This is a genomic window from Microbacterium sp. A20, from assembly GCF_004794515.1.
Taxonomy (GTDB): Bacteria; Actinomycetota; Actinomycetes; order Actinomycetales; family Microbacteriaceae; genus Microbacterium.
This window is the reverse complement of sequence record NZ_SSDF01000039.1, coordinates 1-45,274: the sequence shown is the minus strand read 5'-3', so window position 1 is coordinate 45,274 and position 45,274 is coordinate 1. Positions and strand designations below refer to the sequence as shown.

Sequence of the window (45,274 nt, the reverse complement as noted above, 5' to 3'; positions counted from 1 at the left end):
GAGCGGGGACAGCCGTGGCTGCGGGCGGTGCCGCTCCGGTGGCCAGCGACGGCGGCACGGCCGAGACCATCGAGTCGATGGCCGGCGAATCGGTCTGCTCCGGGGGCGCGCCCGGGGCGGTGCGATGCGCACCGATGACCCCGCCGGAGAGCCGTGCGCTCGGGATGTACTCGTCGGGAGCATCGCGATCGACCGGAGTCGCGAGGGAGGGCAGCGGCGCCCGCTCTTCATGCTCGGGCGTCTTCACGCGTTTGCGCGCGATGCGCATGCGCTTCTGGTCGTACGGATTCAGACCGCCGCGCACGTCCACGAACCACGTCGCCGCCGCGAGGTCGAGCCATCCCCGTCCGCGCCGCTCGATGTCGAACAATGGGGAGAGCATGATCACGAGGACCGGGCCGATGAGGGGAACGAGGAGGGATGCGCACGCCACCAGGTAGCGCACCACCGCGCCCCGCCAGAAGCCGGGACGCTCGAGGGTCTTCACGTTCACGGAGCGGATGCCGCAGATCGCCTTGCCGAGCGTCACGCCCTTGCGTCCGTGCAACACGAGTTGGACCACGGTGTACGCGATCATCAGCCCCTGGGAGGCGGCAGCGGCCACGATGAGCCACACCAGGTCGTCTCGGGCGAAGAATTCGGCGGGCTCGAACCCCCCGGAGACCGTCTGAACGAGCACCGGCGTCAGAGCGATGACGGCGGGCAGGGCGATGATCACCGCCACGGCCAACTCCACGAGCGCGGCGAGCACACGCGAACCGCGTCCCGCGGCGCGCAGCCCCAACGCTTCGGCGTATGCCGGATCGGGGCGTCCGTGCGCGTCGAGTCCTTCGATCTCGGGAGCGCCGTCGTCGATCTCCCAGATCACTCCTGCTCTCCCTCGGCCTCGTCGAGGGAGTGCGCGGTGTCGAGCAGGTGCAGGTCGCTCTTGCCCACCATTCGCGAGGCGATGACATGCTCGACCAGCCGCGCACGCCGGTTGGTCGCGAAGCTGCGCTGACCTCCGCGCATCCCCGGGACGCCGATCCGGTCGAGCTTGTCGCAGACGTTGTCGAGTTTGCGGTTGAACCGGGTGACCGTCCATCCGAGGCGCTCGGCCGCCTTGGCCGACGTCGGGATCTCGCTCATCCCGGTGCCGTCGCGGCGCAGCTGCGGTTCGGCGAGCGCGAGGATGAGCAGCTTCTGGCTGAGAGTCAGCGGCACGTCGCCGATGGTGGAGTCGCCCCCGTCGTCATGCTCGCGCCTGGTCGCATGGAACGTGGGTTCCGCCGCGTGCAAGGTGAGCTCGTACGTCGTGGGACCTGCGCTGAACACGATCGTCGTCTTCTCGAACACGAGCGGGAGGCGCGCACCCGGTGCGAGCCAGGCCTGCACCCCTCCGGCCGAGTCGGTCACCGTCGCCGTGAGGCGGGTGCCGACGTTCGACAGCCACCACAGGCCGTCTGCGTCGGTGATCTCCAAGAAGTGCCGATGCAGGAACAGGTTGTCGTCGAGCTCGAGGTCGCCCTCGCGGCCCACGATGAATCGTCCCCCGCGCTGGACGGGGAAGTACTCCCCCGCGAACTCGACAGTCACTCCTCCACCGCTCACTTCACGCACCCCCGCGTCGTCTCGGAGGCGCGACCGTCGTCGCGCCGCAGCATCACGTCGATGCAGACGGTCTCCGCCTCGGCGGGAACTGTCGCGGTCGCGTCCGTCGTCTGGATCGGAACGACCTCTCCCGACACCTCGACCTTCGACCAGATGAACGAGTCGCCTTCGAGTGGTGCCGCATTCGTCCAGGTGAAGACCACCTGATCGCCCTGGCGCGTACCGGCGAGATCGGCGACCTTGGGCACCATGTCGGTACCGACATCCTGCGGATCCACCGCCTCTGCGGTCTCCTGCGCCTCGGGCGTGATGCCGGCCACCAGGGCGTTCATCCCGATGACCGCTCCGATCACGACGACGACGGCGGCAGCGGCGAGAGTGATCCACAGGCCCTTGCGGCTGCGCGGCGGCGTCGGAACGGCTGTCGGTGCGGCCGAGGCGGGCGCGATCGGCGCGGAGGCGCCCGGAGCGGGGGCATCGGGGGCTACGACCCGCGGCGCGCGCGCGATCGTGCGGTCCTCGGCACCTGGCGCGGGCGGCACCACCGTCGGAGCCGAGGGAGCGCGCAGCTGCGTCTGCTCGACGGCCGATTCCGTGGGTGCGGGAGCGTCGAAGCGCGGGACGCCCGACAGCACCGCCGGCGGTTCCTTCCGTTGCGTCGTGGCCGAGGGGCGCGTGAACGCGTTCAGGTCCGGGTCGATGCTGACGATCTCCCGCACGCGGGTGAGACCGTCGCCGTCGTCCTCCTGCTCTTCGGCCGGCGGGTGCTCATCGACGATGTCGATCGGCGTCACCGAGTGCGAGAGTTCGATCTGCACCTTCTGCAGCGCCCGCGCGAACGCCACCGCGCTGGGGTAGCGATCGTCCGCGTTCTTGGCCATCGACCGTTCGAGCAGCCGCTGCAGGCTGTCCGGCGAATCCGGCCTCTTCAACGAGGGCAGCGCGGCACGCTCGATGCGCTCGATCAGGTCGGCGCTGGAGTTCCGCTCCCCCGGACGCTCGAACGGCGAACGACCGGCCAGCAGCGTGTAGAGGGTGGCACCCAGCGCCCAGACATCCGTGCGCGGCCCGCTCTGCGGCGGCTCGGTGAACGACTCCGGCGGCGACCACGGGATGGACATGCCCGACGCCTCGCCCGTGGCCCCCGTCGTCGACGCGATCCCGAAGTCGGTCAGCGCCGGGCGGTTGTACTCGGTGACGAGGATGTTCGCCGGCTTGATGTCACGGTGCAGCACCCCCGCACGGTGCGCGGTCTCCACCGCTCCGGCGACCTGGATGCCGACTCGGAGGGCCTCGGCGACCGAGAACGGCTCCTTGCGGGAGCGGATCTGGAGGTTCGGCCGAGGACAGTACTCCATCACGAGGTACGGGCGCCCGTCGCCGGCCACACCCGCCTGGTAGATCGTGACGATCGCGGGATGCGTGGACAGCATCGCCATGACGTTCGCCTCGTCGGCGAACTCCTGCGCAGCGCTGCTCGAGATGCGGTCGGCGAGCAGCACCTTCACCGCGACGCGGCGGCGCGGCATCTCCTGCTCGTAGAGGAACACATCGGCGAAGCCTCCGGTCCCCAGCGGCTCCACATACGTGAAGCCGGGCAGATCGGGCGGCGGCGAGGGACGACGGGTCACGGCAGATCCTCGAACGCGACGGTCACTCCGTCGCCGAGATCCACCACGTCGCCCGAGAGGACGAGCGTCTGCTCCCCGGGGTGCAGACGCACCGGGTCCGCACCCGGCCGGAGCAGCGTGGAGCCGTTCGTGGTGTGCAGGTCGATGATCACGACCGTGTCGCCCTCGGGCCGCACCTCCAGGTGGCTGCGCGAGATGTCCTGCTGCGGGCTCTCGACCGCGATCAGGTGCGGAAGGTTCGCTCCTGACGCACGGGTCGAACGCGGGCGGCGCCCGATGATGACGGTGCGATCGAGTGCAGCGACCTGCCCGGTGGAGAGGCGGATGCGTCCTGCTGATGCCGCGCCCTGAGCTGCAGCCACATCGAGCACCTCGGTCGGCGCGTCGTTCGGAGCCGGCGGCTGCTGACGCAGCGCACGGAGTTCGGCGGCCGAGACCGTCGACCCGTCGTGGTCGCCCTCCGGAGCGCTCGGGGCCGGCGGGGCCACAGGAGGGGTCCCGCCGGTGTGCACGGTCGCCCCCCACAGCTGATCGAAGTCGTCGTCGACGATGGGCGCGAGCGTGACCTCGGTGGGCGGGAGGAAGACGTCTTCGATGGGAGGGAGCGGTTCTTCGACGGGCTCCGGCTGCGGCTCGGGCTGCGGCTCGGGCTCCGGCTGGGACGCGGGTTCCCCCGCGACCGGCTCGGCCGCCGCGGTGCCGGCCGCGGATTCGCCCACGATCGGAGCGGGTCCGAGCGCTGCGGTCAGGGGTTCGGCGTCGCTCGGCTCGAGCTCGGCGCTCACGCCCGCTGCCCGCACGATGCCGCTCTGCACGGGCAGTCCATCGGCGTCCGCCGCCGTCTCCACCGTGATCTCGATCTTCGTCGCGCCGCCGAGGAAGCGCTCGTTCCAGGTCGTGACATCCTCGCCGGAGAGCTCGATCGACTCGGTCGCGCACTCGACGTGCGCCGACACGGCGCCGCGCAGCGCGATGCGGAGGTCGGCTCCCTCGGCGACCGCAGCGACGAAGGACGGCAGTGCGGCGAACGAGCCGCCGACATGCGTCGTCAGGACGTCGACGACGGTGGCGAGCGTCTTCTCCTCCGGCATCCGCTCCCACAGGCGCCCGACGACGTCGCCGGGGACATCGGGGGGCAGGGCGACGAGCGCGCCGGGGATGACGATCAGGAACCACTGTCCCGGTCGGTAGATGGTCTGCATCAGCGAACCCCTCCTGCTGCGGCTTCTCGTGGACGCGTGTCCAGGTCGATATCCGTGTCGTCGGTGGCCATGAGCGTCCCCGGCCTGGACGCCACCGAGACGGCGTCCACGACGATGACGGTGATGTTGTCCCGGCCGCCGGCGTTGACGGCGTCGTCGGTCAGCATCTCTGCGGCCTTCTGCGGATCGGGCTCGGAGGTCAGTACCTCGCGGATGCGGGCATCCGGCACCTCGGAGGTGAGACCGTCGGAGCACACCATGATCCGGTCGCCGAGCTCGGCGGGGAACATCCAATAGTCGGCATCGCCGGTGCTGCTCGCGCCGATCGCCCGGGTGATGATGTTGCGGCGGCTGTCGGAGATCGCATCCTCGGCGGTGAGCTCACCGGATTCGATCAGCTCCTGCACCACCGAGTGGTCGACGCTGATCTGCTCGAGCTCGCCGTCGGCCAGACGGTAGGTCCGCGAATCGCCGATGTTCACCGCGAGCCAGTACCCCATGCCGTCGACCGAGGCGATGACGACGCCGCTGAGGGTCGTTCCCGCACGGCCGTTTCCCGACGTCGACAGATCCTCGACGTTCGTCCGCGAGACCGACAGCGCCTGACGCACGTCGTCGAGTTCGAGCGCAGGACGACCGACGTAGCGGGAGAACTCGGCGATGACCGCCGCACTCGCACGCTCGCCCGCCTCATGCCCGCCCATTCCATCGGCGACGAGGAAGACGGGCGCCGATGCGAGGTGCGCATCCTCGTTGAGCAGGCGACGGAGCCCCGGATGCGTCGCAGACCCGGTGGAGACGATCAGTCCGGCCCTCATGCGTAGCCGCCGATCGTCATGATGCGGTCACCTATCTCGATCGCGTCTCCCAGACGCACAGGCACGCGCTGCCCGGCCGGGCACGCGATGCGCTGCCCGTCTCGGACGATGGTCATGCCGTTCGTGGAGTGCCGATCCAGCACCCAACCGCCGGACGTCTCGGCTGCGGCCTCGAAATGTGTCTTCGACAGCGAGAGCGTCTCATCACGCACGGACACGATCGTCGCGCCCTCTTCCGGGGAGGGATTGCGGCCGAAGACGGTGCGCCGAGAGACGGGCACGCGCGTGCCGTCGTCCCACGTGAAGACGAGTCGGTGCCCGGGAACACTGATCCTGGTGGCCTCCGGATCGTCGTCCGCGTCGTCGGCCTCCGCCGCACGCGCCGTCGCTGCCGGAGCAACCGCAGGTGCAGGTGCAGGTGCAGGTGCAGGTGCAGGTGCAGGAGGTACGGGAGGCACGGGAGCCGCGGCCGTCGCGAGAGGTGCGGGAGGCGCGGGAGGTGCCGCGGGTGCCGAGGAGGGCGAGGGATGCTGCTGGATCGTCGCGTCGAGCTCGGACTCCAGGGGCGGGGCGGGGCGCGGGGGCGCGTCCTGCGTGATGCCGGGCACGAAGGCGATCAGCGATCCGGTCTCGGCGACCGGAGCCGCGGGCCGGGGCGGCACGGGTGCAGGAGGCGCCGCGGGTGCCGGCGCAGGCGCGGCAGACGGAGCCGCCGGCTGCGGAAGCCCGGGGATCGCCGGCGCGGAGGGCACCGTCGAGAGGCCCGACTGCGGCTTGGCCGACGCATCCGCACGCGACGCCGTCGCGGCACCGGGGGCGGGCGACCAGCCGGATGCGGCCACCCTGGCGTCGAGCATCAGCGACGACGCGACCTTGTCGTGCCAGCCCTGGAAACGGCCCGAGCCGTCGAACAGCGGGCTGAAGTAGCCGACGACGATGGCTCCGGCGAGGCCGAAGATGATGTTGCGCAGCAGGGCGCGCCCGAAGCCGAGCGGGCTCCCATCCGCCGCCGACACGAGCCGCAGCCCCTGCGCGCGCATGCCGATGGAGCCGTTGCCGGCCTGCATGACGGTGTAGACGACGAACCAGGCGAGCAGCACCAGGCTCACGACGGGGCCGCCGATGAGCAGCACGGCGATCGAGGCCTCGAGCCCACCCGAGAGCGTCGAGGCGAGCAGCAGACCGCCGCCGAGAAGGATGCCGAGTCCGCCGGCGATCAGGGCGTCGATGACGTAGGCGACCGCGCGACGGGAGATCGGCGCGATCTGATCGAGCGCGGGCTGCGTCATGGGGTCTCACTCTCGGAGGACGGGGGCGTCGTGCTGTTCTTGATGGTGCCAGGTTCGCGGCGAACGCGCGCGGTCGCCGCATCCTTCAGACTCTGCAACCCGTTCGACATGGCTGTGCCCCCGAGCAGGGAGCGCATGCTCAGCCGGGCCTTCGTGCGCTTCCAGAAGCCGGCCTCCGCTCCGAGGCCGCCGACGATCTCATCGACCTCGTGCCAGAACGACTCCACGTCCTGCGGGCTGGGTTCCGTCGGACCGAACACCTCGGCGTCGGCCCGCTCGGCCAGCGCGGTGACCTGCGGGACGGTGAGCGAGGATGCCACGACCGCGGCCTCCTCGATGCGGGTGCCGCCGGGTGCCAGACGCGCACCGTAGTCGACGGCGCGGTCGGTCAGCTCGTCCCAGCCACCGCTGATGCGGTCGGAGGTGCGGGCTGCGGCGCGACGCGAACGGCGCTTCGCGGCCTTCCAGGCACCGATCACGATGAACGGCGAGGCGAGCACAGCGATCACCGCGAGCGAGATCCCGCCGATCAGCAGGATCGCGCCGATGATGCCGGCGAGGTTCAGGCTCTCGTCCTCCGACTCGCGGTCGTCGGGCAGAGTCGGCGGCAGGTCCACGGGCTCCTGCGGCGGGGGCGGGGGCTGCAGCACCTGCGGCTTCGGGTCGACGCGGGGCTTGGTGTTCTGGTCGTTCGGGACCTGGTCCTCGGGCGGGGTCGGGTTGAACGTCATCCATCCGACGCCCTCGAAGTTGACCTCGACCCAGGCGTGCACGTTGTCGCCGGTGGCGGTGAAGATCGCTTCTCCCGCCTGCTCGTCGTCGGGGTAGTACCCCATGACGACGCGGGCGGGGATGTCGAGCTGTCCGGCGAGCAAGGCCATCGCCACGGCGTACTGCTCGTCGTCGCCGATCATCTGGTCGGCGCCCACGAGCGTCGAGATGCGCTCGGCGGTGTGGCCGGCACGCGACAGCACCTCGCCCTCGAGGCCGTGGCTGAAGAAGCCGCCCTCGGAGAGGAAGGTCTCCAGTGCCCGCACCTGCTCGATCGGCGTCTCGGCGCCCGCCACGGTCTCCGCGGCCAGGGAGGTCAGCTCCTCCGGCACGTTGCTGGGCTTGGGCATCGCGACCTTGCCGAACGCCACCTCGGCCAGCTGCTCGTCGTCGGGCTCGCTCGGCATCACGGCGTCGACCACGTACTCGTCGCCCGCACTCAGCTTCGGGGTGGCCACCGCGGTGCCGGTCACCGTGTTGACGAAGGTGCCGCGGCGCAGGTCTTCGGCGCGGTCGCCGTCGAACCGGATCTCCGACAGCTCTCCCGCCGTCGGCATCCACACGCCGCGGTACTCGTCGATCGCGAACTTCAGCGTGACGGGGACGCCTTCCGCCTCCGGCGCCATGTTCGACCGCAGCGGGGCGAACGCGCTCGACGAGGTCGGGCCGCCGTCGGTGACGTTGTAGACCATGCCGTCGAACTGGTCCATCACGGCCGTGCGGATGCGGGCGCCCTTGGGCAGACCCTGCACGGTGAACAGCGTCTCCTCGGCCTCGTCGCGCACGTTCTTGCGGAACGCCTGCAGCGGGCTCGGGTAGTCGCGGATGTCGAACGGCGGGATGATCACGTCGCGGAACACGTGCCGAGGCTGTGCGGGGGTCGCGACGGCGGCCGTGGCGACACCGGCCCCACCCGCGACGGCCAGCACGGCGACCCCGGCCAGCAGACGCCGGGTGCGCATGTGCGCCGCACGGGATGGGTCGACCTCGCTCACCGAGACGGCCATGTTCTGCGGCGCCCAGAGCTGACGCAGTGCCAGCCACGACATGCTCACGACAGCGAACACGAGCCCCTGCACGAGAGGGAAGGCCGGCTCCGGGGTGCCGAGAGCGATCACGAGCATGAGCAGCACGCCGGCCGGCAGCAGCGCCCAGGCGACCTGCGACAGGCGCAGCGCCAGCGAGGCGGTCAGCGTCGTGACCACGAGCGCCAGCAGGAACGGGACGATCAGGTGCCCGTCGGCCGCCGCCACGGGGGCGACCGTGGTGAGCATCTGCTTCCAAGCCGTGACCGTGCCCAGCGCGAGTTTCTGCAGCGTCTCGAGGGTGGGGATGAATCCGAGGATCGCGGTCTGCGGCAGCGCGAACGCCGCGCCGAACACGAAGTACGCGGCGACGGTGAGCCCCGCGATGATCAGGATGCCCCAGCGACGCCACGTCGCGACGGCCGCGATCGCGAGGCCGAGCAGGATGCCGCCGATGACGGCCGGGAGGAACGAGGGCCCCGCGAAGGTGGGCCAGAACCCCACCATCGCCGTCGCGACCAGGAGCGCCGTCGCCCCGAGGTCGAGGATCCAGCGACGAGGGGCGAGCGTGGTGGACGCGGCGGGCGCGGTGGCGGGCGCGGTCATGCGAGCACCTTCTGCAGAGCGAGGGGAACCTGTTCGAGCGCGCCGACCGTGACGACGTCGGCGTCGCCGATGCGCCGCAGCGTCGGCGCGGTCGCGGTCGTGTCGGTGACGACCGCGAGCACCTTGGCCCCGAAGGGCAGGCGCGAGCAGGCGAGGCGGAGGTCGTCGGAGGGCACGCGGGAGCCGCACACGAGCACCACCACGCTGGCCAGCGGCATCGTGGCGGAGACGATACCGGCGAGGTCGGCGATGCCGCCCTCCTTCGCCTTGCTGTTCTCGACCGCAGCGAGGGAGTCCAGCAGTTGCTTGCCGGTGCCGGCGGGCAGCTCGCGGCCCTGCACGCGCACGTCGACGCGCTGCGAGTCGCGGAGTGCCCGAAGACCGATCGAGCCCGCCGCCGAGATGCCGAGCTCGAAGTCGTCGTCGGTGGCGTAGTCGCCCGCCGAGCGTGAGAGACCGATCACGAAGTGCGAGCGACGGGTCTCCTCGTACTGGCGGACCATCATCGTCCCGGTGCGGGCGGTCGAGCGCCAGTGCACGTGGCGCAGGTCGTCGCCGGGCTGATACTCGAGCAGTGCGTGGAAGGAGACGTCGTCACGGGAGAGATCCGCGGCCGGAAGCCCCTCGAGGTCGCGCAGGTAACCGAGCGACTGCCCGTCGAACAGCACGGTACGCGGGTGCACGAACAGGTCGACCGGATCGTCACGGCGGTGCGCGCGCTCGAAGAGACCGAGCGGGTCGCCGCGGACGACGCTCACCGGACCGACCTTGACCACACCGCGCCGCTGCGTGGGGATGGCGAAGAGCTCCTCCGCCTCCTCCCCCGGTGCGAGGCGCTGGATGCCGAACTCGCCGCGACCGGAGCCGACCGGGAGCACCACGCGCGAGGGCAGGATCGCTCTGCTGCCGCGGTTGGCCAGGGTGAGTGCGCCGACTGCGCGCTCCCCTACGACCACGCGGGTGCGGGCGAGGTCGAGCGAGACGTCGTAGGCGGTGCGTCCGATCAGGAACAGCGCGCAGACGCCGACGGCGATCGCGATCACCGCGGCCGCGATCGTGAACTCCGCCCAGCCGGCGACCTGCCCGATCACCCAGAAGCCGACGGCGATGGCCATCAGCACCCAGGCCAGCGGGCGGATCGCCGCGGTGATCTTCCGGAGGCGCGTCAGAAGGCGCGCGCCGATGACGGCCGCGACGTCACGCCATCCGGCGTCGCGTTCCGTCTGCGGCGGCGCCGCCTGAAGAGCCTCCGCGGTCATCAGGCCGCTGCTCGGGCCTGGGGTGCCGCGACGCCGTCGAGCACGCGGGCGATCACGGTGTCGCTGCTCGTACCGGCGAACTCCGCCTCGGCGTCGAGCAGCAGGCGGTGCTGCCAGACCGGTCGTGCGAGGGCCTTGATGTCGTCGGGCAGCACGAAGTGGCGGCCCTGCGCTGCGGCCCACACCTTGGCGATGCGGATCATCGCGATCGCGCCACGCACCGAGACGCCCAGGCGGATCGCGCCGTCTTCACGGGTCGCCTCGGCCAGCTCCGCCACGTAGCGCAGCACGGCCGGCTCCACGTGCACGGTGGCGGCGAGGTCGGCCATGTCGGCGACGGCGCTCGTCGTGATGATCGCCGAGAGCCCGGCCGACGGGTTGCGATCGGATGCTCCGGCGAGGATGCTCTCCGTGACCGCGAGGTCGGGGTATCCGATGGAGGTCTTGATCAGGAAGCGGTCGAGCTGGGCTTCGGGGAGCTTGTAGGTTCCCGCCTGCTCGATCGGGTTCTGCGTGGCGATGACGAGGAACGGGCGACCGGCCTCGTGCGTGACGCCGTCGACCGTGACCCGCGACTCCTCCATGACCTCGAGCAGCGCCGACTGCGTCTTCGGCGACGCACGGTTGATCTCGTCGGCCAGCACGATCGACGCGAAGATCGGTCCCTTGTGGAACTCGAACCGGTGCGACTGCTGGTCGTAGATCGTCACACCCGTGACGTCGGACGGCAGCAGGTCGGGCGTGAACTGGATGCGTGCGCTCGTGCCCTGCACGGTCGCCGCGAGCGCCTTGGCGAGGCTCGTCTTGCCGGTGCCGGGGGCGTCCTCGAGGAGCACGTGGCCCTCGGCGAGCATCGACGCCATCACCAGACCGACGATCTCCTTCTTGCCCTGCACCGCCTTGTCGACGTTCTCGACCAGACGCTGGAAGGTGCCCTGGAACCAGGCGGCCTGCTCGGGGGTCATTGTCATGAGTGTGGGGTTCCTTGTCGTGTGGGAGTTCGTGTGCCGGGAGCCGCCGCCGTTACGGCCACGTGGTGCCTTCGGACCAACCGACGCCTTGGATATCGGCCTGCAGGGTCCTGCCCATGCCGCCGTGCCAGCAGGAGAGCGTGATCGTGCCGTTGGCGGGCACGTTGTACCGGTTGTAGGTCGAGGTCTGTCCGGACGACGAGCGGTACGGCTGCCCGTTGTCGAGGCAGCGGATCATGTACGTGCCCGCGGGGACGTTCGCCGTGTTCAGGTTCAACTTGTAGCACGTGTCCGGGCTGCAGTTGCGGGAGTCCGGGCCCTGCGACGCCCACCAGCGCGGTTGCGGTCGGTCCTTCGCGGTGGCGCCCCTGGTCGGGCTCTCGTCCGACCACGCGCCGGTGTTGTCCATCGCCCGGGCCTTGATGCTGTGGTGCTCGCTGTAGGTGCCGACGTTGACCGAGCCGACCATCCCCACGTTCTGCCACCCGCCCCCGTCGACGCTGATCTGCACGACCTGGATGTCGCGCCCGTTCGGCGACCCGTTGGCATTCCAGTTCAGGCGCACCTGGCTCTCGAGCGACTCGGCGCTCACCGCCGGAGGACTCGGCTTCCCGTGCGGGTTGCCCTGCGCGGCGTTCGAGACGGCGCCGGCGTAGCTCGACCCCGCGAAGTCCGTTGTGAGGAGGCGGGTGATGGCCCGCACCTCGACGGTGTAGTTGTGGCCGTTGGTGAGTCCGCCGATGGTCTTGTTGCCCGGCAGAGCGTTCCAGCCGCCGCGGTCCAGCCGGTACTCGTAGGTGATCTCGCCCGCAGACGCGCCACCACTCGACCCCGGACGGAAGTCGATCACCAGCGCACGGTCGCGTTCTTCGACGACCTTCAGGCTCGTCGGCGCTCCGGGCGGAACCACGCCGCGTCGGGGCGCGGAGGGCGGGCTCATCTCGCCCCAACCGGCCTTGTTGTAGGCCTGGATGCGATAGGTGTACGCCGTCTCCGACGGGTCGACGACGACCGTCTGGCTCCTGGCTTCCGGCCCGGGGGTCATCGTGTCCACGACCTGGCCGCCCCGCAGCACCTCGAGTCGGTAGCCGCGGATGGCGTCGCCGTTGTTGTCCTGGTTGCCCCAGTTCACCGACATCTGCGCGCGACCGTTGACCGGCGCGAGCTCGGATGTGGTCGGAGCCGCTGCCGGAAGCGGAGGACCGGCGGGGATCTCGGATGACGACCAGCCGCTCCAGCTGGAAGGGTCGGGCGCCCTGTTGTGCGCCTGCACCCTGACCTGGTAGTCGGAGCCGTTCTCGAGACCCTCCCACGTGGTGGAGTTGCCCGTGACTTCCTTCTGCGTGATGCCGGAGGGCGGCGCGGGCGAGATCTCGAGCGTGTAGCGGTCGACCGGGGAACCCGGCGTCGACGGGGTGGTCCACGCCACCTTGAGCGACTTGTCGCCGAAGACCAGGGTCGGCGGGATCGGGGTGTCCGGACGAGCGTCTGGCCGTGCGGGAGCCGACAGCGCGGACGGCTCGGACTCGCCGACGCGGTTGGTCGCGGTCGCCTGGAAGGTGTACTCGACGTTGTTGGTCAGGCCGTCGAGCGTGCAGGTCGTGGACTGGCACTCCTTGCTGTACGAGCTGCCGCCGACCGACTTCACGGTGTACTTCGTGATCTCGGCGCCGTTGTTCGAGGGTGCCGAGAACGACACGACGACCGTCCGGTCCTGCACGCTCGCGATGACCGGGACGCCGGGCGCATCCGGCACATCCTGCACGGTGACGACGATCTGGCCGTTGACCTCGCGGTCGGCATCCTGCGTCGCATCTTGGATGCGGTAGCGCACCACGAGCGTTCCCACGAACGACTCGTTCGGCGTGACGGTGACCTCGCTGTCCGTGAACGTGACCTCGCCGGAACCCGACTCCGCGACCGCGGTCACGATCTTCAGGGGCGTCTCGGGGAACGGGTTGTAGTCGTTCGCGAGCGCGGGCACGGTGATGGTCTTGCCCGCATCCGCCTCGGCGATCGTGTCGGTGTTCGCCGCCGGCATCGACCTCGTCGAGGCCGTGACCATGACCTCGACCGTGCCCTCGACCGGTTCGGTCGTGCCGTCGGAGATGCGGATCTTGAGCGTGACGGCGGTGCCCTTCTTGGCGTTCGATGCGGCCTCGACGACGAGCTTGTCGTCGCCGTCGATCCGGGCGGAGACGCCCTTCTCCTCGCCGCCGACGAGGGAGTAGTCGTGCTTGCCCTCGTCTTCGGGGTCGGGGTCGTCGGTGAGGGCGGCCAGATCGAGCGAGGTCGCCGGCTCTCCGGGCGCGACGTTGACCTGTCCCTGCACGAAGGTGGGCTGCTGGTTCTCGGGCGGCAGCACGTTGATCGGGATGCTGAGCGTGGCCTTGCGCCCCTCGGGGTCGTCGGGTCCGTCGCCGTCGGTCACCTCGAAGGTGAGCGAGTCCGGTCCGAAGAATCCCTTGGCCGAGGTGTAGACGAGGGTGCTCTCGTCCTTGAGCAGGTCGGCGCCGTCGGCGTGGTTCGCGCTGATCCTCTCCTTCTCGGTGATCACCACGTCGCCACCACCGGCGACGGTGACGTACTCCGACAGCGGGATCTCCTCGGTCTCGCCGCTGACCACTTCGAGCGGCTTCGTCGAGGTGAGCGTCGGGCGCAGATCGGATCGCGAGGGCACGAAGATGAAAGCCGATGCCCGCTGATCGTCGCGGTCGACGAGGGTGTAGCGGATCAGCTGCAGCTCGTCGGTGACGGTGACGCGCACCTTGCCGTTCTCGAGCTGCGTGCCGCCCTCCCCGACCTCGACGGTGAGGCTGTCGGTGGTGCCGTCGGGGTCCTCGTCGTTGGCGAGGATCTCCAGGTCGGCGCTCAGGCCGCCGTCTTTCAGGTCCACCGGCTGCAGGCGGTCGTCGCGGGCGACCGGCGCCTGGAGCGGAACATCCTCGTCGACCGTGATCTGCAGCGTCGCCGTGGCTTCGGCCCCACGGGCGTCGACCGCGGTGTACTGCAGGGAGGTCTCGGTCGGGCCGTTCGGCGCCTGCACGAGCACCCGGTCACCGGAGACGCGCGCCTCCAGGCCGTCGGGAAGCTCGAGGCCGTCCTTGAGGAGCGAGACCTTGTCGCCCTCGGGGTCGGAGTCGTTCGCGAGAACGGGCACGGCGATCTCGCGACCGGGTCGCACCACCACCGCATCCTTCACCGCGTAGGGCGGCTGGTTGGTCTGCTCGGTGGGAGCGATGCCGACGCGGATGGTGGCGATGCCCTCCTTGCCGAGCCGATCGCGCACCCGGTACTTGAACACGTCGACGCCGGATGCTCCGTCGGAGGCCTCGTAGGTGAAGTAGTTCGGCCCGTTGGTGATGCGTCCCTTGGTGGGGCTCGACTCGATGCCCACGAGCTCGACCGAGTCGCCGTCGGTGTCGATGCCGTCGAGCGGCACCGCGATGTTCACCTCGGTGCCGGCGAGCGCGCGGGCGACGAGGTCCTGCGGACGCGGTGCCGCGTTGTTCTCCTCGTCGATCGGGAGGATCTGGATCGTGACGTAGCCGGCGGCCTTCTGCTGGCGCGAGTCGGAGACCTCGTACGTGAGGTACACCGTCTTGGCCTCGGGGCCCGCCTTGAAGCGCACCGCATCCTGCGACACGAAGGCCTCGCCGTCTTCGGGGTCGACGAACGGCTCGATGAGCTCGGGCTCGACGTGCATGACGTCGTCGCTCGGGTGGGTGTCGTTGTCGAGCACAGGGATCGTCACGACATCACCGACGCGGACGGTCGCCGTGTCGGGGTTGGCGATCGGCTGCAGGAGCTCCTCCGGCGCGGGGATCGGGATGACCACCACCTCGCCCTCGGCCGACTTGGAGCCGTTCGAGATGCGGTACTTGACGCGCACCTGCTCCTCGAGCGCGCCCTGATCCGTGATCCGCAGCGTCTCGTGGTTGAGGACCGACACCGAGATGCCGCTGCTCGGCTCCAGCGACACCGACTGCACGACGAGGATGCCGCCGGCGGGGTCGGTGTCGTTGTTGAGCACGCCCAGCAGCACGTCGCCGCCGGTGGGCAGCAGTGCGACGTCGCGGACGGCGACGGGTGGGAGGTCGGTCTCCGACTCGGGCATCACGTCGACGCGGACGATGCCCTCGCCGTTCTTCGGACCCGTCGTCACCTGGTACTGCACGTAGTAGACGCCCGGCTTCTCGGCCATGAAGGAGAAGGTCTTGTTGGCCGTGTTCGGGACGATCGTGGCGCCGGGGGTGTCGAGCACCCGGCTCAGACGCAGCTGCTCGCGCGAGGTGCTGGTGTCGTTCGCGGTCGGGGCGACGGTGACCTGCTCGCCCGCCCGCGTGATCACGTGGTCGGCGTTGGTCTTGGGGTTCGTCGAGCCCTGCGGGCGCACGTCGAGGGCGATGGTCGAGGTGCCGAGCTTGCCGAAGGCGTCTGCGACGGTGACCTGCACGTCCTTCCGCCCCTGCAGGCTCGCGGTCGCCTTGTAGGTGATCTGGCCGTCCTTGCTGAAGTCGACCTCGTCGCCCGGGGCGGCGAGCACCTCCTTCAGGTAGATGTCGTCACCGTCGGGATCGATCCAGTCCGGGAGGATGTTGTACGAGATCGTGCCGCCGGTCTCGACCGCGAGTGAGGTCTTCCGCTTCGACGTGGGGGCGGCGTTCTCGTTCCAGTCGTGCACCGCGAGCGACACGACCGCCGTGTCCTTGCCCTTGCGGCCGTCGTCGACCTCGTACGTGAAGCTGGCCGTGCCGGAGGCATCCTCGCCGACGGTGATCTGCAGCGAGCCGCCGTTGTTGATCGGCTGCACGGTGCCGATGGACGGCTGTGCCTCGGCGAGCGCCGCGACGAGCACGTCGCCGTCGGGATCGTTGTCGTTGTCGAGCACCGGGAGCAGCGTCGTGGCGCCGGGGCGCACGCCGTACGAGTCGTCTTCGGCGATCGGAGGCGTGTTCTCCTCGCTGCGCTCCGGGAGCGTGGTCTCGACCGTCTCCTCGGTCGAGTCCTCCTGGTTCTCCGTCTCGCCCTCGGGCGGGGTCAGGTCGTTCCAGTTGTCGACGCGCTGCAGGCTCTCGTTCGCCATCCAGGCGGCGCCGCCGACCGCGTCGTTGAGGATGATCACGTCGCGGTTGACGCGGAACGTCAGGCTCGCGGAGTCTTCGGCGCCGTCGATCGGGGAGTTCACATCGTTGCCGTCGCCGGGGCATTCGCGGATGAAGGTGGCCGATCCCGCCCAGGCCCCGTAGGTGCAGCCGCGGAGCCAGACCGGCGCCGCCGCAGTGCCGTCGCCGCCCGCCGAGGTCTGCTCCGGCTCACCGCCGTCGAGGGGGACGCGCACGAGTGCCGTCGGGGTGGCGATCGCGACGGCATCGGTCTCGGCCGACGCCTGCTGCAGCACGGCGTCCGCCGCGCCCTTGAGCTCGGTGCGCAGGCCTCCGGGAGTCGTGACGACCCCGGCCGCCTCGTCGAACACGACCGGCGTGCGTCCGACGGCGGTGATGGTGGGGCGCACCGACAGGTCGAGTTCGCCGACCGACGCGGCCGATGCCTCGCCGGGAGCACCCTCGTTGTCGACGGGGACGGTGACGACCTCGCCGCGTTCCCCGGAGAGCGCGAAGACGGTGCCGTCTTCGGCCACCGTCACATCGGAGTTCTCGCCGAGTTCGACGATGGGCTCGGCCGCCTCGATCTCGAACGAGGCGATGCCCTGCACCGGCACGACCCAGAGGTCACCGGACTTCTCGTCGAGGATGGCTGCCGTGTTGGCGCCCATCGCCACCTTGGCGGACGAGGGGATGATCGTGGAGTCGCCGAGCGAGACCCTGGCCGGATCGATCGCGGTGACCGTGGATGCGCTCTCGTCGACGACGAGCACGTTGGCAGCGGCCTGGAGGATGTCGTAGTTCTCGCTGGTGGTGCGCAGACCGCCGTCGAGGATCGTGGATTCGTTGTTGAAGTGGCCGACGAGCAGGCTCGACGTCTTGGTGATCCAGACGCCGCCGTCGTTCAGGTCGACCTTGGTGGTCGGGAACCCCTCATAGGTGAAGGCCATGGTCGTGATGGCGATGACGCCGACGGTGACGCCCGCGGCGGACGCCAGCGTCTTGGGTCGCGCGCGCATCCATGACAAGGCCTTCATGCCCGGTTCCCCCCCAGGGTCACACTCTCCGATTACTCGTGCGCGGGCCCGACTGGCCGCTGAGCACTCGTACATCCTAACCGTGCACTGATATTCCGCTCGATGGGGAGAAGTCCCCACGGCAACCTGCTAGGCGCGCCAGCACCCCGCGATGTGATCGCCGACCATCCCGGCCGACTGCATGAGGGCGTACATGGTGGTCGGCCCCACGAAGCGGAACCCTCGTCGACGCAGTTCCTTGCTCATCGCCGTCGATGCCGGGGTGACGGCCGGAACCTCCGCGAACGACGCCGGACGGGTGGCGGATGCCACCGGGGCGAACGACCACATCAGCTCGTCGAGCTCGCCCGGCGCCATCGCGCGCACGAGACGGGCGTTGCCGATGGTCGCCAGGATCTTGGCGCGGTTGCGGATGATGCCGGCATCCGCCATGAGTCGCTCGACATCGGCCGCATCGAACTCCGACACCACCTCGGGCTCGAAGCCGGCGAACACCTCTCGGAACCGCGGACGCTTGCGCAGGATCGTGATCCACGAGAGCCCGGCCTGGAAGCCCTCGAGCGCCATCTTCTCGAACAGTGCGCGGTCGCCGTGCAGGGGCACACCCCACTCCTCGTCGTGGTAGCGGCGGTACTCGTCGTCGTCGCCCACCCAGGCGCAGCGGTCGCGGGCGTCCGGGCCCGTGAGAAGAGAGGTCATCGTGTCAACGTATCGGCCCCCACCGACGTCAGTCGGCGAAGGTGGCCGCGTCGATCACGAACCGGTACCGCACGTCGGAGGCGAGCACGCGCTCGTAGGCGGCGTTGATCTCGGAGGCCGGGATCACCTCGATCTCGGCGGCGAGACCGTGCTCGGCGCAGAAGTCGAGCATCTCCTGGGTCTCGCCGATGCCGCCGATGTTGGATCCGGCGAGCGAACGGCGTCCGCCGATCAGCGACATGACACCGACCGACAGCGGTTCGGCGGGAGCGCCGACGCACACCAGCGCGCCGCCGACGTCGAGCAGGCTCAGGTACGAGCGCACATCGATCACCGCGCTCACCGTGTTCAGGATCACGTCGAACGACGAACGCAGCTCGCGGAACGTCGTCGGGTCGCTCGTCGCGCGGTAGTGGTCGGCGCCGAGTCGCAGGCCGTCGTCCTTCTTGCTCAGGGTCTGCGAGAGCACGGTGACCTCGGCGCCGAGCGCGTGCGCGATCTGCACGCCCATGTGGCCGAGGCCGCCGAGACCCACCACAGCGACGCGGGTGCCCGGACCGACGTTCCAGTGCCGCAGCGGCGAGTACGTCGTGATGCCGGCGCAGAGCAGGGGAGCTGCGGCATCCAAGGGCAGCGCGTCCGGGATCCGCAGCACGAACGCCTCGGTCACCACGACCTGCTCGGAGTAGCCGCCCTGTGTGACGGTGCCGTCGCGGTCCGTGCTGCCGTACGTCTGCACCGCGCCCTCGGTGCAGTACTGCTCCTCGCCGCGCAGGCAGTTGCGGCACTCGCCGCACGAGTTCACCAGGCAGCCGACGCCGACGCGGTCGCCGACCGCGTGCCGGGTCACGGCCTCTCCCACGGCCGCGACGGTTCCCGTGATCTCGTGTCCGGGTGCGAGCGGATACCTCTGCGGCCCCCAGTCGCCGCGCACCGTGTGAATGTCGGAGTGGCAGATGCCGGCGTACGCGATGTCGATGAGCACGTCGAGCGGTCCGAGCTCCCGCCGCTCGATCACGGTCTTCTCCAGCGGGGCGGCTTCGCGGGGTGCGGCGTAGGCGTGGACGCGGGTCACGGGGACTCCTTCTTCTGGTGGCGGCATCCACCCTACGCATCGCGTGCCGCCCGTCCTACCCGTGAGGGGCGTCCACCCCGGTCCGTCAAGGCCCCTGACGGTCCGTGCGGGCACTCCGTACCCTCGGCACATGAGCATCGACATCGAACGCATCGACGGGTACCTCGGCCGCTATGCAGCGTCTCTGTCGGATTTCGACGCCGAGGCCGCGGTGGCGCTGTGGTCGACGCCCGGGATGATCGCGGATGACCGGGTCTCCGGCGTCCTGGACACCCGGGAGGAGATGATCGCGGGGCTGAAGCAGTCGTACCCCCTGTACCGCGAACTCAGACTCGCGTCCGTCAGCCACGAGCTCCTCGACACGAACGAGCTGTCCGAGCGACTCGTCCTGGTGAAGGTCCGGTGGCTGTTCCGCGACGCCGCGGGAGAGCTGCTGACCGACGCGAACAGCTACTACCTGCTGCGCGACGAGGACGACGCGGGACTACAGGCGTGCGTCTGCGTCGAGACGGATTCCGCAGAGCACCTCCGGGCGCTGGCGGAGGAGCGCGGCATCGACCTCACGAAGTGGTCATCCTGACCGGCACGGTCTCGCCGGACTCGGTCAGCATCCGGCTCGCTCGGTACACCGGACGGGAGGATGCACACCTGTCGGGAGGATCGTGCGGATTCGTCCTGCACCTTGCACGATCTCCTGACAGATGAACTGCACCTGAACGGTCAGCGCTGCTGCTTCTTGAGCGCCTTCTCCTGGATCGGCGCCTTGCCGGTGGCGGCGAGGTCGGTGTAGTAGGCCCGAGCCTCGTCCTGCCGCTGCTTCTCGATGCCGCTCGCGATCGGCGCCCGCACATGCTCGGGCTCGTAGCCGAACGCGTTCACCAGGTCGAGGGCATGCGGGCGCAGCCGCGCGCACAGCCGGTCGATGTAACTCGACACGGCCGCGGCACGCTGGGTCGACAGGCGTCCGTGGATCAGGTGCCAGGCGAGGTGCTTCTCGATGAGCTGCAGCCCGAACAGGTCGCGCAGCCACGTGAGCACCTTCTTGGTGTCGGCGTCGTCGATCTGGTGCACGGCATCGGTGAACGCCTCCCACTGCAGCAGCTCGCCGTGCGCGCGGGCGGCCTCGATCAGCTCGGCCTGGTTCTCGTTGAACAGGCGGGCGCCGAGGGCCTTGTCCTTCGCGCCGGGACGCAGGCGGGAGGCGATGTCGGCGACCATCTGCTGCACGCGCCCGGCGAGCAGATCGTGCTGCTGCTCCTCGCGGAGTCCTCGCTCGACCGAACGGCTCACCTGCCCGAAGTCGGAGACGGCCTGGCCGAGCTGACGGAGCCCGGCACCGTGGAACAGCTTGCCCGCGGTCATCCCGACCGCGAACTTGGCGAGCGCCGCCGCATCCTTGCCCTGGAACTGCTTGGCGTAGTCGGTCAGCAGGCGCTTGCCGACGAGCTGCAGCAGCACGTTGTTGTCGCCCTCGAACGTGACGTAGATGTCGAGGTCGGCGCGCAGGCCCACCAGACGGTTCTCGAACATGAAGCCCGCACCGCCGGTGGCCTCGCGGGCCTCCTGCAGCGTGTCGAGAGCGTGCCAGGTCGACAGCGGCTTGAGGGCTGCGGCGAGCGTCTCGAGGTCTTCGCGGTCGGCCGGGGTGTCGGTGCGACCCGAGAAGACGCCGTCGAACTTCTGCAGGAACTCGTCGTGCGCGAAGATCTGCGCGTAGGTGGTGGCCAGGCGCGGCAGCAGGCGACGCTGGTGCTTGCCGTAGTCCATGAGCACGACCTCCTGCCCGTCCGCGCCGTCGAACTGGCGACGCTGGGTGGCGTAGGTGATCGCGATGTGGAGGCCCAGAGCGGATGCCCAGGATGCCGCGCCGTCGAGGGACACGCGGCCCTGCACCAGGGTGCCGAGCATCGTGAAGAACCGACGCCCGGGGCTGTCGATCGCGCTCGAGTAGGTGCCGTCGACCGCGACGTCGCCGTAGCGGTTCAGCAGGTTGGTGCGCGGGATGCGCACGTGGTCGAACGACAGGCGGCCGTTGTCGATGCCGTTGAGTCCGCCCTTGAGGCCGTCGTCCTCGCGGCCGATGCCGGGGAGGTCCTTGCCGTCTTCACCGCGCAGCGGCACGTAGAAGCAGTGCACACCGTGGTTCACGCCGTTGGTGATGAGCTGCGCGAACACGGTCGCCGCGACACCGTGCAGCGCCGCGTTGCCGAGGTACTCCTTGGTGGCGGCCCGGAACGGGGTGTTGATGACGAATTCCTCGGTGGCCGCATCGTAGGTCGCGGTCGTCCCGACGGCCGCCACATCCGAGCCGTGGCCGATCTCGGTCATCGCGAAGGCGCCGGGGATGGAGAGGTCCATGATGCCGGGGAGCCATTTCTCGTGGTGCTCCGCCGTGCCCAGCTGCAGCACGGCCGAGCCGAAGAGACCCCACTGCACGCCCGACTTGATCTGCAGGCTCGGGTCGGCGACCACGAGCTCCTCGAAGCCGGCGATGTTCGCCCCGTTGTTCTCCTCGCCGCCGAGCGACTTGGGGAACGCGCGGTGCACGGCCTTGTTCTCGACCAGCAGGTGCAGCTGGCTGAGCACGCGCTCGCGGTGCTCGTCCTTGCCGAGCTCGTCCTTGCGCCAGAATGCGGAATCCTTGATCATCTCGCGCGCCTGGCGGCGTACGTCGCCCCAGGTGCCCATCAGCGCCTCGTTCACTCGGGCGACGTCCATCTGCGGGGCGAGCGCGGTCGCGGGCGTTTCATCGGGTGTCGTCGAAGGACGGACGGCAGCGTCGACCATGGCATTCCTCCAGGAAAGTAGGGGTGCCCCCATGGTAGGTCTGCGACAAAGCCGGACGAAGTGCGCTGTGAGCATCCTCCAACGGCGTGCGGGGATATCCCATCGTTCCGTTGTCGCCTCGCGACAGGGCGACCGCGACAAAGGCTCAACGAGCGCGGAGATGTTCCCGCAAGCCGGGGATCGCGAAGTCGACGCGACCGTGGCCCGCCGGTTGGACCAGGCCTGCAGCGATGAGCCGCGCGCGGTAGTTACCGACCGTGTTCTTCTTGTCACCGAGACGACGACCGATGTCTGCCGCGGTCGCGGGGACATCGTCTTCGGCCATCGCCCTCAGGAAGTCGAGGTCCTGTCAACTCTTGTGTACCCAGTGAACTTCGGTGTCCTTGCCGCTCTCCCGACCGCATACCTTGTGCCGACGCGAATGTGCCGCGACGGTCAGGCGGCGGCGATGACGGCCAGCACGCCTTCGCCGTAGGCCTCGCGCTTCTTCGCACCGATGCCGGTGATGCCGTCGAGGTCGGCGAGGGAAGCCGGACGATGCTCGGCGAGGGCGCGGAGCGTGGCGTCTCCGAACACGATGTACGCCGGCACCCCCTGCTCACGAGCGGTCTCGGCCCGCCAGGCGCGCAGCGCCTCGAACAGCCCGCGGTCACCGGCATCCAGCGCGTCGGCGGCGCTCGCCTTGCGCGCCCGCGACGACGAGGTCGGGCGCCCGATCGTGTCCTTGCGCAGCGGCACCGCGGTCTCGCCGCGCAGCACGCCGGCCGCCTGTTCACCGGGAGCGAGGGTGCCGTAATCGCCCTGAGCCACGAGGATGCCGCGGGCGAGGAGCTGCCGCACGACGCTGCGCCAGTCCTGGTCGGAGAGGTCGTTGCCGATGCTGTACGTCGCGAGCTTGTCGTGCCCCTGCTGGCGGATGCGCTCGGTCGAGGCTCCCCGCAGGATGTCGATCAGGTGCCCCGCGCCGAACGCCTGGTTGCGCTCGCGCTTGAGCCGCACGATCGTCGAGAGCAGCTTCTGCGCCGGGACGAGGCCGTCGAACGTCTCGGTGTCGTCGAGGCAGGTGTCGCAGTTGCCGCAGGGCTGAGACTCCTGGCCGAAGTACCCGAGCAGGTTCTGCCGGCGGCACTCGACCGTCTCGCACAGGGCGAGCATCGCGTCGAGGTGCTGCCCCATCCGCATCTTGAACGTGCGGTCGCCGGGGCTCTGGTCGATGAGCCGGCGCTGCTGCACCACGTCGCCGAGTCCGTACGCCATCCACGCCACCGACGGCTCGCCGTCGCGGCCGGCACGACCCGTCTCCTGGTAGTACCCCTCGACCGATTTCGGCAGGTCGATGTGAGCGACGAAGCGCACGTCGGGCTTGTCGATGCCCATGCCGAACGCGATCGTCGCGACCATGACCACGCCGTCTTCCCGGAGGAAGCGCGCCTGGTTGGCCGCCCGCACCTCGGCGGGAAGGCCCGCGTGATACGGCAGCGCGTCGAGCCCCTGAGCGGCGAGGTAGGTTGCCGTCTGCTCGACCGACTTGCGGCTGAGCGCGTACACGATGCCCGCGGGCTGGGTGCCGTCGTCGCTCGCCGGCGTCTGCGACTTGATGAAGGCGACCAGCTGCTTGCGCGGATCGACCTTCGGCACGATGCGGTACTGGATGTTCGGGCGGTCGAAGCTCGCGACGAAGTGCGCAGCCCCCTCGAGGTGCAGCCGCTCGGTGATCTCCTTGTGCGTCGCGGCCGTCGCGGTGGCCGTGAGCGCCATGCGCGGCACCCCCGGGAACCGCTCGCCCAGGTCGCCGAGCGCCAGGTAGTCGGGGCGGAAATCGTGACCCCACTGCGACACGCAGTGCGCCTCGTCGATCGCGATGACGCTGAGCGTTCCGCGCTGCAGCAGGGCCGTGGTCTGCGCATTCGACAGACGTTCGGGGGCGACGTAGATGAGGTCGAGCTCGCCGGCGACGTAGGCCCGTTCGACCTCGCGGCGCTCGTCGATCGCCTGGGTCGAGTTGAGGTACGCGGCGTTGACGCCGTTCGCACGCAGCGCGTCGACCTGGTCGTGCATGAGCGCGATGAGCGGGCTGATGACGAGCCCCGTGCCCTCTCGCACGAGCGCCGGCACCTGGTACGTGATGCTCTTTCCGCCACCGGTCGGCATCAGCACGACGGCGTCTCCCCCGGCGATGACCTGCTCGACGATGTCGGCTTGGTCTCCGCGGAACTCGTCGTACCCGAAGACGGTGTGCAGCGCCTCGCGTGCGGTCGGATAGCGGCTCGGGGTGGCTCGGCGCACGGCGGGCGCACGGCCGGCGGATGAAGAAGGCGCCACGGGAGTGACCGGCCCCTGCCCCCAGTCGAGCGGCGGCTCGTAGCCCGCGCCCTGCGGCTCCCAGTCCATGGGCTCGGGCGGTGCGGACGACTCCCAGCCGTCGTCGTAGGGCTCGTCGGCGTACGGCAGATCCGCGTACGGGTCACGGGGAGTCTGCGGCATCCCTCCAGCGTAACGACCCCCGCCGACGCGGGCGGCGCGTCATCCACAGCCGACGAGGTTCAGCCCGCGGTCGACCGGTCGTAGGCGCGGATGAGGTCGTCGAGGAACTTCGCCACCGTCGCTCGTTCCTCGTCGCTCATGGCGGCGATCTGCGCTTCGACCTCGCCGATGAGCGGTTCGATCAGGCGCTCGGCATCGGCTGCGGCATCCTCCGACGCCGTCACGATGAGCTTGCGCCCGTCGGAGGGATGCCGGTCCCGACGCACGTGCCCCCGGTCCTCGAGCCTGTTGAGGACAAGGGTCATGGCGGCGGTCGAGATCTCGACGCGATGAGCCAGCTCGGTCGGAGTCGTGGGGCCACGCGAGATGAGATGGTCGAGCACCTCTAGGCCCGGCGCATCGAGTTCGAGCTGCTTCGCGATCGATCGCTCGAAGCGTTGCTGCCTCATCGTGAGCTGCTGCACGCGGGTGCGGATGTCGCTTTCGTGAATCTCGCCAGCGTCGTGCCGACGTGACGGATCGTACGCCGAACCCGCCTCCGGCGCCCGCTCGGGCCGTTTGACATCCATGCGTTCCATGGTAATACTTCTTATTGCTAATTTGATTGATAATCAAGAATTGAGATGAAATGAACAAGGCCACCGAAACTCCGTATCGCTGGCGCTGGGCGATCCTCGGGGTGATGCTCGCCGCCGAGATCATGGACATGCTCGACGCGACGATCGTCAACGTCGCCGGTCCCTCGCTGGAGTCCTCCCTGGGGACGAATGCCCTGGGGCTGCAATGGGTCATCGGCGGCTATGCGCTCGCACTGGGAGCCGGACTGATCCTCGGCGGTCGCCTCGGTGACCGCTACGGACGTCGTCGAATGTTCCTCGTGGGGCTGGCAGCGTTCACCGTCGCCTCGCTGCTCTGCTCACTCGCCCCGACCGCCGAGCTGCTGATCGCGTTCCGCCTGATCCAGGGCGCGGCCGGAGCCCTGCTGCTCCCCCAGGGCCTCGGTCTGCTGCGCGAGAACCTCTCCGGCACTGAGCTCGCCGTCGCGTTCGGCATCTTCGGTCCGGCGCTGGGCCTCGGAGGCATCCTGGGCCCCATCATCGGCGGCGGGCTGATCGAGGCCGACATCCTCGGTCTCGGATGGCGATCGGTCTTCCTCGTGAACATCCCCATCGGCGTCATCGCACTGATCGTGGCGTGGCGCATCCTGCCGCGACGATCCGGAGATCGTGCCGTCCGAATCGACATGCTCGGCGCGGCCGTCATCGTCGCGTCCTCCGGCATTCTCGTGCTCGGTCTCACCTTCGGCCCCGAGCTGGACTGGCCGGTGTGGGCGTGGGCGTGCGTGGCCGCGGGTCTGGCCGGCTTCGTCATCTTCGGCTGGCAGCAGCGACAGCTGCTCGCCCGCGGCGGAGTCCCGCTCGTCACGGCGACCATGTTCACCCGCCGCGCCTACACATTCGGACTGGTGGGCATCGCCCTGTTCTTCAGCAGCCTGACCGGTACCCAGCTGGTGCTGACGCTGTTCCTGCAGGTCGGCAACGGCTTCAGTGCGGGTGAGGCGGGGTTGGGCAACCTTCCGCTCGCGCTCGGCTCCGCGGTCGGCGGTGCGATCAGCGGCGCGTGGCTCGCGGAGAAGATCGGCCGATCCGTGCTCCAACTCGGCGCGGTGACCCAGCTGCTGGGCGCTGGGCTGCTGTGGTTCGAGCTGCAGCAGCCGGGCGACTTCAGCATCTGGACCATCGCCCCCGGCATCGCCCTCTTCGGGGTCGGTGGAGGTGCGATCATCGCCGCACTGTTCAGCACGATCCTTGCGGCGGTGAAGGATGACGAGATCGGTTCGGCCTCCGGCGTGCTCACGGCCGTGCAGGCCATCGCGAGCGCGGTCGGCGTCGCGATCTTCGCCTCGGTGTTCTTCGAGGCCGCAGGGTCGGGCACGGCGGCGCAGGCTTATCAGCAGACCTTGATCGTCCCCGCGATCATGCTCGTCGCCTTCCTGGCGCTGACCTTCCTGTTCCCCAAGAAGAGCCGGGAGGATGCGCACGGAACCTCCGTGATGGAGAAGGTCGGCTGACCACCCCCACCCCCGACGGGCGGGCGTAGGTTGGAGGCACCCCGTTCGAAGGAGCAGCCTATGGCCGACATCACCGTGACGCGCGACGACGAAGAGTCGCGCTACGAGATCCGCTCCGACGACGTGCTCGCGGGCTTCGCGGTGTTCGACCTGCGCCCCGGGACCATCCGCTTCCTCCACACCGAGGTCGACCCGGCGTTCCAGGGACACGGACTGGCGGGAAAGCTCGCGGCGGCCGCGCTGGCGGATGCCACGGAGCGCGGTGAGGCGATCGTCCCGCTGTGCCCCTACATCGCCAAGTACCTCGAGACGCACGAGGTCCCGGGCGCGGAGATCCGCTGGCCGAAGTCTCCCTCCGGACCCGTCGGATCCGCAGGTGAGGACCCGACGGGCCGAGCCGAATGATCGGACAGCGCCGCCTCATCCTCGAGCCGCGCGAGGTGCCGCTCGGCGGAGTGCGCGGCATGAACGTGCTGCGGGCACTGCCGCACCGCAACCTGCCGACGATCGGAGCCTGGTGCTTCCTCGACCGGTTCGGGCCCGCCGACACGAAGATGCGGGTCGAGCCGCATCCGCACATCGGACTGCAGACGGTGACCTGGCCGCTGGTCGGTGAGATCCGCCACCGCGACTCGCTCGGCAGCGACGCCGACCTGCGCCGCGGTCAGCTCAACCTGATGACGGCCGGCAACGGTATCTCGCACTCCGAGTACTCGATCGGCGACGGACCGGTGCCCCTCGACGCCCTGCAGTTCTGGGTCGTGCTCCCCGATTCCGCCCGCCACGGTGCGGCCGGGTTCGAACGGCACACCGAGCTGCCCTCCGTCGCACTCCCGGCTGACGATGGAGCGGATGCCGAGGCCACGGTCGTGCTCGGCGAGTTCGCCGGCGTGCGCTCCCCCGCCACGGTGCACACCCCGATCGTCGGAGCGGAGATCGTGCTCGCGCCCGGGTCGCGGGTGCGCCTGCCGCTGCGCGCGGACTGGGAGCACGCGCTCATGCTCGTCGAGGGCGATGCCGTGGTCGCAGAGCATCCGCTCGACCGCAACGGGCTCCTCTATCTCGGCGATTCCCGCGAGGCGGTCGAGGTGTCGAGCGTCGAGGGCGCCCTGCTGTTCCTGCTCGGCGGCGAGCCCTTCGAGGACGACATCGTGATGTGGTGGAACTTCGCCGGACGAACGCACGACGAGATCCTCGCGGCGCGGGAGGAGTGGGAGGCGGAGTCGGCGACCGGCGCGGCATCCCCCCGCTTCGGCGCCGTCGAGGGACACGATGTGCGAATCCCGGCCCCGCCGCTCCCCGACGTGCGGCTCATGCCACGGAGCCGGAAGCTCTGAGCCCGATGCCAACGTCGAACATCTTCCCCGGCGCGCTCGCGCCGATGCCGGACGCCACGACCTCCGCCATGCTGATCTGGCCGAGCGTCGAGCCGGCCGCGGCCCCGCGGTTCGTGGAGGGCTTCGAGCCCTTCGAGGACTTCGCGCGCGTCGCCGGCGCGGAACCCGCCGCCCTCGCCGCCGACTTCAGCGCGCTGTGGGACTTCGTGGGGGCGCATCCCGCGCTCCTCGATGCTCCCGAGACGGCGGAGGCGACGGCGCGGTTCCTGGGGAATGCGATCGCCGTGGTGCATCCGGCGGCGGGGTGGCGCTTCATGAGCGAGCCGGAGGTGGGCACCTCGACCATGTCGGTTCCGGTCGCCGGTCTGCTGCGGGGGATCGTGGAGCACCCGGAGCAGCGCGAGGCGTTCCTGGAGATGCTCGCCTCCTGGCCGCAGGCCGACCGCGACGCGGAGGAGCTCGCAGCTCTCTCGCGCGACGAGGTCGACATCGACTTCGTCGTCGCCCCGGTGCCGTTCACGCGTCCGGCGCTCGCGATCCCGGAGTTCGTCGACGAGTCCGGCCGGGTGATCGAGTACGGGTCCCGCTGGGGCGACGATTCGCCGCCGGAAGACGCCTACTCGCGGGTCTCCCATCCGGAGCGGTTCGCCCCGGTGGTGTCCGTCGTCGACGCGCTGGTCGACCACCTCGCGACCTGGTACGAGGTCGACGTCGATCGACGGACCGACGAGTCGGGAGAACGCGTCTGGCACCTGCGCCCGACGACAGGGGCCACGGTCATCCTCACCGGGCCGGCCGAATCCCTCCGCCTCGAGGCCGGAGCCCTGACCCGGGAGATCGTGCCCGGCTGCACCTGCGACGCGTGCGACGAGACCGCCGAGTCCGTGGCCGACCACCTCGAGGAGACCCTGCTCGCGATCGCCGCCGGCGGCCTGCGGGAGGTCTTCCCCGTCGGGCAGCGGCGCTGGCTGCACACCGAGCTGCGCACTCCGAGTGGTGGCGGACGCTCAGGCGGCGGCGAACCCGACCCCTCGCTTTCGGCGGCGCAGCTCGACGATGCCGCAGACCTCCTCGCGCGTCTCCCCGACGGTTGGTGGCCGGCCTGGACCCTGCGGTCCGCCCAGTCCTGACTCAGCCGCGCGCCGCGTCCCGCCCCTCGCGCCCCACGCCTGCTCCGGTCGCACTTTCTGCCGCTGAGGCGCGCCCAGAGCGGCAGAAAGTGCGACCGGAACGAGGGTCGCCGGGCTCAGCCGCGCTCGGGCGTGTGCACGCGCGCAAGGAACCGCTCCGTGCGCGGCGACGGTCCCCGCGGGTCGAGGAGCGACACCGCGACCGTGACCGCCGTGGCGAGCGGGATGGTCCAGGCCGCGGGCTGCGCGAGGTAGGGCGCCGCGACCCCCACTCCCCCGACCGCCGCGTGCACGAGCAGCGCGAGGCCCGCGGCCAGCCCGCCCGACACCATCCCGGCCACCGCTCCTCGAGCCGTGAGCCCGCGCCACCACACGCCGAGCAGCACCACGGGCGACAGCGTCGACGCCGCCACCACGAACACCACGCCGACGCTCGATCCGAGGCCCGCCGGAGCCGTGAGCAGCGCGACCGCGAGCGGCACCACGGCGCAGAGCACGGCCGACAGCCGGAACGACCGCACCGAACCGGAGAACACCTCCTGGCTGATCACGCCCGCGAGCGACACGACGAGTCCGGCCGAGGTCGCCAGGAATGCCGCGAACGCCCCCGCGACGATCAGCGCGGTCAGCAGCTCGCCGAGCAGCCCGGGGAAGACGCGGGAGGGCAGCAGCAGCACCACCGTGTCCGCCACCCCGGGGACGGCGAGGTCGGGAGCGGCGATGCGGGCCAGCAGCCCCATCGTGCTCGACACCGCGTAGAACGCGCTCACCATGCCGATCACGATCACCGTCGTGCGACGCGCCGACACCCCGGTCGGGCTCGTGTAGAACCGCACCAGGACGTGCGGCAGGCCCATCGTGCCCAGCAGCAGTGCCAGCAGGAGGGAAGCGGTCTCGTAGACGTCGAACCCCGAGGGCCCCGCCTCGACGGGGAACACGAGTGCCGGATCGAAGTCGTGGGGCCCGCCGCTGAGCGCGAAGGCGATGAACACCACCGGCACCAGGAGAGCGGTGAGCTTGAGCCAGTACTGGAACGCCTGCACATACGTGATCGCCCGCATGCCACCGGCCGCGACCGCTGCCGCCACGAGCACCGCGACGGTCACCGCTCCCACCCACTCCGGCAGACCGGCGACGACCAGCAGGGTGAGCCCGGCTCCGTGCAGCTGCGGCACGATGTACAGCCAACCGATGACGAGCACCGCGATGCTCGTCACGCGCCGCGCTGAGGTCGACTCCAGCCGGGCCTCGATGAAGTCGGGGATCGTGTAGGCGCCGCTCCGCCGCAACGGGGCGGCCACGAACACGAGGACCAGGAGGTAGCCGGCGGCATAGCCGATCGGGAACCAGAAGCCGCGCGCACCGTCGAGCAGCACGAGTCCCGACAGGCCGAGGAACGTGCCCGCCGAGAGGTACTCGCCGCTGATCGCCGAGGCGTTCCACACCGGGCGCACGGTGCGCGAGGCGACGAAGAAGTCACCCGTCGTGCGCGAGATGCGAAGACCGTAGATGCCGATCAGCAGCGTCGCGACGATGACGAGCGCGACCCCGATGAGGTCGAGCACCGCGTTCATTCGCGGTCCCGCAGCGCCCGGTACCGGCGCTCGTTGCGGCGGGCCGTGCGCACGTACAGCACCGCGAACACCACGATGATCGGGTAGAACGCGTACGCCTGCAGCAGCCAGGACAGCGGCAGACCCCACACCAGGATGCGGCCGATCTCGGGGATGAGCGCGATCGCCAGGGTGAGCGCGACGACCACGACCACGAACCCGGCGACCGTCCCCAGTGCGAGGCGGAGCTGGCTGCGCATCAGGGCCCGCGCGTACACGGCATCCGCTTCGTCCACGGGAGCACCGGGCAGTGCGATGCCGCGGGTGAGGGTCGCCGGACGCCGATCGGGGAGGTCGGCGGTGACGCGGACCCGCTTCGGCTTCTCGGTCACCCCGCGCCCTCTCCGCGCAGCAGCGCCTCGCGCACGGCCGGCACCATCCGCCGACTCACCGGAAGCGAGAGCCCGCCGATCGACACGGCGGCCTCCGCGCCGGAGAGACGCGCCTCGGTCACGGCGGAGACGCGCACGAGCGACGAGCGGTGGATGCGCAGGAATCCGGCATCCGTCCACCGCGTCTCCAGCTCGGAGATGGGGATGCGCACCAGATGGCCCGCGCCGTCTCCGGTGTGCAGCCGGGAGTAGTCGCCCTGCGCCTGTACCCAGGTCACGTCGCTGCGCCGCACGAACCGCACCGCGGATCCGACCGTGACCGGCAGCACCTCGTCGTCGCCGGATGCCGTGGCGTCGCCGACCTCGACCACCCGGTCGACCGCCTGGCGCAGCCGCGCGGCCCGCACGGGCTTGAGGAGGTAATCGGCCGCGCGCAGCTCGAACGCCTCCACCGCCTTGGCATCGTCGGCCGTGACGAAAACGACCGCCGGCGGCACGGCGAGAGTCATCAGGGCCCGCGCGAGGTCGGTGCCGCTGAGCCCCGGCATGTGGATGTCGAGGAAGGCGATCCGCACCGCGCGCTCCGACATCAGCCGCAGCGCCTCGGCCCCCGACGACGCCGTGAGGATCACGCCGATGCGCGGATCGGTGCGCAGCAGGTGCACGAGCTCGTCCAGGGCGGGGTTCTCGTCATCCGCGACGAGGACATCGACCGGCAGCGCGCTGTTCGTGGGCATCGTCATCGTCGTCACTCGGTGTCCGGATCGTGCTGCGGTTGGGACTTCGGGACCCGCATGCGCACCAGGGTACCCGCGCCGGTGTTCGTCTCGACCACCAGACCGCCGTCGGCACCGTAGAGCTGGCGCAGCCGGGTGTCGACGTTGCGGAGGCCGACGTGCACGCCGTCGTCGCTCGCGGTGAGCGTGGCCCGCAGGGCCTCGGGGTCCATCCCCACGCCGTCGTCCTCGACGGTGATCTCGGTGTGCGTGCCGTCGTCGCGCGAGGCGATGCGGATCTCTCCCCCGCCCTCGCCCGGTTCGAGCCCGTGCCGCACCGCGTTCTCGACGAGCGGCTGCACGGAGAGGAAGGGGATGACCGTCGCGAGGGTCTCCGGCGCGATCTGCAGCGTCACCCGCAGCCGGTCGCCGAAGCGCGCGCGCTCCAGCTCGAGGTAGGAGTGGATGCTGCCCAGCTCCTCGGCGAGCGTGGTGAACTCCCCCTGCCGCCGGAACGAGTAGCGCGTGAAATCGGCGAACTCGAGCACCAGCTCCCGGGCACGTTCGGGGTCGGTGAGGATGAACGAGGCGATCGCGGTGAGGGCGTTGTAGATGAAGTGCGGCGAGATCTGCGCCCGCAGCGACCGCAGCTCCGCCTCGGCCAACTGCGTCCTCGATGCGTCGAGTCCGCCGAGCTCGACCTGCGCCGCGCACCAGTCGGCCACCTCTTCGGCCGCCCGCACGAGTGCCGCCCCCACGGGTGCCGCGAACGCCACGACGACGCCCACGACCCGGCCGTCGACACGGATCGGCGCGCCGACGGCTTCGAGGGCGTCGTCACGGCCCGATGCGGGGAACACCTGCCGACGCCCGGAGGCCCTGACCTGCGCCGCGATGCGGACCGCCGCCGACTCCAGCCCGTCGGATGAGCCGTCGAACGAGACGGTGTCGTCGGAGCCGACGATCGCCACCGCGGCACTGCCGAGCAGCACCCGCAGATGGCGCGTGGCCTTGACGACATCGGGGCCCGCGAGCCCTGCGCGCAGGTGCGGAGCGGCGAGGCTCGCCTGATGCAGAGCCGTGAGCGCCGCCTGCTCCGCGTCGCTGCCGAGGTAGGTCGCCCCGCGCGCGAGCCGGCGGGCGAGCAGCAGCAGCAGCGTCAGGACGACGCCGCCGAGCACGCCGAGGACCGCTGCGGGGACGACGTCGGTCATGGGTTCAGCTACTTTCGACCGGCCGCGGCCACGAGGTCGAGCCTCGGTGCGACCGATTCATCCATGCGTGAGATCTCCTTCTCGGAGATGCGATTGCGTCGCGCACGATCCGGCCACGACGAGAGCGTCTCGGACACCCTCGCCAAGTGCTCCCGCGCCCTGCGCTGCGTCAGGTCGCAGTCGTCCGCGAGCGCGAGAAGACCCTCGATCTCCGTGTCATACGTGTCGGCTCCGGCGATCGAGGTCGACCGGCTCCTGGCGAGATCCGGATTCGGATTGACGTCGAAGGCGGGGCTGAGCGTCCAGGCGTTGCCATCGCTGAGGAAACCATGGTTGCGCAGGTGGTCGTCCGTGTTGCCGAGAACGACGTTGGCGATCACTCTGTCGTAGAGGTCGGCGAGCCCGGCGCGAGGCGAACGCGCGATGTCGCGGATGGCGTCGGCGATCTCGACGTAGTCATGGTGCTCGCCGTCCGCGGCGCCGATCGCCGTCATGGCGCTGATGTATCCGACGCGCTGCTGCGTCGCGTCCCGGTCGAAGCGGCGCAGGATGAGAACGCAGCGTTCCCCCAGTCGTGTGAGACGGAACTCCGGCACGGCGATACCGCAATCCGACAACAGACCGAGGCTGGTCGCCTCCCAGGCCATGACGTCCCAATCGTCGCTGGAATGCGGGAATTTCGCGAACCCGAGAGACCCGTCCTCGAGTCGCACCGATGCCTTCGGCCGCGCGCCTCCCAGGCCGGTGGTCCCGGTATCCAGCAGTTGCTTGACCGCCTCGGTGTAGTCGTCGTCGCCGGCGAGCTCGTCGCTGCGGCGCAGGAGGTTCGGAAGTTCGACGATCGCCGGGACATGAGCTTCCGCACCGAGGAAGTTCTCCGTCCCCACGGCGCGGAAGCGCAGCGCGCCCTGGCGGGTGTCGTCGCTGACGCCTGAGAGGTAGCTGACGTCGTCGAGGCTCCGCGGAGCCCGACCGGCCTCGCGGGCGGCTATCCGCTCGGCCTTGTCGATGAGGTTGCGGCCCCAACGGTCTGGCGAACTGTCCGAGAACGCCCGCAGCATCCCCGGCTGATACTGGGGGCCGGGAACGAGCTGCAGCGACGGATCGATGTTCACGCCGCCACGTGAGAGGTACGCAGCGTCATAGAGGAAGGTGGTGGCGAGCGACCTGCCCGTCGTGAAATGCGCTTGTCCGACCAGCTGCATGTCACCACGGTCGTCGCTGTAGACCTCGTAGTCGCTCATCGCGCGCGTGTCTTCTCGAGGCTCGATGCGCGGAGCCGACCGATGTCGGTGCTCAACGGGTCGGCGGCGTTCACGACCGCCTCGAGGATGCCGAGCGCCCGCAGCACCTGAGCGACGTTCTCGAACGTCACCGACGCGTTGCCCGTCTCGATCTTGCGCAGCGTGTCCCGGGAGATGTTCGCTCGCTCCGCGACCTGCTGGGCCGTCAACCCCAGCACCATGCGCCATCCGCGGACGTGCTCGCCGAACGCCTCCATGTCCCGCGTGATGCGATATCCGGCCATGCGTGCCACCTCCTCGACGTTGCTATGACGAACATACTAGCCATAACGCGGAGTTATGACCAGAATGTTCGTCATAGCTTGCCTAGGGCGCCGCCGCAGATCTCAGCAGCAGCGCGCACCGGGGTTGCGGTCCTGGTCGTCCATCCGCTGCCGCCAGAACTGCCGCTCGGTCATCGGCTCCTCGTCCGGGTGCACGCGCCGCTGATGGGCGACATAGGTCGCATAGGCACTGTCGCCCATCAGGTTCGTCATGTACCAGCGGATGCCGCGGCCCACCCGCCCCACGGCGCCCAGCAGCGTCCGCAGGAGGGTGGTCGCGGCATCCGTCCGACTCATGGTGTCGGCCATCTCAGTGCGACGAGGCCTTGCGCTCGTCGGCGAGGATCGGCTCCCACTGCTTCTCGAGCTCGCGCTCCGCGGAGCTGGGCAGGAACCCGGCCGGGGCGAAGCGGCGCGAGGCGACCGGCTCGTCTTCGGTGTTCTCGCCGCCGCCGTTGCGGATCGCCTTCACCGTGGCGATCACGGCGGTGACCATGACGACGATCGCGAGCGTGACGAAGATGATCGACAGGGTGCCCTGGACGGCCGTGTTGCGGATGACGGCGTCGAGCACCTCGGGCTCACCGAGCGCGGTGTCGCCCGAGTCACGGGCGGTCACGTACTTGAAGTGGTTCGCCCAGTAGCCGATGGCCGGCACCGGGGACGCGATCTTGTACAGCGACGCCGTGATGGTCACGACCGCGGTGAACGCGAGCGGCAGCGCGATGATCCACAGCCACTTGAAGTAGCTGCGGCCGCGCTTGGCGACGATCGCCAGCACCACGGCGAGCGCGATCGCGGCGAGCAGCTGGTTCGCGATGCCGAACAGCGGGAAGAAGGTGTTGATGCCGCCGAGCGGGTCGGTCACGCCGAGGATGAGGATCGCTCCCCAGCCGGCGACCATGATCGCGGTGCAGATCCAGACGCCGGGACGCCACGAGACGTCACGGAACTTGGGGAACCACGCGCCGATCGAGTCCTGCAGCATGAAGCGCGCGACACGGGTGCCGGCATCGACCGCGGTGAGGATGAACAGCGCCTCGAACATGATCGCGAAGTGGTACCAGAACGCCATGAGCGCCTGGCCACCGAGGGCCTGCTGCATGATGTGCGCGAGACCGAGTGCCAGGGTCGGAGCCCCACCGGTGCGCGACACGATCGACTCCTCACCGACCAGCGTGGCCGTGCCGGTGAGCATCTCGGGCGTGAGGTTCACCCCCGTCAGGCCCAGAGAGTTCACGAAGGCGACGGCCCCTTCGACCGTGCCGCCCGTCGCCGAGGCCGGCGCGTTCATCGCGAAGTAGATGCCCTGGTCGATCGAGATCGCGGCGACGAGGGCCATGATCGCGACGAACGACTCCATGAGCATGCCGCCGTAGCCGATGAAGCGCGTCTGGCGCTCTTTCTCGATGAGCTTGGGCGTGGTGCCGGATGCGATCAGCGCGTGGAATCCCGACAGCGCTCCGCACGCGATCGTCACGAACAGGAAGGGGAAGAGGGGACCGGCGAAGACCGGCCCCATGCCGTTCTCGCCGAAGATGCTGATCGCCGGGACCGTGATCTCGGGGCGCACCAGCACGATGGCTCCGGCGAGCATGACGATCACGCCGATCTTCATGAAGGTCGACAGGTAGTCACGCGGGGCGAGCAGCAGCCACACCGGGAGCACGGCGGCGATGAAGCCGTAGATGATGATGCCCCAGGCGATGGTGGTGCGGTCGAGGTGGAAGATCGCCTGACCCCAATCGGTGCCGGCGACCCAGCCGCCGCCGATGATCGCGGCCATCAGCAGTGCGAAGCCGATGATCGAGACCTCGGTGACCTTGCCGGGACGCAGGTAGCGCAGGTAGACGCCCATGAAGAGCGCGATCGGGATGGTCATGGCGACCGAGAAGACGCCCCACGGGCTCTCGCCGAGCGCATTGACGACGACGAGGGCGAGGATCGCGACGATGATCAGCATGATCAGCAGCGAGGCGATGATCGCCGCCGTGCCACCGATCTTGCCGAGCTCCTGACGGGCCATCTGGCCGATCGTGCGTCCACCGCGACGCATCGAGAAGAAGAGGACCGTGTAGTCCTGTACGGCACCGGCGAGCACGACGCCGACGATGATCCAGATGGTGCCGGGGAGGTAGCCCATCTGCGCGGCGAGCACCGGTCCGACGAGCGGTCCGGCGCCGGCGATGGCGGCGAAGTGGTGGCCGTAGAGCACGCGCCGGTCGGTGGGGACGTAGTCCTTGCCGTCCTGCTTGACCTCGGCGGGCGTGGCCCGGCGGTCATCGGGCCGCGTGATGTACTTCTCGATCACCTTCGAGTAGAAGCGGTAGCCGATCAGGTACGTGCAGACCGCGGCGAACACGAACCAGATCGCGTTGACGGTCTCGCCGCGGACGATCGCGAGCATGGTCCACGCGACGGCACCCAGCAGGGCGATCGCCGCCCAGAGGATGATCTTCGGCAGGGTCCAGCGGTTCGCCTTCTCGTGATGCTCCTCGGTGAGGGCGACGGAGGGGAGTTTCGGGTCGGTGACGATGACGGGTTCGGTGCCCGGTGCGGTCATGGCAGTCTCCTCGGGATACGCGACATTGCGTTCCCCCACGTTAGGAAAGTGCGGAGGCCGGACACGGAGCCGGAAGCGGATGCTGCGACGAGCGGCACCGATCACGCGATGAACGGATGCCCGTGCGCACACAGCGCCCCGCGGAAGGGAGACCGCGGGGCGCTGTGCTGTGGGGGCTACTCCGGTTTCGGCGTCTCCGGTGCCCCGGTCTCCGGTGCCGGAGTCGGCGCCGGGGTCTCCGGTGCGGGAGTCTCCGGGGCCTCCGCCTCCGGTGCATCCGTCTCCGGTGCCGGGGTCTCCGGCGCCTCGGCCGGCGGCGTCTGCTTCTCCGCGTCCGGCGTCGTCACCGTCACGACGGTGCGGACGGCCGAGTCGCCGTACTGGACGAGTCCGAGATAGCGGGTGCCGGCGGTGAGGCCGGTCCAGCTGAGGTCGTAGCTCGTCTTCTCACCGCGGACGGCGGGGATCGGATTAGGCGTCGCGGTGAACGCGCCCTCGCCGCCCGGCTGCACGTTGGCGTAGGACATGTCCCACGTCATCGGCCCCGTCGTCGAGTACACGTTCGCCACCACCAGGTACGTCCCGGCGGTCGGTGCCGGAACCGTGACCTGCTCGTCTGCCGAGCCGGTCGCCGACTGCCAGTTCTCGTAGTACCGCAGGTCGTCCGGGCTCACCACGCGGTACACGGTGAGGTCGAGGTCGCTGCCGTCGTCGTCCGACGAGTCGAGGTCGAACCGGGAGAGCGTCGTCCCCTCCGGCACGTCCACGATCCAGGCGACGTCCTTGTTCGCATCACCCGAGTTCTCGTCGCCCGAGTGCCCCTCGACCGGGTTGTCCGGGTCGCTGAGCAGCTCGTAGGCGGTGAGGCCCGAGAGGTTGAGGGCCAGGTCGCCGTCGAGACCGGGGATGATCTCCACCGACGTGCTGCCGTCGACGCCGGTGCCGGTGACCTCTGCCGGAGCATCCGCCGTGACCGGGAACACCGCGATCGGCGAACGCACCGAGTTCTTCGCGCTCTTCCAGGTGAGCGAACCCGTCGCCCACTCCTCGACCGGCGCGCTCTTGTTGTCGAACGTGACGGTGAAGGACTTGGTCTGACCCGGCTTGTCGAACTTCAGCTGCTGCGGGGTGACCTTGACGTCGACACCCGGGACGGAGGCCTTCGCGGTGAAGGTGCCCTTCTCGGTCGACGTGACCGTGCGGGTGACGGTCTGCGCGCTGGCGAGGGAGCCGATCGAGATCGACGCCTGGTTCAGATCGCTGCCGTCGATGGGCTCGATCCCCGGGAAGTCCGACAGGCCCTTCCCATCGAGGAACGCCGCCCAGTCCTTGACCCCGTTGAGGTACAGCAGACCGGGGTTCAGGTACCGCTTCGGGTCGACCTGACCTGCGCCCTGCTCGAACGGGTCGGTGTTCTTCGATCCGTCGGGCAGCACGGTGTCGTAGGCGGTGGTCATCATCGCCGACCGGATCTCACCTGGCGTCGCCTTCGGGTGCTCACCGAGGTACAGCGCGCCGAGACCGGCCACGTGCGGCGAGGCCATCGAGGTGCCGGAGAGGATGCCGAAGGTCGGCTCCTCATCGGGTCCGTTGTTCGTCGCCGCGAGGATCGCGACGCCCGGGGCGGCGACATCCGGCTTCAGCACATCGCTGCCGTCGGCCAGCATCGGCCCGCGGCTCGAGAAGCCGGCGATCTGCGGGGTCGGGGTGGTCACACCGGTGGTGTTCTCGCCGACGAGGGTGATCGGGCGGTCGACGCCGCCCTGCACGTAGGCGAGCACGGCGGCGCGGTGCACGGCGTTCAGGTGCACGGTCGGGACGGCGTGGAAGTCGTTGTCGAGCGAGTCCGCTCCACCCGGCACGTTCACGAGGACCATGCCGATGCCTCCGGCGTCCTTCACGACCTGCGACTTCTCGGCGCGCGCGTTGCCGCCGCGGTCGCAGACCACGATGTGTCCGGCGACCTTCGCGGGGTCGAGGGTGCCCGGCAGGCAGAGCTGCGGGTCGACGGCTCCGGCCGCGGCGGCATCCACCGCGGCGATCGACGGGCCGGTGACGCTCTCACCGAACGGCACGCTCACCGATGCTCCGGCCTGCTCGAACCCGTCGAACTGCACCGTGCCCTCCCAGGTGGGGATGGTCGATGCGGCGACGGTCGTGTACCAGGGCGAGGCATGGTCGGCGGTGACCGGGTCGGGGCCGTCGTTGCCGGCACTCGTCGCGACGAAGACGCCCGCAGCCGCGGCGTTGAAGAACGCGATGTCCTCCGGCGCCAGCACCGTGCTCGCAGCCCCGCCGCCGATGGAATAGTTGATCACGTCGACGCCGTCGGCGACGGCCTGATCGATCGCGGCGACGAGGTCGCTCAGCGCGCAGATGTCGTCGGTGGTGACGGTCGTGTCCGGGCCGACGTAGCAGGCCTTGTAGGCCGCGACCTTCGAACCGGGCGCGACGCCCGAGACCGTGCCGAAGTCGACGTCCTCGATCGCGGCGTCGACCTTGAAGTTGCCCGCCGCGGTGCTCGCGGTGTGCGAGCCGTGGCCGTCGCCGTCGCGCGGCGAGAGGTAGTCGTACTGGAAGTCGAAGCCGGCAGCCTCGGCTCCGGTGTAGAAGTACTGTCCGCCGATGAGCTTCGAGGAGTAGTCGCTCTTGTCCCAGTCCTGGCCTTCGACCATCGCACCCTGGAACTGCCCGCCGTCGGACTTGTCGAAGTACACGTAGGTGCCGTCGGTGTAGGGCTGGTTGCCCTTGTGCCGGCTCTGCTGCTTCTTCTGCTTCTTGATCTTCTTGCCCTCGAAGGAGGGGTGCTCCGGCGCGATGCCGGTGTCGATCACGCCCACCACGACGCCTTCGCCGGCCTTCTCGACGCCGCCGGTCTGCTGCCACACGCCGCCGCGACCCTTGCGGTCGTCGCCGAGCCCGAGGAAGTCGGTGGACGTCTGCGCGTCGGGGTGCCTGACCTCGTCCGGGTAGACGCCGAGGACATCCTTCGACGCACGGAGCGCATCGACCTGCTCGCCGGAGAGGTCGGCGCTGAAGCCGTTGAGTGCGACCTGATAGGTGTTGTCGGGCGTGACGCCCACATCGCTGATCAGGTCGGTCTGCTGGGTCTGGAGGTGCTTGACGTAGCGCTGGGAGTCCTGCGACTGCGTCTCGAGCTGATCGCCCTCGGCGGGCTTCGTGGCCTTCAGGCCCTTGACGTCGCCCTCGTAGCTGGCGAGCGGATCGGCCTTCATGACCACGATGTAGTGGCCGGGGGTGCCCGCGACCGGGACAGGATGCGTCACCTCCTCGGTCGCGGCGTAGCCGGTTGTTGCCGTCGATGCGATGAACAGAGTCGCCAGGGTGGTGGCTGCTGCCATCCGGAGGGGTGTTCGACCCATGTGCTGCTCCCGATGATCACGGTGCAACCGCGTTGCTGCACCGCGGCCAACATAGCCCCGCTCTTCGCCGCCGGAGAGAGAACTGGTCGATCGGCCAACCGGCCTTCGCCGATCGGCCAGGGTTATGCACGGCCGCCCTCCCGATAGGTCGACAGTAAGCTGGAGAGGTGGCCCGCACCCCCGTCCTGACGACCCGGGTACTGCTCGTCTGCGCAGCGATCGGCGTCGCCACGGGCATCCTCGCGGGCATCGCCGGATGGGTGACCCCCGTGCTGCTGGCGAGCCCCCTGCTGTTCCTCTACGGCCTCGTGCTCGGCTCGCATGTGCTGCCGGGGATCATCGCCCAGGAGGTGCTGCGACTGCCGCTGGTCGCCCTGATCACGCACGTGTTCGCGGCGCTGATCGCGAGCACCTTCAACCCGGCGTGGGCACTGCGGTTCATCGGCACCGCCCTGCTGTTCGGGCTCATCCAGGAGGGTGTCGCCGCCCTCACCCGCTACCGGTCCTGGGGGCCGTGGCGCTTCTCCATCTCGGCGGCCGTGATCGGTGTGATCGTCGCGGTCGTCGTGTTCTTCGCCGCGCACCTGTCGGTCATGCCCGTGTGGGCGCAGATCCTGTACCTCGCGATCTCGGTGCTCGGCCCGATCGCGTGGACCGCGGTGGGGCTCGCGATCGGCTCGGCGCTGCGCAGGGCCGGGGTCGCTCGCCGCTGACCGCCGGGTTTCTGGTCGATGGCGGATCAGGTAAGGCTCAGCTAAGTTAGACGGGTACGATCCGTCGACCCGGGACTCCGCCGTGCGCCCATCCGCGCCCCTGCTGAGCGTGCGTGAGCTCTCGCTCACCCACGCCGATGCCGCGCACCCCTCGCCCCGCGACGTGACCTTCGACATCCGCCCCGGCGAGGTCGTGCTGCTGCTCGGACCATCCGGCTCCGGCAAGTCCACCCTCACGCTCGCCCTCAACGGGCTGATCCCGCACGCGCTGCCTGCGACCATGACCGGCACGGTCGAGGCCGGCGGAATCGACACCGCCACCGCGCAGCCGGCCACGCTGAGCACCCACGTCGCCATGGTGTTCCAGGACCCGGATGCGCAGATCGTCACCGGCACCGTCTACGACGAGGTGGCGTTCGGGCCGGAGAACCTTCTGCTCCCGCTCGACGTCGTACGCGGCCGCGTCGAAGCGGCGCTGCGCCGGGTGGGAGTCTGGGATCGGCGCGACGAGAACCCGGATCATCTGTCCGGCGGAGGGCGGCAGCGACTCGCGATCGCCTGCGCCCTCGCGATGGGCTCGCCGCTGATCGTGCTCGACGAGCCGACGGCCAACCTCGACCCGCAGGGCATCGATGACGTCTACGCGGCCCTGGCCGATGTGGTGGCCGCCGGAGACCGCGCGATCCTCCTCGTCGAACACAACCTCGACGCGGCGATGGATTTCGTCACGCGCACCATCGTGCTCGACCGCGACGGCAGGGTCGTCTTCGACGGGCCCGCGGCCGAGATCATCCGTGCGCATGCCGACGAACTCGTCGGGATGGGCGTCTGGCTGCCGGCGGCGACGCTCGCCACGCTGCGGCTGCGGGATCAGGGGTTCTCCTTCGATCCCCTGCCGCTGACTCCGGACGAGCTCGCCGCCGGGCTCGCGGAGGGTGCCGCCTCTTCCTCCTCCGGTCGCTCGACGAGCGGAACATCGCCTCGGTCGTCGAGCGAGGAGCTGCACGATGAGCGGGGCGAGAAGCGGGGCGACGAGACGGAACGCGCCACCGAGGCGATCATCCGTGCCCGCGGGCTGACCGTGCGGCGCCGACGAACCGAGATCCTGCACGGGATCGACCTCGACCTCGAGTCGGGGAGCCTCACCGCGATCGTGGGCGCGAACGGTGCCGGCAAGACGACCCTGATCCAGGCTCTCGCGGGCGTCGTGCCGCCGCCACGGGGCCAGGTGTCGGTCGACGGCATCGATCCGGGCACGGCCTCGCCCCGCGACCTCGCCGCGCGCATCGGCTTCGTGTTCCAGAACCCGGAGCACCAGTTCATCGCGCACACGGTGTTCGACGAGCTGGCGCACGGGTTGCGGCTGCGGCACGTGCCGGATCCGGAGATCGCCTCCCGCGTCGAGGAGATGCTCGTGCGGTTCGGCCTCGAGCACAAGGCGGACGTGCACCCGTTCCTCCTGTCGGGCGGAGAGAAGCGACGCCTCTCGGTCGGCACGGCTCTGATCACGCGGCCGCGCGTCCTCGCGCTGGATGAGCCGACGTTCGGGCAGGACCGCGCGCGGGCGGCCGAGCTGCTCGATCTGCTGCAGAACCTCCGCGCCGAAGGCACGACGATCGTGATCGTCACGCACGACCTGCAGCTCGTGGCGGAGCACAGCACGCACGTCGTGCTCCTCGCCGACGGGCGGGTGCGGGCGGCGGGACCCACCGCGTCGCTGTTCCGCGATCAGCAGCTGTTCGCCGACGCCGGGCTCCGCATGCCGGCGCTGCAGCGCGTGCTGGCATCCGCAGGCCTCGAGGTGACACGGTGAGCGCCGACGTCACGGGCAGCGCTGCCCGCCGCGTTCCCGACGCCGCCGGAGATCGTGCGTTCGATCCCTATGCCCGGATGACGGCGACCTCGCCGCGCCAGTTCCTCTATGCCCTGAATCCGCTCGCGAAGGTGGCGGGCTTCGCCCCGGCGATGGTGCTGCTCGTGTTCGTCCGCGACCTCGCCACCCCGGCCGCATTCCTCCTGCTCGCGTACGTGCTGACCCTGGTCGGCGCCCGCCTCACGCGTCGACTGCTCGCTCTGCTGCTGCTCGGACTCCCGGCGGGCATGCTGCTGGTCGCGGTCGGATTCTCGCTGTGGGTGGATGCCGGACTCGTCGACGGCAGCACGCCGCTCGTGCGCATCGGCGACTGGACGCTGTACAGCGGCGCTCTGGTGATCGGGTCGGCGACGGCGCTGCGCCTCGGCTCGATCATGGCGCTCGCCCTCGTCGGCGGACTCACCACCAGCGGTCCGGATCTCGTGCGGGCGAGCGTGCAGCAGCTGCGGGTGCCGTACCGCGTCGGGTACACGGCGCTGGCAGCGTTCCGGTTCGTGCCGAGGTTCGGGCATGAGCTGGCCGTGATCCGCGCGGCCCACCGTGTGCGGGGATACCACGGTGGGCGTGGGCCGTTCGCCCGCATCGCTCGCGGCTGGGGCTACATCGTGCCGCTCCTCGCCGGTGCCATCCGCCATGCGGAGCGCGTCGCCCTGGCGATGGATTCCCGGGCCTTCGGCGCCCATCCCACCCGCACCGAGCGGCATCTCGTGCCGTTCCGCACGCGGGACACCGTCTTCACCCTCACGACACTGCTGGCGTCCGCCGCCATCTTCGTCGCCTTCTTCCCCTGGCAGCTTCCCTGAAAGGCGCCCCATGGCATACAGCAAGCTGGTCAAACCCGAGACCACCGAGCTCATCCATCTGACGGTCCTGCGCACCGAGCGGCTTTCGGCGCACTGGATCCGCGTGACTCTCGGCGGCGGTGAGATCGAGAAGTTCCGGCCGATGGGCTTCGACCAGTGGTTCCGGCTGTTCCTGCCGATCGGCGGCGATGCGGGCCTCGAGCGGGTGCCCGCGAAGGCGAACAAGATGTTCGGGTATCTGAAGTTCCTGCGCATCCCCGACGGCGAACGGCCCGTGATGCGCAACTACAGCGTGCGCGCGTATCGTGCGGCGACAGCGGAGGCCGGCGCCGAGATCGACGTGGACTTCGTGCTGCACGGCTCGGCAGCCGACGGCACGGCCGGTCCGGCATCGCGCTGGGCGGAGACCTGCCAGCCGGGCGAGCATGTGCTGATCATCGATGAGGGGCTCACCTTCAACCCGCAGCGCGGCACGGATCGCGTCGTGCTCGTCGGGGACGAGACGGCACTGCCGGCGATCGCCTCGATCAGCGCATCGCTGCCCGTGGATGCCACCGGCACCGCGATCATCGAGGTGCCGAGCGAGGACGATGCGCTGGGGTTCCCGCATCCGTCCGGTCTCGAGGTCGTCTGGATCGTGCGCCCTCACGATGTCGCCCCCGGTGCGCTGGCGCTGCAGACGCTGGGCCGCACCGCGCTGCCCGATGCCCCGTTCCACGCGTATGCGGCCGGTGAGCAGGCGCTCGCCTCGGGCGCCCGCAAGCACCTGGTGGGCGAGCGTGGTGTCGACAAGAACGCCGTGAGCTTCTGCGGGTACTGGAAGATCGGCGCGGCTTCTCCGGCATCGAAGGCCGCTCGCGAGGCGGCAGCGGAGCCGCTGGCATGAGTGGCACGGACGCGGCGGTTTCCCGGCGAGGATCGGGCGGTACCGCGCGAAAGCCGGGTGGGCGGTTCCGCTTTCCCACGGCGATCCTGCTGACCTGTGCCGCGCTCGGTGTGGCGGGCGGCCTGCTGCTGGCGCCGGCGAACTGGTTGTCGACGCTGCTCTTCCCCGTGGCGCCCTTCGCGAGCGTGGCGCTGGCCGGACTCTGGATGCTGCCGTCGGTCATCGCGCTGCGTCTGCTGCGACGCCCGCTGGTCGGGCTCCTGGTGGGCCTGCTCGCCGGCCTCGTGATCGTGCCGTTCTCGGGATACGGGTTCGGCAGCGTGGCGACGAATCTGTGGTGGGCGGCGTTCACCGAGCTGCCGTTCCTCTTCGTGATCTGGCGGTACTGGGGCACGTGGATGCACTATGTCGGCGCTGTCGTGGTGAGCTTCGTGTATCCGGTGCTCGCGTGGGCGTCGTTCGATCTGGGCAGCTTCCCGCTCGCCGTGCAGGCGCTGTTCTTCACGATCACGCTGGCCAGCTGCGTCGGTACCACCGCCCTGGGAATCCTCATCGCCGATCAGCTCCGCAAGGCTGGTGTCGGCGGGCGTCGTTCGCAACGATCCTGAGGTGACGCCGGCTGCGACCGTTCCCCGGCGCCCCGCGCCCGGTCTGCGCGGATGCATGGTCATGCGGCGATGTCGAAGCGGGCGCGTCCGCCGAGTCGTGGGGTGCGGGTGGGGTC

Annotated in this window: 35 protein-coding genes; 10 read left to right on the top strand and 25 right to left on the bottom strand. The window is 70.0% G+C overall.

Annotation, left to right across the window (positions count from 1 at the left end):
* From DW298_RS02435 to DW298_RS02380, 12 genes are all read right to left on the bottom strand, one after another.
* Positions 1 to 868 (bottom strand): RDD family protein (locus tag DW298_RS02435; protein ID WP_136040924.1); only part of this gene is annotated, 868 nt, incomplete at its 3' end.
* Positions 865 to 1,575, bottom strand: a complete 711-nt coding sequence (locus DW298_RS02430; protein ID WP_136040923.1) for a hypothetical protein — start codon at positions 1,573 to 1,575, stop codon at positions 865 to 867. The genes DW298_RS02430 and DW298_RS02435, both read right to left, overlap by 4 nt.
* An 11-nt stretch (positions 1,576 to 1,586) precedes the next feature.
* Complete coding sequence (locus DW298_RS02425) at positions 1,587 to 3,221, bottom strand: serine/threonine-protein kinase (RefSeq protein WP_136040922.1); 1,635 nt, start codon at positions 3,219 to 3,221, stop codon at positions 1,587 to 1,589.
* Complete coding sequence (locus DW298_RS02420; protein ID WP_136040921.1) at positions 3,218 to 4,423, bottom strand: FHA domain-containing protein; 1,206 nt, start codon at positions 4,421 to 4,423, stop codon at positions 3,218 to 3,220. Before DW298_RS02420 ends, DW298_RS02425 begins: the two co-directional genes overlap by 4 nt.
* On the bottom strand, positions 4,423 to 5,241 hold the full coding sequence (locus DW298_RS02415) for a protein phosphatase 2C domain-containing protein (RefSeq protein WP_136040920.1): 819 nt from the start codon (positions 5,239 to 5,241) through the stop codon (positions 4,423 to 4,425). The genes DW298_RS02420 and DW298_RS02415 overlap by 1 nt, the downstream gene beginning before the upstream one ends.
* Complete coding sequence (locus DW298_RS02410; RefSeq protein WP_136040919.1) at positions 5,238 to 6,530, bottom strand: RDD family protein; 1,293 nt, start codon at positions 6,528 to 6,530, stop codon at positions 5,238 to 5,240. The genes DW298_RS02415 and DW298_RS02410 overlap by 4 nt, the downstream gene beginning before the upstream one ends.
* Positions 6,527 to 8,932, bottom strand: a complete 2,406-nt coding sequence (locus tag DW298_RS02405) for a transglutaminase-like domain-containing protein (protein WP_136040918.1) — start codon at positions 8,930 to 8,932, stop codon at positions 6,527 to 6,529. The genes DW298_RS02410 and DW298_RS02405 overlap by 4 nt, the downstream gene beginning before the upstream one ends.
* A complete protein-coding gene (locus tag DW298_RS02400; protein WP_136040917.1) occupies positions 8,929 to 10,191 on the bottom strand; it encodes a DUF58 domain-containing protein in 1,263 nt (420 codons plus the stop codon). Before DW298_RS02400 ends, DW298_RS02405 begins: the two co-directional genes overlap by 4 nt.
* Positions 10,191 to 11,162 carry a MoxR family ATPase gene (locus DW298_RS02395; RefSeq protein ID WP_029261313.1) on the bottom strand — a complete coding sequence of 324 codons (972 nt, stop codon included), beginning with the start codon at positions 11,160 to 11,162 and terminating at the stop codon, positions 10,191 to 10,193. Before DW298_RS02395 ends, DW298_RS02400 begins: the two co-directional genes overlap by 1 nt.
* Before the next feature lie 52 nt (positions 11,163 to 11,214).
* Positions 11,215 to 17,304: an Ig-like domain-containing protein gene (locus DW298_RS02390; RefSeq protein ID WP_136040916.1), complete on the bottom strand. Its 6,090-nt coding sequence runs from the start codon at positions 17,302 to 17,304 to the stop codon at positions 11,215 to 11,217.
* Between the two features lie 129 nt (positions 17,305 to 17,433).
* Positions 17,434 to 18,003, bottom strand: a complete 570-nt coding sequence (locus DW298_RS02385; RefSeq protein WP_136040915.1) for a DNA-3-methyladenine glycosylase I — start codon at positions 18,001 to 18,003, stop codon at positions 17,434 to 17,436.
* 28 nt (positions 18,004 to 18,031) lie between these two features.
* Entirely contained in the window at positions 18,032 to 19,078 is a 1,047-nt protein-coding gene (locus DW298_RS02380; RefSeq protein ID WP_136040914.1) for an NAD(P)-dependent alcohol dehydrogenase, read from the bottom strand.
* A 130-nt stretch (positions 19,079 to 19,208) separates the two neighbouring features.
* Between DW298_RS02380 and DW298_RS02375 the strand changes: the two genes are divergently transcribed.
* The gene (locus tag DW298_RS02375) at positions 19,209 to 19,658 is read left to right on the top strand and encodes a hypothetical protein (protein WP_136040913.1); all 450 of its coding nucleotides are present in this window, start codon (positions 19,209 to 19,211) and stop codon (positions 19,656 to 19,658) included.
* A 140-nt stretch (positions 19,659 to 19,798) separates the two neighbouring features.
* Here DW298_RS02375 and DW298_RS02370 read toward each other — a convergent pair whose 3' ends face one another.
* The 4 genes from DW298_RS02370 to DW298_RS02355 all read right to left on the bottom strand — a co-directional run bounded on the left by DW298_RS02370 (position 19,799) and on the right by DW298_RS02355 (position 24,918).
* Complete coding sequence (locus DW298_RS02370; RefSeq protein WP_136040912.1) at positions 19,799 to 21,865, bottom strand: acyl-CoA dehydrogenase; 2,067 nt, start codon at positions 21,863 to 21,865, stop codon at positions 19,799 to 19,801.
* Positions 21,866 to 22,010: 145 nt separating this feature from the next.
* Positions 22,011 to 22,190, bottom strand: a complete 180-nt coding sequence (locus DW298_RS02365; RefSeq protein WP_240744988.1) for a hypothetical protein — start codon at positions 22,188 to 22,190, stop codon at positions 22,011 to 22,013.
* Between the two features lie 110 nt (positions 22,191 to 22,300).
* Positions 22,301 to 24,349, bottom strand: a complete 2,049-nt coding sequence (recQ, locus tag DW298_RS02360; RefSeq protein WP_136040911.1) for a DNA helicase RecQ — start codon at positions 24,347 to 24,349, stop codon at positions 22,301 to 22,303.
* Positions 24,350 to 24,408: 59 nt separating this feature from the next.
* Positions 24,409 to 24,918, bottom strand: coding sequence for a MarR family transcriptional regulator (locus tag DW298_RS02355; RefSeq protein ID WP_136040910.1), 510 nt, complete (start codon positions 24,916 to 24,918; stop codon positions 24,409 to 24,411).
* A gap of 59 nt (positions 24,919 to 24,977) precedes the next feature.
* Here DW298_RS02355 and DW298_RS02350 point away from each other — a divergent pair, with 59 nt between their 5' ends.
* Genes DW298_RS02350 through DW298_RS02335 form a run of 4 tightly spaced genes read left to right on the top strand, consistent with a single transcriptional unit; the run spans position 24,978 to position 28,887 of the window.
* Positions 24,978 to 26,420, top strand: a complete 1,443-nt coding sequence (locus DW298_RS02350) for an MFS transporter (protein WP_136040909.1) — start codon at positions 24,978 to 24,980, stop codon at positions 26,418 to 26,420.
* A gap of 60 nt (positions 26,421 to 26,480) precedes the next feature.
* Positions 26,481 to 26,825 carry a GNAT family N-acetyltransferase gene (locus tag DW298_RS02345; RefSeq protein WP_136040908.1) on the top strand — a complete coding sequence of 115 codons (345 nt, stop codon included), beginning with the start codon at positions 26,481 to 26,483 and terminating at the stop codon, positions 26,823 to 26,825.
* Positions 26,822 to 27,757, top strand: coding sequence for a pirin family protein (locus DW298_RS02340; protein WP_136040907.1), 936 nt, complete (start codon positions 26,822 to 26,824; stop codon positions 27,755 to 27,757). The genes DW298_RS02345 and DW298_RS02340 overlap by 4 nt, the downstream gene beginning before the upstream one ends.
* Positions 27,758 to 27,762: 5 nt before the next feature.
* Positions 27,763 to 28,887: a DUF6226 family protein gene (locus DW298_RS02335; RefSeq protein ID WP_136040906.1), complete on the top strand. Its 1,125-nt coding sequence runs from the start codon at positions 27,763 to 27,765 to the stop codon at positions 28,885 to 28,887.
* 116 nt (positions 28,888 to 29,003) lie between these two features.
* Here DW298_RS02335 and DW298_RS02330 read toward each other — a convergent pair whose 3' ends face one another.
* From DW298_RS02330 to DW298_RS02290, 9 genes are all read right to left on the bottom strand, one after another.
* Complete coding sequence (locus DW298_RS02330; RefSeq protein ID WP_136040905.1) at positions 29,004 to 30,461, bottom strand: cation acetate symporter; 1,458 nt, start codon at positions 30,459 to 30,461, stop codon at positions 29,004 to 29,006.
* Positions 30,458 to 30,832 (bottom strand): heavy metal transporter, encoded by a 375-nt coding sequence (locus DW298_RS02325; RefSeq protein ID WP_136040904.1) that lies wholly within the window; start codon positions 30,830 to 30,832, stop codon positions 30,458 to 30,460. Before DW298_RS02325 ends, DW298_RS02330 begins: the two co-directional genes overlap by 4 nt.
* Positions 30,829 to 31,575, bottom strand: a complete 747-nt coding sequence (locus tag DW298_RS02320; RefSeq protein WP_240744987.1) for a LytTR family DNA-binding domain-containing protein — start codon at positions 31,573 to 31,575, stop codon at positions 30,829 to 30,831. Before DW298_RS02320 ends, DW298_RS02325 begins: the two co-directional genes overlap by 4 nt.
* A 5-nt stretch (positions 31,576 to 31,580) precedes the next feature.
* Entirely contained in the window at positions 31,581 to 32,762 is a 1,182-nt protein-coding gene (locus DW298_RS02315; RefSeq protein ID WP_136040902.1) for a histidine kinase, read from the bottom strand.
* A gap of 8 nt (positions 32,763 to 32,770) precedes the next feature.
* On the bottom strand, positions 32,771 to 34,006 hold the full coding sequence (locus DW298_RS02310; RefSeq protein WP_136040901.1) for a type II toxin-antitoxin system HipA family toxin: 1,236 nt from the start codon (positions 34,004 to 34,006) through the stop codon (positions 32,771 to 32,773).
* The gene (locus DW298_RS02305; RefSeq protein ID WP_136040900.1) at positions 34,003 to 34,290 is read right to left on the bottom strand and encodes a helix-turn-helix domain-containing protein; all 288 of its coding nucleotides are present in this window, start codon (positions 34,288 to 34,290) and stop codon (positions 34,003 to 34,005) included. Before DW298_RS02305 ends, DW298_RS02310 begins: the two co-directional genes overlap by 4 nt.
* A gap of 102 nt (positions 34,291 to 34,392) precedes the next feature.
* Complete coding sequence (locus DW298_RS02300) at positions 34,393 to 34,626, bottom strand: YbdD/YjiX family protein (RefSeq protein WP_240744986.1); 234 nt, start codon at positions 34,624 to 34,626, stop codon at positions 34,393 to 34,395.
* A 13-nt stretch (positions 34,627 to 34,639) separates the two neighbouring features.
* Positions 34,640 to 36,892, bottom strand: coding sequence for a carbon starvation CstA family protein (locus tag DW298_RS02295; RefSeq protein WP_136040898.1), 2,253 nt, complete (start codon positions 36,890 to 36,892; stop codon positions 34,640 to 34,642).
* Between the two features lie 176 nt (positions 36,893 to 37,068).
* A complete protein-coding gene (locus tag DW298_RS02290; protein ID WP_168429445.1) occupies positions 37,069 to 40,254 on the bottom strand; it encodes a S8 family peptidase in 3,186 nt (1,061 codons plus the stop codon).
* 188 nt (positions 40,255 to 40,442) lie between these two features.
* Between DW298_RS02290 and DW298_RS02285 the strand changes: the two genes are divergently transcribed.
* The 5 genes from DW298_RS02285 (at position 40,443) to DW298_RS02265 (ending at position 45,158) form a co-directional block, all read left to right on the top strand.
* The gene (locus tag DW298_RS02285; RefSeq protein WP_136040896.1) at positions 40,443 to 40,988 is read left to right on the top strand and encodes an ECF transporter S component; all 546 of its coding nucleotides are present in this window, start codon (positions 40,443 to 40,445) and stop codon (positions 40,986 to 40,988) included.
* 82 nt (positions 40,989 to 41,070) lie between these two features.
* Complete coding sequence (locus DW298_RS02280) at positions 41,071 to 42,801, top strand: ABC transporter ATP-binding protein (RefSeq protein WP_136040895.1); 1,731 nt, start codon at positions 41,071 to 41,073, stop codon at positions 42,799 to 42,801.
* A 77-nt stretch (positions 42,802 to 42,878) separates the two neighbouring features.
* Positions 42,879 to 43,664, top strand: coding sequence for an energy-coupling factor transporter transmembrane component T (locus DW298_RS02275; protein ID WP_136040925.1), 786 nt, complete (start codon positions 42,879 to 42,881; stop codon positions 43,662 to 43,664).
* Positions 43,665 to 43,674: 10 nt separating this feature from the next.
* Entirely contained in the window at positions 43,675 to 44,550 is an 876-nt protein-coding gene (locus DW298_RS02270; protein ID WP_136040894.1) for a siderophore-interacting protein, read from the top strand.
* On the top strand, positions 44,547 to 45,158 hold the full coding sequence (locus DW298_RS02265) for an ECF transporter S component (protein WP_136040893.1): 612 nt from the start codon (positions 44,547 to 44,549) through the stop codon (positions 45,156 to 45,158). The genes DW298_RS02270 and DW298_RS02265 overlap by 4 nt, the downstream gene beginning before the upstream one ends.
* Positions 45,159 to 45,274 lie beyond the last annotated feature (116 nt).

Coding starts and splice junctions, on each gene's coding strand:
- DW298_RS02420 (WP_136040921.1), bottom strand. CDS start 4,423: ATGCAGACCATCTACCGACCGGGACAGTGGTTCCTGATCGTCATCCCC.
- DW298_RS02415 (WP_136040920.1), bottom strand. CDS start 5,241: ATGAGGGCCGGACTGATCGTCTCCACCGGGTCTGCGACGCATCCGGGG.
- DW298_RS02410 (WP_136040919.1), bottom strand. CDS start 6,530: ATGACGCAGCCCGCGCTCGATCAGATCGCGCCGATCTCCCGTCGCGCG.
- DW298_RS02405 (WP_136040918.1), bottom strand. CDS start 8,932: ATGACCGCGCCCGCCACCGCGCCCGCCGCGTCCACCACGCTCGCCCCT.
- DW298_RS02400 (WP_136040917.1), bottom strand. CDS start 10,191: ATGACCGCGGAGGCTCTTCAGGCGGCGCCGCCGCAGACGGAACGCGAC.
- DW298_RS02395 (WP_029261313.1), bottom strand. CDS start 11,162: ATGACAATGACCCCCGAGCAGGCCGCCTGGTTCCAGGGCACCTTCCAG.
- DW298_RS02390 (WP_136040916.1), bottom strand. CDS start 17,304: ATGAAGGCCTTGTCATGGATGCGCGCGCGACCCAAGACGCTGGCGTCC.
- DW298_RS02385 (WP_136040915.1), bottom strand. CDS start 18,003: ATGACCTCTCTTCTCACGGGCCCGGACGCCCGCGACCGCTGCGCCTGG.
- DW298_RS02375 (WP_136040913.1), top strand. CDS start 19,209: ATGAGCATCGACATCGAACGCATCGACGGGTACCTCGGCCGCTATGCA.
- DW298_RS02370 (WP_136040912.1), bottom strand. CDS start 21,865: ATGGTCGACGCTGCCGTCCGTCCTTCGACGACACCCGATGAAACGCCC.
- DW298_RS02365 (WP_240744988.1), bottom strand. CDS start 22,190: ATGGCCGAAGACGATGTCCCCGCGACCGCGGCAGACATCGGTCGTCGT.
- recQ (WP_136040911.1), bottom strand. CDS start 24,349: ATGCCGCAGACTCCCCGTGACCCGTACGCGGATCTGCCGTACGCCGAC.
- DW298_RS02355 (WP_136040910.1), bottom strand. CDS start 24,918: ATGGATGTCAAACGGCCCGAGCGGGCGCCGGAGGCGGGTTCGGCGTAC.
- DW298_RS02350 (WP_136040909.1), top strand. CDS start 24,978: ATGAACAAGGCCACCGAAACTCCGTATCGCTGGCGCTGGGCGATCCTC.
- DW298_RS02345 (WP_136040908.1), top strand. CDS start 26,481: ATGGCCGACATCACCGTGACGCGCGACGACGAAGAGTCGCGCTACGAG.
- DW298_RS02340 (WP_136040907.1), top strand. CDS start 26,822: ATGATCGGACAGCGCCGCCTCATCCTCGAGCCGCGCGAGGTGCCGCTC.
- DW298_RS02335 (WP_136040906.1), top strand. CDS start 27,763: ATGCCAACGTCGAACATCTTCCCCGGCGCGCTCGCGCCGATGCCGGAC.
- DW298_RS02330 (WP_136040905.1), bottom strand. CDS start 30,461: ATGAACGCGGTGCTCGACCTCATCGGGGTCGCGCTCGTCATCGTCGCG.
- DW298_RS02320 (WP_240744987.1), bottom strand. CDS start 31,575: ATGACGATGCCCACGAACAGCGCGCTGCCGGTCGATGTCCTCGTCGCG.
- DW298_RS02315 (WP_136040902.1), bottom strand. CDS start 32,762: ATGACCGACGTCGTCCCCGCAGCGGTCCTCGGCGTGCTCGGCGGCGTC.
- DW298_RS02310 (WP_136040901.1), bottom strand. CDS start 34,006: ATGAGCGACTACGAGGTCTACAGCGACGACCGTGGTGACATGCAGCTG.
- DW298_RS02305 (WP_136040900.1), bottom strand. CDS start 34,290: ATGGCCGGATATCGCATCACGCGGGACATGGAGGCGTTCGGCGAGCAC.
- DW298_RS02300 (WP_240744986.1), bottom strand. CDS start 34,626: ATGAGTCGGACGGATGCCGCGACCACCCTCCTGCGGACGCTGCTGGGC.
- DW298_RS02295 (WP_136040898.1), bottom strand. CDS start 36,892: ATGACCGCACCGGGCACCGAACCCGTCATCGTCACCGACCCGAAACTC.
- DW298_RS02290 (WP_168429445.1), bottom strand. CDS start 40,254: ATGGCAGCAGCCACCACCCTGGCGACTCTGTTCATCGCATCGACGGCA.
- DW298_RS02275 (WP_136040925.1), top strand. CDS start 42,879: ATGACGGCGACCTCGCCGCGCCAGTTCCTCTATGCCCTGAATCCGCTC.
- DW298_RS02270 (WP_136040894.1), top strand. CDS start 43,675: ATGGCATACAGCAAGCTGGTCAAACCCGAGACCACCGAGCTCATCCAT.
- DW298_RS02265 (WP_136040893.1), top strand. CDS start 44,547: ATGAGTGGCACGGACGCGGCGGTTTCCCGGCGAGGATCGGGCGGTACC.